The sequence below is a fragment of the Bacteroides sp. genome (genome assembly GCF_029057325.1).
Taxonomy (GTDB): domain Bacteria; phylum Bacteroidota; class Bacteroidia; order Bacteroidales; family Bacteroidaceae; genus Bacteroides.
The window spans coordinates 1-57,671 of record NZ_JAICZW010000015.1 but is presented as its reverse complement, the minus strand read 5'-3'; the positions used below and the strand labels follow the sequence as shown (position 1 = coordinate 57,671).

The following is a 57,671-nucleotide window of genomic DNA, read 5'->3' as shown; positions in this document are numbered from 1 at the left end:
TTCTCGAAGCCCGCCATGCCGGTGCCTATCACCAGGTGTGCTTTCTCTTCCAAAGTCATGGCACCGATCACATCCTCCAAAGAAGCTTTTCCAAGCTGCGGCACGCCCGGTCCGCAAGCGACAAGGGTAGTTGCCATAAACGTTATTGATAATATTTGTTTCTTCATGATAGATTGGGATATTAATTATTCAAGGGGAGCTATCGGGAGTTAGAAGTCAATAGTCTTCCTGTCACAAGGAGATACTATCGGTTTTTAACTCCTAAGCCCGAAGGGCGATAACTCCTTCAACAATTTACTTAAACAATTTCGGTGCAAACTCCGTCAGATAGATACGCCAGTTCTTCCAGATATGGCCTTCGCCGGTTTCATAATATTCATACTTGTAACCCTTTTCGTCCAGCATCTTGCGGTAGTCGTTGTTGGCTTGGAACAAGAAGTCCTTGTCACCGATGGCGATGTAATAGAGTGCCGGCTTCTTTGCAAACTGGGTTTTCAGCTTGGCTTCGAGATTGTCATAAATCGGAGATTTCACATCCTTGTTGGGCATGATGGCAGCGGAGAACAGACCTACGTAGTCGAACATGTCCGGGTATTGTTTGGAGATGTGCATGGAGTGGTAACCGCCCATAGAGAGACCGGCGATGGCACGTCCCTTCTTTGTAGCCTGTGTGCGGTAAGTCTTGTCGATGAATTTCACCACGTCGGGGAAAGCAGTCTCGAAAGAGCCTTCCATCGTCTTGGGCAGGTTCATGCTGGGAGCGGCAAAGCCCAGTGAAGATTCGCCCGGAGCAGCTTCCAGTGCGGCATTGCCGTTGGTCATCACCACAATCATCGGCTGAGCCTTGCCTTGTGCAATGAGATTGTCCAGAATCTGTGCCGTGCGACCCAGCTCGCTCCAGGCATTCTCGTCGCCACCCATGCCGTGCAGCAGGTAGAAGACGGGATAGCGCTTGCCGCTTGTCTCATATCCGGCAGGCGTGTAAACCGTCAGACGGCGGTCCATGCCCAGCGTGGGGCTGTTGTACCACACTTTGGATACCGTTCCGTGAGGCACCTTATTCACCTTGTAGAGGTCGATGCGCTCGTCACCGCCGATGATGAATACATTGGTCACGCTTACCACGTCCCGAATCATATAGACATTGCTCGGGTCGTTGATTTTCAGGCCGTCCACCAGGAAGGTGTAGCTGTAGAGTTCCGGCTTCAGCGGTTCGGGAGTAGTGAATTCCCACACACCGTCCTTGTTCTCTTTCAGGTCGGCCACGCCCGGACCGTCGAATTCGCCGAAAGGAGTCTTGATTTTCTGCGTGGGCAGGAAGTCGCCGGTCACCTGCACCTTCACGGCTTTCGGCGCTTTCAGGCGGAAAGTAACGGTATTGTTGTCATGTATCTCAGGTGATACAACCGGAGCGCCTCCCCAGAGGGCCTGTTGTGCGAAAGTCATCGCACACATCAGCAACAGAGCTGATAAAATAGAAATTCTTTTCATAATGGGTTTGTTATTTTATTATTAAACAGGTTTTCTATAATCCTGCACTTCGGATTGGCAAAGTGCAGGGTGAATCAATCGGCACGAGGTCACTTGAATAACTTCGGCGCGAACTCCGTCAGATAGATGCGCCAGTTTCTCCAGATGTGTCCCTCGCCAGTTTCCAAAGACAAAGTCACAGTTGCCACGTCGCGAATCATATAGACGTTGCCGGGATCCATTATTTTTCAGGCCGTCCACGTAGAATGAATAGCCGTACAGTTCAGGCTTCAGCGGTTCGGTAGTGGTATATTCCCACACACCGTCCTTGCCTTCCTTCATATCCACAATGCTTGTTGCGCAAAGGTCATTGTACACATCAGCAGCAGGGTAAATAAAAGTGTAAATTTCTTCATAATCATTATAATCGTTTAAGGAGTTGGAGAAAGTTGAAGGGAATCAAATCTCATTTCTCAAAACACCGGCTCACAAAAGGCAAGCACATATACAATGCCGAATGCCAGTATTCACTGGTGTGTCCTCCGTCACGCACGCGAAACTGGCAAGGAATGCCGGCATTGCGCATCGCCTGGAAGAACTCGATATTACGGTCGAGCAGGAAATCATCGTCACCGCAATCCACAAACCACTGCACGGTGCGCAGAGCAGCTTTACGGGCCTCATCAGCCTCCAGCACATACTTGATGCAACTATGCTCCTGCACCGAACGGGTCAGCACAGCCATCTTGTTCGTGGGGTCGGGATCTTTTCCTGCCGCCTCACCACTGACGGGGATGTTCATCAAGGCACTCATGGCGTATGCCGCACAATAGAGGTCGGGATAGCGCTGCGCGTAGCTCGTGGTTCCGCCTCCACCCATCGAAAGGCCCGCAACGGCACGATGCTGACGGTCGCCCACCACACGGTAGGTCTTCTCGATATAGGGCATGAACTCCTTGTAGAAGAAATCCTCGTAAGCCCATCCCGGCATGTTGAAGTAGCCGTTCCAGCACGTGGCCGGATTGCCTCCGGCGTTGGGGCTGACGATAATCATCTCGCACGCCTCGCCCGATGCCGTCAACTGGTCCATCACGTCCTTCACACGCTGGTCCGTAAACCAGCTGGTATTCACCCCCGACATGCCGTGCAGCAGGTAGAGAATGGGATACTTCCTGTCTGCCTCCTTGTCATAGCTCTGAGGCAGATAGATGGTATAGGCGCGGTGCGTCTTCAGCACCGTGCTGTAGATGCTGTCGGTCACGACCTTGCTTTGTGGCCCCCATGCAGGATTCTGTGCATTTGCCATCCACAACGAGCAGACGGCAAAAAGAGAAAGTATCAATCTTTTCATGGCATAGATTTTAAAAATGTACTACAAAATAAGTGCTTTCCATTCTAAAACGGATTGATATATATCAGTTTTTTCAGGTGATGTATATGCACACCTCATCTCTTCACCATGGGATGCACAGCCACCGGCACTTGTGCCCGCATGGCATCGTGCACTTTCTGCTTGCGTGCCTTTGCCACCTTCTGCACCGTGGTGCAACGCACGTCGGCCGAAGAGGCGGCAGCCATCCATTGATATTCACCCTTGGCCAACTCCCAAGAGCTGCTTTTCTCGTTGAAGGAGGCCATGTCCATCACGTTCCACTCCAATGTCAGGGTCTGGCTCTCGCCGGGTTTCAGCAGGCGGGTCTTGCCGAAGGCTTTCAGTTCCTTGGCGGGCTTGTCCATGCCGCCCTCGGGAGCCTTGACATAGAGCTGCACGGCTTCACGGCCTGCCACCTTGCCGGTGTTCTTCACGCTCACTTTCATGCGGCAGCGGTCACCGTCGATGGCAGCCTCTTCCACCGCATATTCAAAGGTGGTATAGCTCAGTCCGTGGCCGAAGGGGTAAGACACCTCTTTACCGAAGGTATCGAAGTAACGGTAACCCACGTAGATGCCCTCCTCGTAGAGGGTGAAATCGACGTTGCGTTCCGGCTCTTTCGGCTTCTCCTCTTTCTTGTCGGACTTGAAGTTCATGCCGGTACCCATGGCGAACGACGGCATCTTGAACTCATAGTCGAAGGGGAAATTGGCATCCGACGGCGCGTCGCCATACTTCACGGCAAACGTCATGGGCAGCTTGCCGCTGGGGTTCACCTTACCCGTCAACACGTCGGCAATGCAGTTGCCCACTTCCTGCCCGGGCTGGAAAGCGCATACCAAGGCATCTGCCAGTTCTTTCCATGAAGCGGTCTCCACGGGGCTGCAGATGTTGAGAACCACCACCAGCTTCTTGCCTGCGACACGATAGGCGGCAGACACTTGCTTTATCAGAGCCAGTTCGTTCTCCTTCAAGAGGAAATCTTCCACACGGCGGTCGCAGCCTTCACCACTGACACGTCCCAGCGTAAGCACGGCGATATCATTGGCTTTCACTTGTGCGGCCAGTTCCTCGGCAGTGGGCAGGAACTCTTCGGCACGGGGCAGCGGAGTGAACGCGAAAGGAGGACGACCGTGGGGGAAGAGGCGTTTCTGCTCGTCGGCCATGTGCTTCTTGTAGCGGTTCAGCAAATCCTTATCTACCGTATAGCCCGCATTGCGCAAACCTTCTACCATAGACACCGTGTAGTAGCCGAAACCCGTACTGCCGAATCCCATACCGGCAGGAACCATGTCGTAGGAAGTAGTGCCGTAAAGGGCTACCTTCCTGATGCCGGCAGCCATAGGCAGCGCATTCTTGTTATCCAGCAGCACGATGCCCTCGGCACCTATCTGACGGTCCACTTGCGCGTGGGCTTTGAGGTCGGTCTCGTTGGGATAATTGTAACCGGCAAAGGTGTGGCTCTTCACCACAAACTCCAGCACACGCTTCACGCTAAGGTTGAGGAGCGCCTCATCCAGCGTGCCGTTCTTCACGGCTTCCAGAATGGCGTTGTACTGGCGTTCCTGCCCCGGCTGCAACATGTCGTTACCTGCCGCGATGGAAGTCACGGCATCTTTTCCGGCATTCCAGTCGGACATCACCAGTCCCTTGAATCCCCATTCGTCGCGGAGGATATCTTCGGTCAGTTCGCGGTCTTCGCAGGTGTATTTGCCGTTCACCTTGTTGTAGGCGGTCATCACGCTCCAGGGTTGAGCCTCCTTGACGGCTATCTCGAAGCATTTCAGATAAAGCTCGCGCAAGGGGCGCTGCGTCAGTCGGGAGTCGTTGTTGTTGCGGTTGGTTTCCTGGTTGTTCACGGCGAAGTGCTTCAGGCAGGTGCCGGTACCTTCGCTCTGGATGCCGTTGATGTAGGCGGCGGCTATCTTGCCCACCAGCACGGGGTCTTCGGCATAATACTCGTGGTTTCGTCCGCAGAGGGCGTTACGCATCAGGTTGACACCGGGGGCAAGGAGCACGTCCATACCGTAGTCTTTCACTTCGGTGCCCAGAGCCTGGCCTACACGGTAAGCGGCATCAGGGTCGAACGTAGCTGCCACTGTGGTGCTCGAAGGGAATTCGGTGGCGTGATAGGTGCGGCTGTCGAACTCTCGTTTGGAAGCCATCGCCAGGCGGTGCGGTCCGTCAGCAAGGAAAGCCGATGGGATGCCCAGGCGTGGAATGTCATAGGTACGTCCGGCGGTACCGGGGAACTTGGAGTCACTGCCCATCGACATGCCGCAACCGATGACGAGGTGCACCTTCTCTTCGAGGGTCAGGGCGCTGACCACTTCGTCGATGTTGTCGGCACGCAGTACAGGCGAACCGGTGGCGGGCACCGGCTGTGCATTCACAGCCAGCGCCACGCAAAAGGTGAAAAGGGGAGTTAAGAATCTTTTCATACGATTACCAACCTTCATTTTGAGTCATTTTAGGATTCTGTCGCATCTCAGTAGCAGGAATCGGCAACAAATAGTGTCTGCTCTTAAAGCCGAAGCGAGTAGGATCTGTATTATATTGTCTATATTCCAGTGTTACACCCAATGAATTTCCATTATCGTCCGCTCTGTGTATCAAAATAGGAGTCTTAGAACCTTGGTCTTTCAATAAGTTTTCGGCATCTTTCCAACGGATAATGTCTTGATAACGGGTATATTCACAACACAATTCCAAACGTTTCTCCAGTTTTATAGCTTCCATAGTAGCTTTCTTGGCAGGCAATTTGGCACGGGTACGAACTTCATTCAGACAAGCGTCTGCTTCGGTTTGATTACCGGCTTGCAAATTAGCCTCTGCCGCCAACAGCAATACTTCGGCATAACGCATCCAACGGTAATTGTTATAAGAGCACCAGAATGTAATAGGAGTTTCAGCAGAAGAGAAACGACGTTTCCACATAAAGATACCTTCATTAATGATGCTCTGACCCACTTGCAACTTTACGCCTAATTGGTTCATTTGTTCATAAGTCTTGAATGTCTGATTCAGACGATAGCCATCTGCCCCTTCTTCTGCTACAAAAGCATCGTAAAGTGACTTTTGAGGAACGAGGAATCCCCAACCCGTTTGGTTATACTGGAAAAACATCGGAGAAGCTGCTTCCAACTTGTCCATACGCCAATGCGTCATTACTTCAAAATAGCTGAATTCATCCCAAGCATTGCTCATATCAAGGATACGATTGCTTTCCAACATACTTTCGCTGTTGCCTTCAGCCAAGTAAGTCAGTATATTTTCATATTCGCCTTGATAAAGCGCATATTTACCACTATGGCGTACTTCATTCAAGATATTAGCTGCTTCTTGGTATTTTTCCTGCCACAGATAAGCCTTGCCCAACATTGTCTGTGCCAACTGTTTGGTAACGCGCCACACACTATTGTCATTAACATCCTTTTTCTCCTCCAAATAGCCGGAGTTAATGGCTTCGGTCAAGTCTGTTTCTATCAGTTCCCAAACCATTTCTTTGGAAGAACGTGCTATTTGATATTCGTTGGGAGCAAGTTCATGGTCTACCAAAGGCACATCACCCCACATAGAAACCAAATCGAAATAGGCAAAAGCACGGAAGAACTTGGCTTCGGCATGTGCCTTTTTCTTGACATCAGTATCAGGAACTATATGTCCTAAAACCACATTGGCTTTATATACCAAACTGTAATAGCCTTCCCATACTCCACGAATAAAACCTTGGTCAGAACCAAACGAGAACTCGTTGCAGCCTTCCAACTCGGCATTGTCATTACGACCGCCGCCACCTGCCCACACATCATCGGACAGGCAAGATTTCAACATAACATAGTTATAATAAAGGCCTTTGAATTGAATATAGAGTGCATCGGCAGCAGCCTGTGCCTGCTCATCGGTCTGGTAATAGGTTGAATAGTCCAATACTCCTTTCTGAGGAATATCAAGCCGGTCTTCGCAAGAAGTTGTTCCCAGTGCAAACAGGGCACCGAAAAGCAAAGAATAATATTTTGATTTCATATCTACGAATGTTTTTATTTATCGGTTACAACTAATTAGAATGTCACACTCAAGCCCAATACTACCTTCTTAGAGTTAGGATAACTACCCTTATCCACACCCAGAGCATTGCCTACACCGGTAACTTCGGGGTCGAAACCCGGATAGCTGGTAAAGGTAAAGAAGTCTTCGAGCGAACCATACACACGCAGATTCTCAATAGCAACCTTCTTCAACAACGTTTTCGGCAAAGAGTAGCCTAACTGAATCTGCTTAATCTTGAAGAAAGAACCGTCTAATACAGAACCAGATGAAATCATAAACTTAGAATAGTCGGTAGCTTTTCCCGAAGGCATACTGCCGGTGCGGTTGCTTTCAGTCCAACAATCATCGGTGAAATAGGTCAGACGGTTCAAATTGTAGTCTGTACGATTCAGACAGCAATAGACATCATTGCCCTGTGAACCCGTACCAAAGACAACGAGGTCGAAGCCTTTCCAGGCAGCGGTCAATGTGATACCATACGTAAAGTCTGCAAAGCCCTTACCTATCTCTGTCTTATCATTATCATTGACTGCTCCGTCTTTATTGACATCTTCAAACAAAGGTTCACCGGTATTTTCATCAACACCTATATATTTGAAACCGTAGAAATACCAAGCAGGTTTACCTACTTCAAAGCGAGTGATTTCACCATAAGAGTGAAAACTTGCACCGGGAACACTGTTTAAAGATTCGTGGATGTAAGTCACCTCGTTCTTCAAGGTCGCAATGTTGGCACGAACACCGTAACTGAAATCCTTGATTCTGTCTTGCCAGCCTATTTCCAACTCAAATCCTTTGTTCGTGACGTTTCCGGCATTGACAGGTGAAAAGGTGTTTCCTACTACAGTAGAAGCTTTGATGCCCGAAACGATCAAATCCTTGGTTTCCTTATTGAAATAATCGGCTGATACAGACAAACGGTTATTCAAGAAACGTGCATCAATACCGATATTGGTTTGTTCGGAAGTTTCCCACTTCAATTCCGGATTACCCGTTGCAGAAGGAGCATATCCATTGATGTAATGGAAGTTGTTGTTATCGCCCACTGCCAAGTGACCGGAATTACCGATTGATACATTCCACATATATCCACCCAATGAAGCGGTAGAACCGTTCTGTCCCCAGCTGGCACGGAGTTTCAGTTGTGACAACCAGTCTTCGGTGCCCAACATAAATTTCTCCTGAGAAACAACCCAGCCTAATGATACGGCAGGGAAGTATCCCCAACGTTTGTCTTTGGGCAATACGGAAAGGTCGGCAGCATCGGCACGCAGTGAAACCTGAGCCATATACTTGCCTGCATAGTCGTAGTTCAAACGACCGAAGTAAGCCAATTTACGCAGATAATTCGGTTCACCGCCATTGATGTCTTTTGTGGCATCTGAAGTGGCATACGCGAAATAGTGGAAGAGCGGATTGTCTTGCAAGAAACCGATATTCTTATCATCGCCCTTTTTGTTACCACTGACACTATAAGTACGGTTCTGGCTGTAAGAAGTACCCAGCATAGCTGTCACATTATGTTGACCGAATGAACGGGTATAGTTCAAGAAGTTTTCCCATTGGTAATAAACCGTGTTGCCGTCAGACGCATCTACCTGTACATAATCCTGCTTGGCTGTGCCGTGATAGTAGTAATCCTGAGCCACACCATAAGAAGAATAATTGGAAAGGCGATAACCCAAACGAGAAGTAATGGTCAATCCTTTGATAGGCTTGAAGTTCACATAAGTAGTACCATTGATGTTGAAACCTCTGTTTTTGGTAAACGAACGGTCACGCATTGCAAGCGGATTGATGGCTTCCGTATTGCCAGTATAAGGAGAAACACCGTAAAGATTGCCATTGCCATCGCCCAGCATATTGGGGTGTTGTGCATAAATAGAAGCCATATATGAGGGCAGGTTGTCAATAGCATAAAGCGGTTTAGTCAGTGGGTCAATCTGAAGGACAGAGAGCAAGTAGCTTCCGTATTCATAGCCTTCGGCCACAGACTGGTTCTTGTAGTGTTCTATCTGATTGTTAGTTCCTACTTCCAACCACGGTTTGATTTGCCAGTTGGCATTTACCATACCTGTCAGACGTTCATAAGTATCTGCGTTGCCGACAATCATACCATCGTTATCCAAATGAGAGAGTGAAAGATAGAAAGAACCCTTTTCACTACCACCGGAGAAAGTTATATTGTGGCGCTTCATGGAACTGTTTTCAAAGCCCACGTCTGTCCAATCTGTTTGGGTTTTGCCATCCCAGTTTGCATTGAACACACCTTCATCAAGATTGCCAATGCCTACATAGAAGTCCTTATACTGCTGAGCGTTCATTACTTCGGGCACACGACCAAGGCTCTGTGAAGTGTATTGGAAATCATAAGTGATTTTGCCGTTGCCTTTACCTTTCTTGGTGGTAATCAAGATAACACCATTACCGGCAGCAGCACCATAAATGGCAGCAGAGGCACCATCTTTCAGTACTTCCATAGACTCAATGTCGTTGGGGTCGATACCTCCAATATCGGAGGCAATGCGTCCGTCAACTACATACAGAGGGTCACATGAACCATTAGAACTGATACCACGAATACGAACAGAGGGAGAAGATCCCGGCTTGGCAGAGGCACTAAGTACCTGTACACCTGCCGTTTTACCTTGAAGGGCTTGTTCCGGGCGAGTAATGGTACGAGCTTCCATATCTTCTGATTTCACCGAAGATACAGCACCAGTCAGTGAGCTTTTCTTCTGCACACCGTAACCTACTACCACCACTTCGTCCAGCGTCTCGCTGTCTTCTTTCAAGACAATGTTCATCACACCGGCAACGGCTTGTTTCTCTTGGGTTACGTAGCCGATGTAAGAGAAAATGATTGTCGCTCCCTGATTTACATTCAATGTATAATTACCGTCAATATCAGTAATACAACCGTTGGTAGTACCTTTCTCTACGATACTTACACCAATCATCGGTTCGTTCAGGTTGTCGGTCACCTTGCCGGTCACTTTCATCGTCTGGGCTTGTGCCAGCGTGAAAGGAAGGCAGATTAACAGGAAGAGTGCCAGTGTGGCGAATCTCCTCCGTTCTGTCAGCTTCATGATTTGTTTCATTTTCGTTTAAATTAGATTTATGTTAATAATTCAAGTGTTGTTTTTATATGGATGGCGGCGTTGCTACCACTTCCTGCCAACCCACTGGCAGCCTCTTGCCAACGGGTTGGCAAGCCGTTGCCAATAGGCAGGCAAGACCTTGCCTATATGTTGGCAAGGCTGTGCCAAAGCAGCGTCCTGAGATTGGCAAAGCAACTTTTTCATTGGCAGCGTATTACCTTTCCGAAAGGACGTACATCCGTCCCGTCAGAAACCGCGTGTCGGGAACGCTCGTACCACCTCCAGCAGCTCCTTGTCGTGGTGGTGCTTCACCTCACACGTGTTGTTGAAGAACATCGTGGCGCCGCCTTCGGCCGTATAAGGCTCCCATTGGGGCAGGCCTTCGGCATTGGGATTGCCGGTGCGGGCGAAGTTCAGCCAGGCACCGCTCATCTTGTCAGCAAGCGCCTGCGCCTCGGCACCGCCGCCGGTCATCGTGGCGTGGCGCACTACGTTGTTGAAGGCGAAAGGTATCTCCATGCAATGCGTGCTGCGGAACATGCCGTCGAGCACGGGCGACTCCCACGCAAACAGGTACATATAGACCGGAGCGCCTTCTTGGGCGGCTTTCAGCCGTGCCTGCTCCACGGCGCCAGGACGGAAGACGAAGTCCACGTCCACCAGGTCTTTCGGCTGATAGCCGGGATAGGCTTTCTCGAAGGCGGCGAGGAAGTCGTCCGTGCGGTCGCCATAGCGTTGCTTCAGAAGTTCCACTGCCTTCTCTTTCGTAATGGTGCGGAAGGCAGGTACGTAGGTGCTCATGGTGAACTCGTGCAGCGTAGTGCCTATCATTACGGGCACGTCCTTGCTCTGTGCAGGCGCCTGCGGGTCGAAGGGCTGTGCGGGCAGCACGTCTCCGTCCACGGTGGGCGCCCATCCGAAGATGAAGGTGGATATGCCGTCCTCTTTCTCGGCCTCGGCCTTCACCTTGGCAACGGCTTTCTCACCGGCGGCAAGCAGCCGTTCGTAAGGCATTTTCTGCAACTCGTCTATCTGCGAGGCTTTTAGTCCCAGCTCGTCCATCACAGCAGCGCCGATGCGACGGGAATACTTGGCATTCATCGTGCGAAGCATGGAGCCGCTCTGAACGATGGCCTTGTGGTAGAGCCCTTTGGCAGACGGAGTGGCAAGCAATGTAGATACCTTTCCGCCGCCGCCCGACTGTCCGAAAATCGTTACGTTTTGTGCGTCGCCGCCAAACGCGGCTATATTCTTGTTTACCCATTGAAGTGCTGCCACGAGGTCGAGCAGGCCGGCATTGCCGGATTGGGCATATTTGTCGCCGTAGGCAGAAAGGTCGAGGAAGCCAAGGACGTTGAGGCGATGGTTCAGCGTGACAACCACCGCATCGCCCTTCTTGGCGAGGTTGAAGCCGTCATACGAAGGCAGTTCCTGACCGCTGCCTGCCGAATAGCCGCCACCGTGCAGCCACACCATGACGGGACGCTTCTTGCCATCGTTCAGGCCCGGAGTCCAAATATTCACCCTCAGGCAGTCTTCACCGGGATAACCGTCGTCCCAATGGAAGGCGAAAGCGTGCTCATCGGCACCCCATCCGGCACGCTTGCCCTGCGGGCAGGTGGGACCGAACATGCGGCTGCTGCGCACGCCTTCCCATTTGTCGGCAGGCTGGGGCGGCATGAAGCGCTCTGCCTTGGCGTAGGGAATACCTTTATATATATAGATACCGTCTTGCAGGAATCCTCCCACTTTGCCCGACTCTGTTTCGGTGATGGCTGTCTCGGAAGAGGCGATGATTTCGCCCGGAGCTTGTTGCGCGTCGGCGGTCTTCACGCCCGCTGTCTGTCCGCAAGAGGAGAGAATCAGCAGGAAGGCCAACGCAAGCATAGATAAAGGTTGCTTTTTCATGGTTGTATACCGTTTTTTTAAGTTGATGAATTCCGGTTATTTTTTCAAGTTGTTTTCCGGTTGCAATATTACGCCGATTGCACCGGAAGGGCTGGCCGACATGTAAAAAGGATTTGCCCGGAAGTTTAAAAGCGCTTGCCCATACGTTCAAATGTTTGTTCTTTTGTTCAAAACATGTTGTAAAGCAACTTATATTCAATTTTTATCCTTATTTTCGCACATCATTCAAAATTCCTTAATATGACCTTGTCTAACCGGAAAATCCTCCGCACACTGTTCCGCCTGTCGGCGGGCATGCTGTTGTCTGCCCTGTGCCTGCTGGCATGCGATGCCAAAGAACCCATATCCGAAAACCGGGATGCCGAGATTGAAAGCCCCGTCATAGCCAACGACCTCTCCAACCAGAAAGTCACCGCCATGGCCGAAGACGCACAAGGCCATATATGGATAGGCACGTTCCGCGGGCTGAACAGATACAACGTGCACGACTACCACCAGTACTTCTGCACCGACGACTCGCTGGGACTGCCCGACAACCAGATTACCCACCTGCTGCGCGACTCGAAGAACCGCTTCTGGGTGGGCACCGTGAACGGCGTGTGTCTATACACCGACAAGGACAACTTCCGCATCATCCCCGTCGAGGCCGACAACAAGAACATACGGCAAATTCTGGAAGACCGCAACGGGCGCATCTTCCTGAACACCGGTTTCCAGCTCTACGCCTACCACCCCGAAACGGAAAAAATTATCTGCGTACTGCCTGACATCAGCTCCGGACATACCTTCTACGCCCAGTGCCACATCGCCCCCGACAACAACCTCTGGGTAATGACCTCCACCGGGCTCCGCTGCTACGACCTATCTACCCTGCAGCTGAAAGAGTCTGTCGCCCTCAGCGGCTATCCCTACTACTCGTACCTGCACAACAACGAGCTGTGGATAACCGGCAACCACACCCTCAGCATCTTCGACACCCGCACGCGCAGCTTCAAGCCGTTGCCGCAGCCCATCGCCCGAAACACCACGCTGTGCAACGCCGACATCGACTACATACACCCCTACGGCAACAACGGCCTGCTGCTGAACACCGCCAGACACGGCATGTTCTACTACAACCCGGGCACCGGCAGCGTGACCCGCCAGGGCGAGAACGGATTCCCCTTCGAGATGCCCCGCTTCCGAATCAGCCAGATGTTCACCGACTCGCAGCAGAACCTGTGGATAGGCTCCGTGGACCAGGGGTACACCGTGTGCTACCACTACAAGGAGCGGTTCAACAACGACAACTACCTGCGCTCCGAGCTGAACAACAAGTCCGTGGTGTCGCTAAGCGCCGGCAAGGACCACAAGCTGTGGATTTCCACCCTGATGGACGGCATCTACGTATATGACACGAAGAGCAGCGAAATCAGGCACATCGACCCCGAAACGTTCTGGGGGCAAGAGAAACAGAAAGCCATCTACGTGAACCAGCTGATGGTGGACAGCGACAACAACCTCTGGATGACAAGCACCGACAGCGAAGTGCTGAAAGCCCGCTACACGCCCGACGGGCAGCTGAAGATAGAGGAACGGCACCGGATTTTCCTGCCCATGTCCATCGCCCAGTCGCCCGACGGAACCATCTGGATAGGCACCGCCACGGTCAACGTCTATGCCCTGCGCCCCGGCAAGAAGGAATTCGAGGCGATGAAGCTCTTCGAGGGGTTCACCTTCGTGCCCGGCCTGGCGATGATGGATAACCGCCGGCTGATGGTGACGGGCTTCTACCAACCCATCAAGCATATCGACATCGAAAACCTGGAAACGGGCACGGTGGACATCGCGGAGGAGGACTGGAAAGCCTGCATCCGCCGCTCCGTATTCGTCCCCACGGCCTTGTACAAAGACACATACGGCATTCTCTGGATAGGCACCGTAAGCAACGGTCTGATGTGCTACCATCCCGAAACGGGCCGGATGACACCCATGCCCGGCACCTCCTGCCTCGACATATCGGGCATCGAGGAAGACCGACAAGGCAACCTCTGGATAAGCACCCAATACGGACTGAGCAAATATGACCGGACAGCCGGACGCTTCACCAACTATTACACCGCCGACGGCATAGGCGGAAACCAGTTCTACGACCGCGCCTCGTGCCGTCTGCCCGACGGAACGCTCGTCTTCGGCGGCACGCACGGCCTTACGTTCTTCAACCCCATCGACGTACCCATAAAGCGCAACATCCCGCTGCTGTTCAGCGACCTGAAGATACACAACAAGCTGATACGCCCGCAATTGCACGGAGAAACCATCGGCAAGCACCTCTCCTACTGCCCCGACATACACCTGAAGCACGACCAGAACAGTTTCAGTATCTCTTTCTCCGCCTTGAACTACAGCGAGTACGGACGGGTGCACTACCAATACCATCTGGAGGGCTTCGACAACTACTGGATAGACGCCCGCAACAACCACGAGGCCTACTACGCCAACCTGCCCGCAGGCGAGTATGTGTTCCACGTGAAAATCACCAACAACGACCGGAGCATCGTGGAGGCCGAGAACTCCATCCGCATCCGCGTATATCCGGCTCCCTGGCGCACGTGGTGGGCCTACTGCATCTACTTCTTGTTGGCAACCGCCCTCGCCCTTCTCTTCCTGCGTGCCCTGCTCCGCGTCCGCGCCGAAAAGGAGGCCGCCCGCCGCGCCCGCCTGGAAAAGGAGCAGGAGCAACGGGTGAACCGGATGAACATGAGCTTCTTCGCCAACGTCTCGCACGAGTTCCGCACACCGCTCACCATGATTTCCGGTCCCGTGAACCAGCTCTGCGCCAATCCGCAAATAGAGGGTGCGGACAAGAACCTGCTGCACATCGTGCAGCGCAGCGTGAACCGCATGCTGAGGCTCGTCAACCAGATGATGGACTTCAACAAGCTGGAGAACGACACCCTGCACCTGCAAGTGAAGCGCGCCGACCTCATCGCCTGCCTGCAACACCAGGTGGGCATCTTCCGGGTGAACGCCGACGACAAGGGCATCGACCTGAACACCTACGGACTGGAAGACACCTTCCTGATGTGGCTGGACGAGGACAAGGTGGAAAAGATATTCAACAACCTGATGTCCAATGCCCTGAAGTTCACGCCCCAAGGCGGTAAAATCAGTGTCGGCTTCGACGTAATAGACCGTGAGAAAGCCGCGCGGCTCTTCGGCCTGTCCGCCGACGGGCGCATCACGCAGTACATCAAAGTGTCCGTGGCCAACACGGGACAGAGCATCCCCGAAGACAAGATAGAGAAGATATTCGAACGCTATTACCAGATAGGCAACCAAGCCGAAGGTACCTACAACTGGGGAACGGGCATCGGCCTGTACTACGCCCGCAGCCTGGCCGTACTGCACCACGGGCAACTGAAAGCCAGCCAGCCCGAAGAGGGAAGCGGCGCCGTGTTCACCTTCGTCCTGCCCGTGAACGACGCCGCGTATGCCGAAGACGAACGGGCAACGGAACAGAGCAACCAGTCGGAAGCCTTCCCGCTGGCCGCCGCCTCGCAGCCTGCCGAGAACAAGACCGGCACCGGCGAGAAGCAACCCACCCTGCTGGTGGTGGACGACGACACCGAAGTGGCGCACTACCTGCGCACCCTCCTCTCCGCCCACTACAAGGTAATCTGCCGCTTCAATGCCGACGATGCGCTGAAGGCGCTGCATGAGGAGTCACCCGACCTGGTTCTGAGTGACGTGGTGATGCCCGGCAAGGACGGTTACCAGTTCTGCCGGGAGATAAAGGAAGACTTGCAGCTCTGCCATCTGCCCGTGATTCTGGTTACGGCCAAAGCCACCGTGGAAAACCAGGTGGAAGGACTGGACACGGGAGCCGACGCCTACGTGACCAAGCCTTTCGACCCTGCCTACCTGCTGGCGCTCATCAAGTCGCTGCTCAAGAACCGCGAGAAAGCGCGCAACATGCTGGGAAAAGCCACGCAGACGGACAAGATGGAAGAGAACATCCTCTCCCCGCAAGACAATGTCTTCATGACCGAACTCTACCACCTGATGGAGAGCAAGCTCTCCAACCCCGAACTGGACATTGCCCGCATGACCGAACTGCTGAGAATATCACGCACCAAGTTCTACTATAAAGTAAAAGGACTGACCGGCGAAAGCCCCAGCACCTTCTTCAAGACCTACAAGCTGAACCGTGCCGCCGAACTGATAACGGAAGGGAAACATACCGTCTCGGAAATTGCGGACATGACGGGATTCAGCACGCTGTCCCACTTCTCGAAGAGCTTCAAGAAGCAGTTCGGAGTAAGTCCGAGCGAATACGGCAAATAGAAGGACGGGCTACTTGGCTTGTTGTATGAGGGTTATGCCTTTCAGGAGTGAAGGTATAACCCTCATGCTTTTAACAGCCGGCCCTTGTATGCACGAGATGCACATCTCGTGCATACAAGGACTACGCCTTAAAGTGAGAGAGGAATAGCCATGTGTGTTACCGGGCTTCCGGAATATTAGTCGAATCATATACAATCATCGCCCGGCCTTCGGCCAACTTCCTCGCAGTGGGAGGCATCTTGATGAAATAGTTGGAATAAGGTTCCGAACCTTCCTGGTCTCCATTCATCAGCCTGTGGGAAATACGTATCATCGTCTGAATATAGGCCAGCGGCAAAGAAGATTTCAGATAAGGATAATGTCCGCACCAGATATCCTTGATGTGCCCTTCCTTCATGAGCTTTTCCATACGGCAACACGACTCATGGAAAGTGGCGATGGGAGACATCGGCACACACTGCAGCCATACTTCACCCGAGCCGAACGCATCACCCGAATAACAGTCTCCGTTTGCCTTGTCCAGGAGTACCACCGAACCGGGCGTATGCCCGGGCATCCATGCCACTTCCAGCTTGCGTCCACCCAAGTCGAACACTTGTCCTTCTTCCATATAGAGGAATTCTCCTTGATAATCTGCCGCATGCTGGGGCACCAGCACCGTATCGGCCCGATGCATCCATACTTTATCGAAATACTTGATGCAGCCGGCATGGTCGGGGTGCATGTGGGTGACGATTACTTCCAGCGGTTTCCCGGTTATCTGTCCCACAATCTTATCCAAATCCGCACAACGCGTGCCGGTATCAATCAGCACGGCCTTGTCTTCGCCCTCTATCAGATACATGGTAGTATAGTCCCAAGTGGAAAATACCCAAGTCTTCTCTTTCAACAAGGAAACCTCTACCTCTTCATTCTTGAATACCGTTTGCGCCCCTATAGCCATACAAACAAACAGCAGGGCAAATATCACTAAGTTTCTTTTCATGTTTTTCTTCTTTATATAGTTAAACCGAATTGTGAATTTCTCAGGATAAATCAATAACCGGGATTCTGTTTCAGGTTGCTGTTCACCTCCAATTCATTTTCAGGAAACGGCAGCCACTCGTCGCGATTGGGAGTCCAACCCGCCAACGACTTTTCATTATCGACATAAGTGGTTTTGGTCGTATAACGGGCGTTGTAGATGCCTGCTGCCGTAGTGAGGTCATTATTCGGGTCAGGTACAATCTGGAAAGTCGGTAACTTTTTCCCTTTATCCGCCAATACCGCCGGAGCATCCCCCCAACGCTTCAGGTCCTGGAAGCGCATGCCTTCCATAGCAAGTTCCAAGCGGCGCTCCAGCTTTATATCGGAAAGCGTCACATGACTCTTTCTGGGAAGACGGGCCCTGTCGCGCACTCTGCCCAGATATTCGTCGGCACCGGCTTGGTCTCCCGCCTGGAGGCAAGCCTCGGCAGCCATCAGCAACACATCCGCATATCTGATGACCGGAGTATTGCTCTGGTTTCCACACCAATACCCTACAAATTCGTCATCGGTGCTTGCCAGCCATTTCAGACGGAAATAGCCTTCGCTGGCATATTTGTTGGTAGTCGTGTTCACCGCAATGTTCATGGCAATCACCTGCTCCCAGGTCCTGATCCAGGCATTCAAGCGATACCCGTCGGCACCCTCCTCAGCCACAAAGGCATCGTACAAAGACTTTGACGGATTGAAGTAGCTGTAACCGCTGGTAGTGTTGAACTTATAGTGCATGGACGCTTCCGGACCGGCTATAAAGCCATAGCCGAATCCCCAATTGGCCAAGATGCCGAACCAGCCCTCCTGAGAATACATGTTGGAAGGGTCGTAATGGCGCACACACTCCAGCACATACTCCTTGCAGCCTGCAGAGGCCGGATGATAGAATGTGCTGACATCGGCTATCAAATCATATTTGCCGGAAGAAATGACCTTCTCCAACTCACTTTTGGCATCGGCATATTTCTCCTGATACAGATAAATCTTTCCCAACAAGCAGCGGGCAGCCTCCAACGTGGCGCGGGTTCCCCCGTCCCTGTCTTCCAAACTCGTTTTCGAAGTGAGTTTCCCGGAAGTTATAGCTTCCGTAAGGTCTGTCTCCATGAATTTCCACAACTGTTCGGCAGTGGAGTTGGGCACCTTATACTCTTCCGAATTCTTCAATACCCTATCTACCAAAGGAGGAGTCCCCCACAAAGTGGTCAGTTCGAAATAGCAGATGGCTCTGAAGAATTTGGCCTCGGCAATGTTTCTTGCCTTCACTTCACTTTCAGCCATAACGGGCTTTTACGATATACCTCGCAGAATCATAAATTATCTCCCATATCCGGCATTGGCTGCACAGAGATTTGCAGCATCGAAGAAGATATACAAGGGAACCTATGGATATCCACATTATACGGATTAAGTAAATATGAGCGCCGGACCAATCAAATCAGCAACTACTATGCAAGCGACGGTATCGGCGGCAATCAATTCTACGACCGTGCATCCTGCCGACTTTCAAACGGAACCTTAGTATTCGGCGGCACTCACGGAATGACATTCTTCAATCCGGTGGAAACTCCTTTCAAATACGATGTTCCCCTGACGTTCGAGAATCTGAAGATTCATAACAAGCTTGTATATCCCGGAAAGAATGCAATCATCGACAAGGACCTCTCCTACCAACCGGACGTATATCTGAAACATAGCCAGACCAGCTTCAGCATATCATTTGCCGCATTGGATTATAGTGAATACGAACGAATACACTATCACTACCAATTGGAAGGCATTGACCGCTACTGGATAAATGCACACACCAACCGGGAAGCTTATTATGCCAACCTTCCCACAGGAACCTATATGTTCAAAGTAAAAATCACCAATGAAGACCAAAGCATAATCGGAGAAGAAAAACAGTTGCGCATCATCGTCAAACCTGCTCCTTGGAATACCTGGTGGGCAAGATGTGCATATGCTCTGGCAATCATCGGAATAGCCGGTACACTTATACACAGTTGGCGGCGCGTAAGAATCGAGAAAGAAACCGCCTGCCGTGCCGAACAAGAAAAAGCACAAGAGCAGAAAATGAATAAGACATACATGAGCTATTTTACCAACATATCCCACGAGTTCCGGACACCACTGACCACGATGTTGGGTTCCATCAGACAACTGTGTGCCGCCCCCGGCCAATACAGTGCCAACCGGGAACTACTGAATGTTCTGCAAGACGGTATTCTGCGGATGCTCCAGCTAGTCAACCAATTGCTCGATTTCAACAAATTAGACAACGACAATCTGGGACTGGAGGTCCAACAGACCAACCTTGCCTCCACCATCAAACGAATCATCAGTTTCTTCAACATCAATGCCCAAAGCAAGAATATAACCCTTAGCATTCAGGGATTACACCATGACATCCTCTATTGGGCCGATGAAGACAAAGTAGAGAAAATACTGAGCAATCTGCTTTCCAATGCCATGAAGTTTACTCCTACAGGAGGTGAAATAGAAATCTCGTTCGCCATCGTCACACGCCAAGAAGCCGAAGAGTTCTTCTGCCTGACAGAACAAGACAAAAGCGTCCGGTATATCCGGATTTCCGTAACCAACACCGGAGAAAACATTCCGGAAGAACAGCTGGAAAAAATCTTTGAACGGTTCTATCAGATAAAAGGCAACAAAGGGACTTACAATTTGGGAACCGGCATCGGGCTTTATTATGCCCGATGCCTTGCCCGGTTGCACCACGGACACTTGAAAGCGGCAAACCGGAAAGAAGGGAACGGAGCCATGTTTATCCTGATTCTGCCCGCAGACGATTTCTCGTACACAAAAGAGGAACGGTTCTATGGTAAAAAAACACTCCTGAACAATACTTCCATAGAACCTGCGAAAATAGAACCGGATGCTGCCCGTGAAGGTAAAACAAGTCCGAAAACAATACTCATAGTAGACGATGACCCGGCCATCATGCACTATCTGCAGATTCTGCTGACCCCGCATTATCACATCATCAGCCGACTCAATTCCACCAACATCTTCCAGACCATTGTAGACGAAGCTCCGGATTTAATACTGAGCGATGTACTGATGCCGGACAAAGACGGTTACCAGCTTTGCAAAGAGATTAAAACAAACCTGCAATTCTGTCACATACCCGTCATTCTGGTAACCGCCAAATCCACTGTGGAAAACCAGATAGAAGGATTGCATACCGGAGCAGACGCATACGTGCCCAAACCTTTTGAACCGGCTTACTTACTGGCCCTGATTGAATCACTATTGACGAACCGTGATAAAATGCGTAGTTTCCTGACGAACAATACCCGGACAAGCCAGATGAAAGAACTTGCCCTTACCCCAAAAGACGAGGCCTTCATGACAGAACTGTATAAACTAATGGAAAATGAACTGGATAATCCGGAACTGGACATCACGCGGATGGCCGAATTACTCAAAATCTCCCGTACCAAATTTTACTACAAGGTGAAAGGGTTAACCGGCAAGAATCCAAGCGTTTTCTTCAGAACTTATAAACTGAACCGCGCAGCCGAACTAATCAAGGAAGGAACCTATACCATTTCCGAAATAGCGGACATGACCGGCTTCAATACCCTTCCCCACTTCTCTACCTGCTTTAAAAAGCAATTCGGCATAAATCCGAGTGAGTATCAATAAACCTTGTACATCCCTTATCAGCACCCACGGCTCCCTCTAATTCCCTTAAAAGAAAGAGCCGTGGCCTGCATAGAGATTACTTCCGATAAAAGTTGCCGATTATCGCTTGTTATAAACCAGTTTCTTCGTCTGCGGGTCGCGGGAGAATTGTTTCATGAAATCCCACATCAACCGTGCGTCAGGCTTGAAGTTCCAATGACCGTAGTCATTCACAGCCACGACTTTAATCAGCGGAATGTTTCCCTTGTAAAGCACTCCCGCTTCCATCGTGACGCGCTTGTTGGTGGAAATCACTTCCCTATCCTTCAGCGCTATGCCGAAGGTGGCATCTTTCGAAAAGTCAGGTCGACTGCTCACCTCCATGCCGTTCATGGTCTGATAGGCAGTCCAGGCACAGAAAAAGGCATTGGTGCGCCAATTGTTCTCGCTTACAAAAGGCACAACTTCGTCGTCCGTACCCGTCACAGAGAAATAAGCGGTCTCCACACTGCCCCGTTTCTGCACCGCCTCGTTCATCAGCGCTTCGCCATTGTAGCCGAACATATACCGGTCGGGGGTCAGCCCAGCCGATTGGGCACCCACAGCGGCAAACACGTGCGACTTGCGTATACCGAGCCCCGTAGCCGTGGCGGCTCCTGCCGAAAGCCCTTCGGCATATACCCGCGAAGGGTCTATCTGCGGATAGGTCTTCAACAGATGATACACCACCTGCTCGATGCCGTCCAACCCCATAGGAGCATAACCGTTGCCCTGCCACTCCAGTTCAGCAACGATGAAGTTTTCCTCGGCCGCCAGCTCAATGAAACCGGATGTCTCAGCCTGCGTACGCGGATCATTGTTGTTGCCATGCAGCAAAAGCAACAACGGCACAGAAGCCTTTTCTGCCTTCAAAGTAGCTTCCGGATGGAATTCATACCATAGGAAATCGCCTGTACCGATAAGGTCTTTCTTCATCACACGACGAGTGATTCCCCAATCTTCGGGCATGATATACGGCTCCAGCTCATACGTACCATATTGGTCGAATTGAGCTCCTGTGTACCAAGTATGTTCGTAATTGTTGAAACGGTAGTTCTTGCAAAGCAAAGTCTTCCAAGCTTCCGCAAAAGCTTCTTTCAGGGAAATGTACTTGTTTGCACTCACCACAACCTGCTGTAGAGGCTCCTGCCGGTTGGCATAACAAGCCAACCCGTCTTCTTTCCGCACCGGTTCCGCCTGATTCTGCAAGATATAGGCTGCCGCTACCTGCCGACTGTGTGTTCCGGCAATAAAAGCAGGAACGGGGGCGGCACCCTCGGCCGTCTTGGCCGGTCGGCCATTCAGCGATACGATACCGGCAACAGCACCCGCATGTCCGGCAATGGTTCTATTAACGAACGTCGCCCCCTTACCTATACCGATTATCTTCAGATTAGTAAAAACACGCATCTTGTTCAGGAAATTCTTATAAGCTTCCAAATCCTTCACCGCATCATACTCCTTTCCCAAGGGGTTCATCACACAGACCGTCCCCGAATAGGTGTGCGCATAGGACGCAATACCCAATTCATCCGTCAACGCCGCCGCTTCGGAAGCATCGCACGGCTTGTCCGGATAAATCACGAAAAAAGGGGAGAAGCCGGGAAAACGTCCCTCTACACTTTTGCACGTATCACGCGTAATGTAAACTTCCTGCTCCAACCCAGGAAAACGAACAAACGGAGGAAGCCCTTCAGGGGTTCCTCCAGCCCCTTTCATCTGCAATGCAACTACAGAAAACAAGAGCCCAAAAATGAAATTCAGTTTCATAGTATCTTTAACAATTTGTTTTACAACCGCAATATTAGCGAATTACCCTCAAAGCATTCTTTCCTATTTGTTCAAATGTTTATCCTCCGGTTCAATTTTATTCATTACATTTGCAGTGTTTCTTAAAACCAACCGTATATGGCACATCGTCTTAATACCAACAAACAGTTTATGATAGGCAACGGCATCCTTGCCTTTGCCGTGATTTTCGTAGTCGTCATCTTTGTCTACATGAGCATGAGGCTGCAACAACAGAAAGCGGAAAACCGCAACTTCATCGAAACCTATACCATCACACTGACGAAAGGCTTCGCCGGAGATTCCACCTCCATCTACATCAACGACAGCCTGCTGGTGAACCGGATCATCACCGAAGAACCCTTCGTCCTCGAAGTGAACCGCTTCGCCGAACAGAGCGCCCTGATGATTGTGGACAATGCCACCGAAAAGCTCTCCCTCTTTGAATTGAGCGAACGGGGCGGCAACTACCGCTTTGAGAAGGAAGGGGAAGAGGTGAAGCAACTGGCAAAGGAATAAGGACATCCACGCTTCATTTCAAGCCTCAAGGCATAGCTATAAACTCCCGAAAAAACATAGAACTATGCTCGCCACAGATTCTTGTAGCGAGCATAGTTCTATAAACATTACTATTTCAAAACAGATGAACTATCAACGTCGGGAATAAGCCTCCGGATAACCGGGCTTGGCAGGAATGCGATTATCGTCCATCGCGGCATTCAAGGCAAGCCATGCCACGATAGCGGCATTCACTTTCAGGTCTTCCAATGAGAGACGCTCGTAAGTGTCCATTGTCGTGTGATAGGTACGGTCATACTCCAACGGATCCTGAATAAACTGATAAGCAGGAAGTCCCAGCACAGAGAAACTGACATGGTCGGTACTGCCGACCTTGAAAGGCGAAAGCGTAGTGAATCCTAACGATTTAAAAGGCTTCATCCATGTTTCAAAGAAAGGTACCGCCTGGTCGTTTTCTTCCAAATAGACTCCTCGAAAACGTCCGGAACCGAAATCCATATTCAGATAAAGGGCAAACCGGTCATATCCGGGCAAAGCACTCCCCTTCTTCGAATCATACAGATACGTGGAAGCATAGCCTCTGGAACCATAATACCCCTGTTCTTCCGCGCCCCATAAAGCCAGACGAATGGTACGACGAGGGGAAATACCCAGTGCCCGAAGAATGCGCATAGCTTCCATCATAACGATGCAACCCGATGCGTTGTCAGCCCCTCCGGTACCGCCATGCCAAGAGTCAAGATGAGCACCGATAAGCACCACCTCGTTCTTCAACTTGGAATCGCAACCCGGAATTTCCGCTATGACATTATTGACATGACGGGTCTCAGTAAAACGGTTCTGAATATCCAGTTCCATTTCCACCTTTTTGCCCCTATTCAATAAGCGTACCATGCGTCCGTGGTCTTCGATAGGAAGAATGATTTCCGGAACAGGCTGCGAATCACCTATCTTATATTCTACTCTTCGCGACGTAGGGACATTGAACGTACCACCGCCACAGACTACTGCCAGCACATTTTCCGATTTCAAAAACAAAGAGACAGCATGCTGCAATTCCTGCATGGCTTTCCAGTTCTCACCATCCGATGCCTGGCGGCGTTTACCCGGACGACGGTCTTGAGTCATTCTCTGCAATTGCGCGTCCGTATAGCGGCTGGCCAAAGGTTCGTAGGAAATCTGATACTCCTGCTGAACAGGCATCAGCACAATCTTTCCCGCTAGTTTTCCACGATACTTTTCCAAATCACTTTTAGTTTTCACGTCAAGTGCCATACATTCACCTTTCACCAAACCGTCCGTACTACCTGACCATGCCTTGGGATTGGCGGCAAAACTGCAATAATAAGGGAAGGTCATGGCCACATAGTTTTTCTCATTGTCCCAACCTCCTTTGGGATATTCAGAAGCGACCTCTGTTCTGGGGTTGGCAAGCCCCCACTCCTTCAGTCTATCCACCACCAACCTTTCAGCCCGTTCACTCATCTGAGAGCCTGCCAGACGAGGACCTAACTCATCAGTCATGAATTGCGACAACTCTTCTACCTGCGAACGGTTGAAAGCTTCCTCTTTCACCCGAAAAGCCATTCCTTCGGGCTGGCAAACCTGGGCATGCGATGAGATTGCCCCACACAAGACAACCGCCCATACTACACATTTCTTTCTCATATCCACTTTTATTTGATATCCATTAAAAACGTCTTCCGAATCCATCGTGACCGATATAGAACGCATCACCATCAACCGCTCCATCAACGACCGGACAGAGGCGGAACGAGAAACTGTAACGGGAAGCCGGAATCAGGTATTGCTGGTGCGGGAAGGCTCCCCAACTGGTATCGCCACCTACACCCATCTGACGCCAGTCAATGTTCCAAGTCGTCATATCCTTGGACATGACATCCGAAAGATGACGCTGGCTCTTGCGAACGCCCGGTTCGTCAAGGTCTTCGGTCGGGAAGTCGTAGGTGCTGCCGGCAATATAGGGGGCGCCGATAGCCATCAGGCCGATGCCTTGTGCGTTGCGCAGGCTCATCCAGCGGACATCCACCTTGTTGCCGGTTTCCTGCGGACGGTCATAGCGGAAGTATTGGTCCTTGACGTTACCCTTATAACGACCGATGTAAGAAGATATGCAACGGTCAATATAGTTCTCGTGCGGGCCGCGTCCCAGCCATTCCACCGTATCAAACTGCTTGTCCAGCGTAAGTGTCAGTCCCAGACGAGGCATCAGTGGCAAGGTATCACTACCTGCAATGAAAGTACAAGTCACATCCATACAACCATCGCCCGCAACACGGTAGTTCATAATAAGATCTGATGAACCTGCCACTTCGTAACGTGAAGTCACCTCGCAAGTGCCGTCGCCTGCCTGCCGTTGCTCCATAGAAATGAAACGGGCCTCGCGACCTGCTGTACGCCAGAGTCGAAGACGTGTGTGAAGCCGTGCTCCCATGTCATTATCTGTAACCGGACGCCAGAAGTTGGGGCGAAGGGATTCTTTTAACGCTTCCACTCCATCAATGGTATATGAACAAAGTGCTCCGTTTTGCTTATCAAAGCCGATAGCGCTTTTTCCGGCAGACAAGGTCAGACGTGTATCTGTCTCGGAACGAGTCACCTCTCCACGAACGGATTCCATGACCATCGGATGGAAGAAAGGCAACTTAAACTGTGCCGATGCAATCTGTGTACCAGCTTTCAGAAGCCCTTCGTCTTCACGCTGCGTGGCCCATACGGTGAGGTAATACTCCGTGCCGGGCAAAGGCTTGATAACGGGGAAATCCGCTTGAATCACCCCATGCTGCTGCGGTTGCAGTGACAATCCGTCGAAAGAGCCTTCAGCAAGTTTCTTTCCATTGCCCTCCAGACACCAAGCGAAATCAAAGTCACTCAAGTCGGTAAAGAAGTATTTGTTGTTCAGTTCCACCAGACCGGTGTGATAGTCCAACAACGAAAAACCAATATTCTGGTACACCCTCTTCACTTCGTGAATATGCGGTTTCAAGGTACGGTCGGCACAAATCAATCCGTTCATCTGGAAATTGGCGCTACTGGGCGTCCCTGCCGGAGCAAGGTCGCCGCCGTATGCCCAGTAGAAACGGCCTTTCTCATCCTTGGCGGCAAATCCTTGATCTACCCAATCCCAGATAAAGCCACCCTGAAGTGAGGGATATTTTTCAATGACATCCCAATAATCTTGAAAATTGCCTACGCTGTTACCCATCGCATGAGCATATTCACAAAGAATCAGCGGCTTGGAAGGCATATAGATGGCATGGTTGATAAGCACATCAATCTTCTTGTACATGGGACAGAAGATGTCGGTATAGGGACCTTTGATGCCGTCTTCCGAATGTACAGGACGCTGCGAACGGTCGTTGGCATGAATCCAGTTGTAAGTAGCCGCGAAGTTGCATCCCGAACCACTTTCGTTGCCCAGCGACCAGATGATGACAGAAGGATGATTCTTATCGCGCTCAAACATGCGTTCTGTACGGTCAATGAAAGCCTTTTCCCACTCCGGCTGATTGGCCAATGCCTTATTCGGGTCATACCCCATCCCGTGGCTCTCGACATTTGCCTCGTCCACCACGTAAATGCCATACAAATCGCACAACTCGTACCAACGCGGATCATTGGGATAGTGCGAGGTGCGTACAGCATTGATGTTATTCTCTTTCATCAATTGTATATCCTTTATCATCATTGCCTCGTCCACCACATGACCGGTATAAGGGTCGTGCTCATGACGGTTCACACCTTTTATATATACCGGCTTTCCGTTCACCAGAAGCTGGGCGTGCTTGGTTTCCACTTTCCGGAATCCAATCAGTTGAGACGTATATTGTTGCGCCCGTCCTCCATTGTAAAGAGTGAGGTTCATGCGGTAAAGGTTCGGCTTCTCCGCACTCCACAACAACGGCGATTCAATCTTGCGGCGGAAAGCTATTTCACTGCCTTGGGCAGGCAACGGCTTACATTCCTTGTAAACGGACTTGCCTTCACGGTCCAACAGCTCCACTTCGACGGAAGCCCCCTTCAGCTTCTTGCCCGGCATACTGCCCAGCTCCACAAAAAGATTGAAATCCGCATCTTTATAATCACCATCAAGGTCAGTCACCAGTTCATAATCGCGGATGTGGATAGCAGGACGGGCATATACATATACATCCCGCTGAATACCCGCCAAACGCCAGTAGTCCTGGTCTTCCAGATAGTAGCCGTCACTAAACTTATATACCCTTACGGCGATTTCATTCTCGCCGCTTTTTATATAAGGGGTAATATCAAATTCGGACGGAGTCTTGGAATCTTGCGAATATCCCACCTGCTGCCCGTTAACCCATACGTAGAAAGCAGACGCCACACCACCGAAGTGAAGCACAACCTGCTGTCCTTTCCAATTTTGCGGCACCGTAAACGTACGTTTATACGAGCCTACCGGACTGTTCTCCACATCAATCAACGGAGGATTCTTCTTAATGCCATAGCCACTACCCACATAGAAAGGGTAGCCAAACCCCTCCATCTCCCAATTGGAAGGCACCTTGATGGTGTCCCAACCGGCAAGGTCGGCACCGGGTTTGAAGAAATCTTCGGGACAAAGGTCGTAACGGGGCACATACTTGAACTGCCAACTCCCGTTCAAGGAGAGGTAATAAGGCGATTTAGTCTTATCACCCTCTACAGCCATGCTTTTTGTAGGATAGCCCATGAAAGTGGCCGCCGAAGGAAGGCGGTTGATGTGGAGCACATCAAAGTTTTCCCAATCGTTGTCGGAATGTGGGTATTTATCTCTATGCACCGTCAAGGTATCTTGTTTAGGCGCATCGGCATTCCTCTCCACCGGAGCGCCATTGTATTGGGATTGTGCCATGCTTGTCAGTGACAACGACAACGCACTCCCAATCAATATAAATCGGATTCTACTCATTGAATGTTTTTTTCTTTAGATAAACCTGTTGGCGGAATTAAATCCGCAAGGAAATAACTTCTGCTATTCCCCCTATATTTCCCGGTTTGACAGACACTTGCGTCTGTCGTCTCAAACACTTGTGTCTGTCAGCTTGAACACAAGTGTTTGTCACGCTGAACACAAGTGTCTGTCAAGTCATTTTTCAACATCTGATAATCAACGCATTAGAAAACACCAGGGAGCAGGTCTGCAAATTAATTCTGCCAACGGGTTCAGATAAGTTTATAGAAACGACCTATTCTCATCGGTACCTCCACCATACCTCTGGTAGATGTGTCAAAACATGCATCTCGATTTCTTTTAGGCACGGATTACACAGATTTACACGGTTTTCTTCTTGACTAATCCGTGTAATCCGTGCCTAAAATCTATCATTATGTCAGTTCCTTTTCGTTTTGACACACCTTCAGCAAGTAAAGTGTGCACCTTCGGTCAAAAGTATTATTGATTCAGCAGCAACCTCAGAATCAAAGCGGAAGACCATCCGAAGTTGGGCGAATTCAGCACCTCGCCTGTCAACGGATTGTAGTTCTCATGGATGGGGCCGTCGGTCATCAGTCCTTGGGCATGTGCCATGAACTTACGGGTCAGCAGGTCGGCTTCCTTGTCATAACCGTAACGCTTCAAGCCCGTAATGCCGAAATATACCTGGTTGAACCAGACCGGTCCGCGCCAGTAACCGAACGTGGGTCGCAGCGCCGGATGGCTGACATCGAGCGTGCCTAACGGCAAGTAAGAGTTGAAGTGTTTTTCATCCATCATGATATTCTTCACGCTTTCCGCTTGCGCCGGTGTAGCGATGCCGGCCCACAAAGGCAGCCACCCTTCGGCTCCCATTACCTTGACAGGCGTGCGGTCATCCAGACGGATGTCGTAGAAGAAGCCGCTTTCGCTATCGTACATCTTGGTCTGTACATACTGCTTGATGACTTCCGCCTCATCGGTCAACTGCTTTGCCAGTTCCTGCTTGCCAAGAATAGTGGCCATCTCCGCCAGCGTCAGCTTGTCCACATAGAGGAAGGAGTTGAGACAGATGTTCTCCTGGTCCATAGACCAGGCATTTTCCATCTCGTTTTTCAGCATCCGGGTGTTGTCAAAGCGGACGCCGTTGTCCATACCACTTTCCCAGGCAGCGGCAATCAGGGTGCCATCGGTAGAGCCATACTCGCAGATGCCGTTGTGGTCGTGGTCGCGTTCGGCAAACCACCAGCGGTGGAACTTATAGAGTTTGTCGAATATCTCGCCCAGGAACGCCTTGTCACCAGTGGCCTTATAGACGTTCATGGCACCCCAAGAGGCTACGGGTGGCTTGGAGTCGCGCCAGTTGTTGCGCGCCTTGTTGTAACCGATGAAGTCAGGCACCATGCCGTTCTCCGCCTGATAGTCGAACAGAGAGAGCATTTCGCTCTTGGCCCCTTCGGGATTGTAGAAGACATTGCCCGAAGCAATCTGCCAGGCATCCCATGACCAGCAACCGCCGATGAAACCGTTGTACGACGGGAAGCTGCATCCGTGCAGGATGTCGCCGGCAGGCGTACGCCAGTTGGAGTTGAGGGTCATCAGCGCCTTCACCACGATGTTGCGGTAAGCGTTCTCCTTCAGATAAGGGCTGTCGGTGGAGAGCACGCGTTGCAGTCCTTCGTTCCAGCGCTTGGCATTGTCGGCAAAACATTGGTCGAAGGGAAGGGCATTCATAGCGGCGATTTCCGCTTCCGTGTCTTCTCCCTTCAGGGTCAGGGTCTGGGTGTACTCCGAAGTGTAGCTCTTTCCGGGTTGCAGCACATAGTCGGTCTTCTCGACGGCACGCAGGCTGTCGTTTCCGATGGCCACCACTTCGTCCGCCGTGCGGAAGCGTACGGTAGTCGTCACCTCGTCCACCGGCGGCTCGTTGTTCAGGACAATGACCTGACGGTTGGCACCCCAGCGGCGGCCGTAGAACGGACACTTGAACCTGACGCCCTTGTCCACGGCGGAAGCCACAGAATTCTTCTCAAAAACACCGCCGTCCCAGGTCAGCGACACGCTCAGGGGCTTGTCGGCAAGGTTGGTAACGACGGAACGCACAAAGGCCGTGCGCGAGGTGGCAAAGCAGAGCTCGGTGGTGAATTCCAGTCGGGCATCCTTGAAGGTCTGCACCAGCTTGCCGGGCAGGTACTTCGCAGTCTGCGTGTTGCGTGTCAAGTCGTACTTCTCACCATCAACCAGCAGTGTGGGCTGTGCCAAGGTCTGTGCCACCCATCCTCTACCGGTCATCGTCATCGGACCGATGAAGGCACCGGCAAACGCCCGGCTCTGGTTCACCGGCAAGGCATAGCCACTCCAAGCACCTAAGTCGGAAAACAGGTTGAGGTCGCCCCCGTAAGATTGTTCGGGCACGTTCTTCACATTCAGCAAATTCGGGAAGTCTTCTTGCATCGTAAACAAGGCTTCCCCGGGCTGTGTGGCGGCCGGGGTACATGCCCCCAGCCATAGGATGCCACATACGCCGCATATAGGCAATAGATGTTTCATAAACGATTGTCGATATTATAAGAGATTACTTGCTATAGTTGGGGTTCTGTTCCCAATCGGGGTTCAGCAGGAATTCGTTGTGAGGGATAGGAAGCAACTGGTGCTTGGTGTTCACGTAGTTCTGCACGAACGGTTTGTTGTGTGCCTTCAGGGTCTCTTCCACAATGCCCCAACGAACCAAGTCGTACCAACGCGAGCCTTCCAATGCCAACTCGCAAGGACGCTCCTTCTCCTGCAGGTGCTTCAGCACCTCGGTCTTGCCCATCGTGAGCGGCAATGCCGGCACATTGACACGGGCACGTACCTTATTTATATATCGGATGGCCTCCTCCGTTTCGCCACGGTCGTTCAGACACTCGGCATAGAGCAGCAGCACATCGGCATAACGAATCACGGAAACGTTGAAGAAACTGTAATCCCAGTAGTCGCTCATGCCATCGGTATGGGTAACGTACTTGTGCCAGAAGATTTCGCCTTCGTTGTGATAGTCCTTGAAGGACTTGCCATCTTCGTAATAGAAAGGACGGCAGTCGGGGTCATCGAAGATAAGTGTATTCAGCAAGCGGTCGCTGGACTTGCCATCTACCGTCTTGTCGGCCAGCAGGGTCTGGCTCATCCATTCCGTAGGATAAGCCTCCTCGTAGGCATCCAGTCCGGCCATGGGACCCAAATGCACGGCAAACAGGTTGTATTCGGAATGTCCGCCGGAACGATCGCCGGTAAACTGGATTTCAAACAGGGACTCCTTGTTGTTCTTGTGCATACCGTCGAAGTTGTCTGCCCAATTGTCCATCAGGCCGAACAGGATGCCTTCCTTATCAATGATTTTCTTGAACTCAGCTTCGGCCTTGCTCAATTCCTTGCGGAACATGTAGAACTTGCCCAGAAGAGCCGCCGCCGTATAGCATGTGGCACGTCCCTTGTCGCTTTCTTCATAGCTTTCAGGCAGGTCGCTCTGCACAGCTTTCAGTTCCGATTCAATCAGGTTCACCAGTTCACCGGACTGTGCCTGCGGCGGATAGAACTCTTCGTTCGTACCGGTCAGTGCTTCCTGATAGATGGGCACTCGCTCGCCGAAGTTCACATACAGACGATAGTAGAAGTAAGCACGCAGGAAACGGGCTTCGGCCATGGTCTGCTTCTTCAGGGCATTGAGCGCCTCGGAATCGCCGGGAACATTGGGGATGTTGCTCAGGCACTGATTGGCATAGTTGATACCCATATAGAGGTTGGTCCACTCCTTGCGGATGACGGAGTTGGTAGATTCGATGTTGAAGGAAGAGATGTTCATCCAACTGGTCACGTCATCGCGATGCGTTATCTCATCGCTCCGGTAGGTGTCTATCACGATGTAGCGTTCGAAGGGTACCGCCCACGACACATTCGGCTGCAAAGCTGCGTAAACACTGGTCAACCCTTTCATAATATCTCCTTCGTTCTTCCAGAACACGCTGGGCGACAAAGCATTGGGATTAGAGTCTTCATCCAAGAAATCTGCACAAGAGGAGAAAGACATTCCGCCCAACAGGGCAGCATATAATAGTATGTTTTTGAATTTCATAATCTTCGTATTAAATTTAATTAGAAACCGAATTTAAGACCCAACATGAAGTCACGGCTCAGAGGAATGGCCGCATAGTCCATACCCATCTGCCCGACAGAAGAACCGGTAGAGGGGTCGTAACCCTTATACTTGGTGATGGTGAACAGACGGGTACCGCCTACATAGACGCGCAAGTTGCCCAAACCAATCTTCTTGCAATACTTGGCCGGCAGGTTGTAACCCAGTTGCAGGTTGTTCAGGCGCAGGTAGTCGCCGTTCTCCACAAAACGGGTAGAGGTACGGGCATTGCCGTTGGGGTCACCGGATACGGCACGCGGAATGTCTGTGTTGGGATTCTCGGGTGTCCATGCCTTCAAGGCATTCTTACCGTAGTTGAACACGTGGTCCATACGTTCCAACTGATACTTGGTGTAGTTGTAACGCTTGGCACCAAAGTCGCCGTAGAAGTTGGCTACCAGGTCGAAATCCTTGTAAGCCAGGTTGACGTTGAAACCCAGTGACACCTTCGGTGTACCGCTGCCCACCTTCACACGGTCGTTCGTATCGAGCATGCCATCGCCGTTCTGGTCCACGAAACGGATGTCACCCGGCTTGGCTACCGGTTGCAACGGACGCCAGTCACCATTCTGGTCCTTATAGCCGTGTTCGGAGTTCCACTCGTCCACCTCCTGCTGGTTCTGGAAGATGCCGGCAGTCTGATATACCCAGAACTCACCTATTTCACCGCCTACGTAAGTGCGCAGGGCGCCATATTCGTAGAGATAGTCGGGATTGGCCATGGACTTCAGCACACTCTTGTAGTGAGACAGGTTCAGGTCTAAGTCGTACTTCAGGCCGCCTGCCTTGCCATGATAGATGGCTTGCATCTCGAAACCGGTAGTGCGCAGCTTGCCGTCGTTCACCAGGATGGAGGGATTATATCCGGTAGCCAGACTGATGTTGCGGCTGGAAAGCATGTCGCTGGTGTTCTTAATATAGGCTTCGGCAGAGAATTCCAACTTGTTGTTCCACAGGCTGACATCTACACCGATGTTCTTGTACACCGTCGTTTCCCACTTGATGCCGCTCGAGGGGAAGGAAGTGATGGCATATCCCATAGAGGTGTCGCGTCCGCCGAAGGGGTAGTTCAGGGTGTTGGTATTGTAGCTCAGCGTCGGGATGTAGCGATAAAGACCGATATTCTGGTTACCCAGCGCACCGTAGCTCAAGCGGAACTTAAACATGGAAACCGTTTCTTTCAGGTCTTCCCAGAAAGGCTCGTTGGCAATGTTCCAACCCAGTGATACGGAAGGGAAGAATCCCCACTTGTTGCCCTTGGCGAAACGTGAAGAGCCATCGTAGCGGAAGGAGGCCATCAACATGTAGCGCATCTGGTAGTTGTAGTTCACACGGCCGAAAAGCGAACGCAAGGCGCTGCGAGTCTTGGTACCGCCTACGGAATAGTTGCTCTTGGCATGTCCCATCAGGCTCATGCTGTTGTTCTCGAAGTCGGCACCATAGGCGCTGAGGTCTTCGTACTTGTTCTCTTCCTGAGAAAGACCCAGCAAGAGGGAGAGGTTGTGCTTCTCGGCAAAGGTCTTGTCATAATTGGCAGTCAGTTCCAACAGGTCGTTGGTGGTCTGCGTGCGCGATTCGGACAGGGTGGCCATTGTGTTGCGCTTGGCCGAACCTATCTCATAGGTAGGTCTGAAAAGACGAGATTTGCCGAAGTACATGTTACGGCTGGCACTGAACTTCACGATAAGGTCCTTCACCGGCTCGTATTGCAGGTAACCGGAAGCGGCGATATAGTCGTTGCTGGCCGTGTTGTCTATCAGTTTGTTGAAAGCCACCTGGTTACCGGCATCGGACATACCCATGCCCGAGATGGCACCACCGTAACCGCCGTCGTTGTTCTCGTCGTAGAGGAAAGCCAGCGGCTCCATGTTGGTCACCTGATAGATGGATGAGAAACCGGAGTTGGACTCCAATTCAGCCGCCCAGCGGCTGTAGCTTACCGATTCGCCCATCTTGAACTTGCCGCGCTTAACGTCGGAATTCAAGCGGAAACCGAACTTCTCATCTCCCGTGGCGATAGTCACACCGTCCGTATTGCTATAAAAAGCAGAGAGAGAAACGTTGGAGTTGGCGCTACCGGCCGTATAACCGATGTTATATTTCTGCGTGAAACCGCGTTGGTAATACTCCTTCTGCCAGTCGGTATCGGCAAACTGGCTCGGGTCGCGCTCATACTCGCTGATGTATTTGGGCCAGCGGCTTTCCGGTGTACCGGCATTCGTCAGCGCCATCTTGCGCACTTGGATGAACTCGGCAGAGTTGCAGACATCCAGACGCTTGGGCATGGAACTCAATCCCCAGTAGCCGGAGAAGGTAATCTTCGGAGCAGTATTCATCGTGCCGCGGTGGGTTTCAATCAGAATGACACCGGCAGCCGAACGGGCACCGTAGATGGCCGCCGTGGCAGCATCCTTCAATACGGAGATAGACTTGATGTCTTCGGGGTTCAGGTAGGACATGTTGCCCGGCACACCGTCGATGATTACCAGCGGACCGTTGCTCTCGCTGTTTTCGCCATCATCGTCCTTCCAGGAGGTAACACCACGCACCTGCAAGGTGGCGGAAGAACCGGCAGCACCACTGCCGAAATTCACGGACAGACCCGGAGCCATACCCTGCAACGCCATCTCGGCATTGGCAGTAGGAATTTTGGAAAGCTTGTCGCCCGACACCGAAGTTACCGAACCGGATACGTCCGACTTCTTCTGCGTACCGTAACCGATAACTACGACCTCGTCCAGCGTTTCGGTATCTTCCTTCAGCGTGATGGTCAGTTGTTTGGCATCAGCCACCGTAACAGTTTTGTCCACAAACCCGATATAGGAGATTTTGAGCACATCGCCCTTGCCGGCTTGGATGGAGAAATTGCCGTCGATGTCAGAGATGGTACCGTTGGTGGTACCTACCACAATGATGTTGGCACCGATGATGGGGTCGCCGGCTGCATCCAGCACCTTTCCTTTGACATTCCCGACTTGCTGCACGGCAGCGGAAGAATCGGCTGCCGGACGGGTGGAGAGAATGATGCTCTTGTCCAGTACCTTATAAGAGACTCCAGTGCCTTCGAACACTTTGTCCAGCACGGTGAAAATGTCTTTCGACTCTACACGGACCGAAATATTACGCGTCACGTCCACCTCATTGTTGTTGTAAAAGAACGTGAACTCACTCTGTTGTTCTACCTCACGCAATACGTCGCGAATCATCTTGTTGTTCGACGAGATGCTCAGCATTGTCTTCTGTGCATAACTGTTGTCGGCCGAAACAAAGCCAACCACGCAAAACAGCATAAAAAGTGCAATCCTCATAGCAAGAGAAATTTTATTAACACCGCTCACCAGGGTATTTTTCACCCCAAATGATTGGATACAATTGTGTTTTTCCATAACTTTGTAATGAATTGAATTACGATTAATAAAAGCATTGTTTGTTTATCTGTCGCCTAAACAGATAGAAAATGTTTGTTTTTTGCATACAGGGAGATACGCCTAATATTTTCCTGTATGTTTTTTTAGTTTCATGTCTTTGTCATACTATTGTTTTTTTATAAGGTTAATAAACTTCTATTATTTGTTTCTCTCGATGTATATTCTTGTCTTCTATATACCTGAACCGGAAACCGGAAGCCAGGCTGAAATGCTCTAAAATCCTATCCAGCCGCTGATTGACAAAGACTCCTGTGAACGAGTTCTTCTTCAGCGATTCCTTACGGAGGATGAACTCTACCCCATAGCGTTTGCCCAAGCTGCCCAGCACTTGTTCAAAGGATGTGTTGTCAAAATACAAGCGTCCGTCCTTCCAGGAAGTTTCCACATCCACATTGGCCTGAGTCAGCTTGATAGATTCCTGCCCGATATCATACGCCAGTTTCTGCCCCGGAGCCAAAGCGACTTCCTTCGTCTCCCCACTATTGGGAAATGAAAAGCTAACCTTCCCTTCGACCAAAGTAGTCAACACCTTCTGAGAATCCTCATAAGCATCGACATTGAACTTGGTGCCATAAACCATCACCGAAGTTCCATGGGAAGTATGTACCACAAAGCGTCTCTTCGCATCCTTCTTCACCGTGAAGAACGCCTCTCCGGATAATTCCACCTCGCGGGTCTCACCGGTAAATGCAGAAGCATAAGTCAGCATAGACGATGAATTCAGCACCACCACCGTGCTGTCGGGCAGGGTCACCTTTGCCGTCATGCCCGGACTGGTCCGCACTTCCATCCTTTGAGGCACCACTTCCGGTTCATGGGCCAGATATGTGTAAATCCACCCGCCAAGCAAGGGGATGCACAGCACTGCGGCAACCCGCTGCATCCACCGGCCTATCGCCACACGCCTGCGCCTGCCACCCTCCATCTTCCGATGGAGCTTCTTCAGCTCCTCTTCCACATCTACCCCGGAAGCCACCTGCAACATCTCTGTAGCAAAATCTATCCGCTGCATACTACGCATCAGTTTGCGGTTGTCTTCCGACTCCTGTACCCACTTTTCCACCGTGGCATCTTCTTCCTTCGATGTCTTCCCTTCGATATAACGCAATAATAGCTCTTCCATTTTCAAATAAAAAAAAACGTTCGCACAAAACAGCTTTCATTTAATAAAGACGGTTAACTCAGGCACTATACTAAACAAAAAAACGTTTTTTTTTGAGAAAGCAGAAAAAAAAGATAATTTTGTACCCAACAAATTCATATACATGGAAAAACAATCCACCACAGATTCTTTTTTGTTATCTGCCATGCAAAGAGGGGACAGGAATGCATTCGACACCCTATTCAGAAAGTACTATATTCCCCTTCGCACTTATGCGGCCCGATTCGTAGGCACGGAGGATGCCCACGAAATCGTACAAGACATCATGCTTCTGTTGTGGGAAAAACGTGACACCCTACACATCAACCACTCTTTCAACCAATATATCTTCAAGGCCGTGTACCATCGTTCCATGGACCAAATAGCCCACAACGAAATAGCACAACACGTCCACACCACCTACGCACAGCGCATCTATGTCCAAAGAACCCAAGCCATGCTTGAAGAAACCGACGCATGCCAACTGAACGAACTGAGCAGACGGTTGCGGGAGGCATTGAACGAGCTGCCCGAATCCTACCGGGAAACTTTCGTCATGCACCGCTTCAAAAACATGAATTATAAAGAAATCGCCGATTTACTGGAAGTCTCCCCAAAAACGGTAGCTTACCGCATACAGCAGGCACTGAAACTGCTTCGAGTAAAGCTGAAAGATTATCTGCCCCTGCTACTGCTCATCAACAACAATCAGCCGTTTTCATTCTTTCAATAGTTTCACTTTCACTCTCCAACGCCCCATTCTTCGGCTTTTCCGGTGAAACTACTTATCTACTCTATCTCCGTCCGATACCCCCTCAGCTCCTCCCGCAACCCCCGTGCCTTGCCGTCCGTCAGCCTATCAAGCAACGTCCAGAAACCCTCACCGTGGTTCATCTCACGGGTATGCGCCAGTTCGTGCAGCAGCACATAGTCAACCAGATGGGAAGGAAGAAGCACCAGATAATAGGAAAGGTTGATGCTGCCTTGTGCGGAGCAACTGCCCCAACGCCCGCTGCTGGAGTTAATTTTCACGCTCTTATAGGGCAGGCCGTGCTTCACCGAAAGCGCATGCAGCCGGGGAGGAAGAACAGCCTTCGCACGACGGCGCAACGCCTCTTCAATCACCTTGCGCAACCACACTTGCAGGTTCCTGTCTGCAAAATCAACATCCGGCGGACAGATAATCTGCATCCGCCCCGACTCCGAACGAGCCAAGAACCGCTCCTGCCGCCCGACGGCCAGCGACAGCTTGAAGAACTCCGCATCAATCCGGTAGTCCAAATCGATCAACTTCCGCACACGCTTCTGCCCGGCGGCACGCAAACGGGGACGAAGCTCTTCAACGGCACGCTTCACCTCGGCAAGGGAAGTGCGGGGAGGAACGGTCACGTGGATGCCATCCCCCTTCACACGGAAAGTGAAGCGGCGGGCACGGGCATTGATTCGGACCATCAAGGTACCAAATTCCTTATCTTCTATCAGGCAGTCGGCTGTCATAAGAGCTGAGCATTTTTCAGTCGGCAAATAAACAAAGAATCGACCGAAAACGCAAACAAGCTGTTCACAAAAGCGGACAGGGTGTCCGATAACGAACACCTCGAAAAATCCCTATCAATTAAGAACCAGCAGCTTACATTTTTGGCACAATATTTGAATAAAACCTTGCAGCTAAATCTTTTTTGAAAAAAGCATTTCCGCATGCAACTTTTTCAAAGTAAATGGCGTCTATTAAATAAATACCGAATTATAAAAACAATAGAAAATGAAAAAATTGACATCACTTATCGCAATCGCCTTATTGGCATTCAGCACCACCGCTTGTTCGCAACAGCATACCTACCGCTCCGGTGGCCTCAACAGCAAGACCATCAAGGCAAGCAAGAACTATGTGACCAAAAAGATGAAAGTGGAAAACTTCACCGGACTGAGCGTGACGGGAAGCCCCGACGTGACCTACACACAAAAATCCGGCAAGCCGGCAGTAGAAGTCTATACTTCGGACAACATCGTCGATTTGCTGGACATCCACGTCAAGGATAACACGCTCTACATCGGATTCAAAAAGAATGTCAGCGTCTCATACGAAAAACTGGAAGTACGTGTCTGCTCCGAAAAGCTGAACGGCATCTCAGTTGCCGGTTCGGGTGATGTGGAACTGAAGAACGGACTGAAAACAGACAACCTCAGAATCTCCGTAGCGGGTTCGGGTGACATCGACGGAAACAACATCTCCTGCACAGACCTTGACATTTCCATCGCCGGTTCGGGCGACATCGAAAGCAGCAATGTCGCCTGCACCAACCTAAAACTCTCTGTAGCAGGCTCCGGCGACATGAAGCTGGATAACGTGACCGCCAACTTCACGAAAGCGTCCGTTGCCGGGTCGGGCACCGTTGTCCTGAAAGGCAACACGCAAGAGGCAGAATACAGCGTAGCCGGATCAGGCGACCTCTTCGCTTCCGACTTCGTGGCAAAACGAGCATCCGCGAGTGTAGCAGGGTCGGGCGACATCAAGTGCCATGCCACCGACTTCCTGAAAGTGCGCACCAGCGGTAGCGGCAGCGTAGGCTACAAAGGAAACCCCGAACTAGACTATCCGAAAAAAGGATTGTATAGACTATAATGTAACTCCTTTTAACTCCTTCAAGAAACACCCGACAGGCCTAAACCAAATTCTCTCTTAAAGTTAAATATATAAAAGAATGGAGGGTTTCCGTGAGGAAACCCTTTGTTCATCTATATGATTCATCCGACATTTATATACCTGCGGTTCTTTCATTCAAAGGTATCAACAATCATAAATAATTACATAATATATTCCTATCCCGAAAAATTGAGTTCCTGCAATTCTTCCGGTTCGCGTCTTGTCAGGCCCTTACCCGCTCCGTAGTTTCTTCGGTGTTTCTTCGGACGTTCTTCGGACATTCTTCGGTCCTAGGGAGTGGAGTTTGTCCGAAGAACGTCCGAAGCCGAATAGGTCCTGATAGGGGTCAGTCAGGGAGCAGATAAGGAGAACCGCAGAAAAAGGAGGAAAAGGTATTTTTCTGCCGGGACGTGCCGACAGCAAAAAGAAGAAGAAAAAATATTTTACACCCAAACAACCGTGATTATGTGCCCTGCCCACAATGCATAAACATAAGCCCATCCGCACGGTCATTTTCCACCATTGCTCTCCCATCTACCAGTCGCTTTCTTAACATAAATTCAATATAAGCGGATACATCATTTGTGTGATTTGCGTGATTTATATCCGAGATTTTACTGTCACACTGCCTCAAAATCTGAGCGTTTAATTATACTTTTTTAAAAAAAGAGAGCAACCTTTCTTAAATAAAGCCTTATTCATTAATAGATTTAATTAGAAAAAATTTCAATCATAACACAGCTTTATTAAAATATTTCCTAACTTTGTGCCAAACTTCAAACATAGTCTAACGCCGCCATGCAAGGTGTATGGAGTATAAGGCCTTACCCTGAGCCATGCATGATGACAAGGACAAACTAAAAAAAAATCACAGCTATGTTAAAACGACTAAAATCAGTCAGTATGGTGCTGTTCCTGATGAGCATTTCTACCGGAGCAGCTTACGCGGTCGCCGATCCGGGCGTTACCGATGTGAAAATCACACAGCAGAGTGGCACATGTACCGGAGTTGTTAAAGACACAACCGGAGAAACAGTCATCGGTGCATCTGTAGTGGTGAAAGGTACTACCAACGGCACTATCACAGGAATTGACGGAGATTTCTCTTTGTCAGGTGTCAACAAAGGAGATGTTATTCAAATCTCTTTCGTGGGTTATGTAACACAAGAGATTGTGTGGGATGGCAAGCCTTTGAATGTCATTCTGAAGGATGACACACAAACCTTGGAAGAAGTTGTCGTAGTGGCATTCGGTACACAGAAGAAAGTGAACCTGACCGGTGCCGTTTCCACAGTGGATTCCAAAGCCATTTCGGCCCGTCCGGTCAACTCCGTGACAGACGCTTTGCAAGGTGCCGTAGCCGGTATGAACTTCTCCGTAGCAAGCAGTGGTGGTACGTTGAACTCCAACAAGAGCATCAACATCCGCGGTACAGGTACCATCGGTGCCGGTTCTTCCGTGACTCCGTTGATTTTGATTGACGGTATGGAAGGCGACATGAACGCGCTGAACCCACAGGACATCGAGAACATCTCCGTATTGAAGGACGCTTCCGCTTCTTCTATCTACGGTTCGCGCGCAGCCGGCGGTGTGGTTTTGATTACCACCAAGAGCGGTAAGGCAGGTAAGACTGTCATCAACTACAACAACAGCTTCCGTTTCAACTCTCCGTTGAACATGCCCGAAATGATGGACTCTTACACATGGGCCCAATACATGAATACGGCAAGTATCAACTCAGGTAACGGTGCTTGGTTCTCCGAATCGAAGTTGGCGCAGATTAAGCAGGCTCAGAGCGACCCCACCATGCAGACCATGTTCAAGAACGGCAACAACCGCTGGGAAGTCTGGGACTCTAACGACATTCTGCCTATCGCCAATACAGACTGGCTGAAAGAGCACTTCGGCAACAGCTTCTCACAGGAACATACGTTGAGCATCAACGGTGGCTCGGAGAAGATGAGATATTACTTCTCTGCCAACTACCTGGACCAGAACGGTATCTTGCGCCACGGCGATGACAACAAGCAACGCTATGCGGTGACAGCCAAAATCAACGCCGACCTGGCAAGCTGGCTGACCATGACCTACAGCAGCCGCTTCACCCGTTCGGACTATCAAGCTCCGGTGGTGATGGTAAACGGTACGGACGAGTTCTACCACAACATGTGCCGTTACTGGCCTATCATTCCGACAACAGACCCGAACGGACATTATGTACCCGAATCATACATCGAGCGTCTGAAAAATGGCGGTAACTACAAGACTCAGAACGACATCCTGTCACAGCAACTGGCGTTCAAGATTACTCCGTTGAAAGGATGGGTTATCAATGCGGAACTGAACTACCGTATCAACAACAATAATGCCCACACCGATTGGCAGACCACTTACGGCTACAATTGCGACAACGAGCCTTTTGTGGACTTCAATGCGACTTCTTCGGTTCGTGAATACAACTACAAGAGCAACTATTTCAATCCCAACATCTTTACGGAATACAGCCATTCAATCGCTGACCACAACTTCAAGGTAATGGCCGGTTTCCAAAGCGAATGGTTCCGCCAACGCACCTTGCAGGGACAACAAGACGGCATCTTGTCCGGTCTGCCTACACTGAACACTACAAGCTCCAACCCGAAAGCGAGCGGCGCCTACAACAGCTGGACAACCGCCGGTTTCTTTGGACGTTTGAACTACGACTACAAAGGCCGTTATCTGTTTGAGGGTAATATCCGCTACGACGGTTCTTCCCGTTTCCTCCGCAACAACCGCTGGAACTGGTTCCCCTCCTTCTCCGCAGGTTGGAACATCTCACAGGAAGCCTTCTGGGAAGACTATACGGACATTGTAAACACCTTGAAACTTCGTGCTTCATGGGGTGAACTGGGTAACCAGAATACGGACAACTGGTATCCCTTCTATCCGACAATCGGCTATACCACCAAAGGCGGCAACTGGTTGATAAACGGTGATAAACCCAATATTGCATCACAACCTTCATTGGTTTCCGCATTGCTGACATGGGAAAAGAACCGTACTTGGGAAGTCGGTTTGGACTGGGGTGCATTAAACAACCGCTTGACCGGTTCGTTCGGCTACTTCCAGCGCAAGACATACGACATGGTAGGTCCCGCACAGGAACTGCCGGATGTATTGGGAGCAAGTGAGCCGAAAATCAACAATTTGGATATGACATCCAAAGGATGGGATTTACAGATTAGCTGGCGCGATGTTATCAGAGATTTCAGCTATGGCGTATCTTTGACCTTGAGTGACAATATAGTGGTTATTGACAAATATCCGAACCCGTCAAAGAGCCTGAGCACTTACTATGACGGTGCCAAACTGGGTGACATCTGGGGTTATACGACAATAGGTATCGCCAACACACAAGAAGAGATGGACAAGCATCTGGCAAGTGCTAACCAAAGCCAATTCGGTAGCAACTGGACGGCAGGTGATATCATGTATGCCGATTTGAATGGAGACGGTGTAGTGAACAACGGACAGAATACCCTTGAAAACCACGGCGACCTTACCGTCATCGGTAACTCCACCCCGCGCTACAACTTCGGTTTGAACCTGGATGCCGCATGGAAAGGATTTGATCTGAAGGTATTCTTCCAAGGTACGTTGAAGCGTGACTATATGGCAGGAAGCGCCACCTTCTGGGGCGCAACCGGTACCGGCAAATGGCAGGCACTGGGCTTCAAGGCTCACGAAGACTATTGGACTCCAGAAAACACGAGCGCATACTATCCGCGTCCCGACTGGAGTGGTGGCAGAAATACCTACACGCAGACCCGTTACTTGCAGAATGCTGCTTATTGCCGTCTGAAGAACTTGACATTGGGTTATACATTGCCTAAATCATTGACACAGAAATTCTATGTAGAGAACCTGCGTCTCTTTGTTTCAGGCGAGAACCTGTTAACGATTACCAACTTCACCGATGTTTCAGACCCTGAATTGATTGGTGCCGGATATAGTAACGACTTAGGTAAAACCTACCCGTTGTCAAAGACCGTATCCCTTGGTTTAAGTGTAACATTCTAAAAAAAAACAATTATGAAACTGAAATATATCAATATGCTGTTGCTGGGCGCGTCGCTCACTGGCCTGACCTCCTGCAACGATTTTTTGGATAAGGAACCGGAAAGTTCCATTACGCCTGCCGCTTATTTCTCAGCCGAAGCCGATTTAGCGGCATATTCCGTCAACTTGTACGGTTTCTTCACTACCATCGCACCCGGAAGCTACGGCATCAGTGTGTTCGGGAATGACAACGCTACTGATAACCAGGCAGCTCAAGGTTACTCCTCACGTTGGGTGCCGGGCGAATGGCAAGTAGGTTCCACTACAAGCGATAGTGAAAGAGGTGCCGCATGGAACTTCTACCAAATCCGCGATTGCAACTACTTCTTCCAGCAGGTATTGCCGAAGTATGAAGCGCAACAGATTTCCGGCTCAGAAACCAATATCCGTCACTACATAGGCGAAATGTATTTCCAACGTGCATACGCCTACTTCAACAAGTTGCAATCCATCGGTGACTGCCCCATCATCACGGAAGTGCTTGCCGATGATCAGGAGACCCTAACAGAGGCTTCCAAACGCCGTCCTCGTCACGAAGTGGCTCGTTTCATCTTGTCAGACTTGGATAAGGCGATTGAATTCCTGAGTACAGAAGCTCCCGGCGGCAAGAACCGAATCAGCAAGAACGTGGCCTACCTGCTCCGTTCACGCGTGGCTCTGTTTGAGGCTACTTGGCTGAAGTACCACAAAGGCACGGCTTTCGTTCCCGGCGGACAGGGATGGCCGGGCAACACCGCCGACTTGAATGGTTTCAACATCGATACCGAAATCAGCTACTTCTTGGAAGAAGCCATGAAGTCGGCTAAGGTGGTAGGCGACCAGTTGGTGGGCAACTTGGTGAACAACACCGATGCGCCAGAAGGCATGGACCGCAACTTCAACAGCCTCAATCCTTATTACACCATGTTCTGTGACGAAAATATGGAAGGCTACAGCGAAGTGCTGATGTGGCGTCAATATGATGAATCAAAGAGCGTGACACACAACATCCAGATGCAGCTGCAGAACAACGGCGGCGGCTCCGGCTGGACACGCGGTTTGGTCAATTCTTTCTTGATGCGTAACGGTCTGCCTATCTATGCGGCAGGTTCGGGTTACGACCCCGAATGGGAAAAAGACGGCATCACCGCCACCTTGCAAAATCGTGACTCCCGTATCCAGATCTTTACGAAGAAAGACGGTGATATCGAGAACTACACTTCCAGCGGTGACATCAACCATGTGGACTTGGAATGGGTAGTGAAAGGTAACAACGAGACTCGTATGGTAACAGGATATGCCATCAAGAAAGGCAAGCACTACAACGACTATATGCAGACGCTGCACCACAAAGGTACTACCGGCAGCATCGTATTCCGCGGTACGGAAGCGCTGCTGAACTACATGGAAGCATGCTATGAGAAGAGCGGCAACATCGACGCTACAGCCGACAGCTATTGGAAAGCATTGCGTACACGTGCCAAAGTGGATGCCGACTATACAAAGACCATCGCCGCTACAGATATGACCAAGGAAGCCGAAGGCGACTTTGGCGCTTACTCTCACGGACAACTGGTTGACGCTACTCTGTACAACATCCGTCGTGAACGTCGTAACGAGTTCATCGGTGAAGGCGCACGTTGGGCCGACTTGAAGCGTTGGAGAGCTTGCGACCAGGTGAATGGTTACCAAATAGAAGGTATGCGTTATTGGGGCAGTGTTTACGAAGGCACTTGGACCGATAATGACGGTAGAGATATGGTAGTTGTCGATGTAGAGGGCGGTACAGGAAACATGTCGAGCGAATCGGTAAGCGGTGTATATATCCATCCTTATCAGATAAGCCACGTAAACAACTCCGTATTCGACGGTTATAAGTTCACTCCTGCACACTACTTGTCTCCGCTGCCGCAGAGCACATTCCGCCAGACAGCCAGTGGCGACCAGGCAGACCTGAACAGCTCTGTAGTTTACCAGAATCCGGGTTGGCCGAAGGTTGCCGGACAAGGTCCTACAAGCGTAAACTAAGCAGGAAACCGGAAATAGAATATAGTCAAACAGAATTGAATTGCGAAAAAAGGAGTTATTCGGGAGTTATCGGCCAATACTCCACTTTGTATAAGTAAAACTATTGCCCTTTAACTCCTAACGGAGCGAAGCGGAGTGATAACTCCCTTTAACTCCCGATAACTCCTAAGAACAGAGATATTCGCAGGATATTTCTGTTTGACTATAATTAGTATCTATAAAAGGAAACCGGATGTACCCATCAAGGTACATCCGGTTTTTTTGATGCTCCAAACCGACCGCACAAAGAAAAGGACACTGCATCACGCGGTGTCCTTTCTATTATAGTTAGTTTTTATAAGATTTTGAGAGAATTGAAACTTCACAGCCTCAAGTCGTTTTAATAAAGCGTTGTACTAACTATTGTTTAAAGCAAATGAAAATGTTATATGAAAAAATTACAAAAATTACTATTCCTTAAGTCCCTTTCCTTGCTCCGCACGATGCAGGCTGTCTATCCGCAGCTTTTCGTGCGCCAGAGGCATGTCATCCGACAGGGCAACCGAAGGCGCGGAAATCTGCTCACCAATGGTATCGGCCGCTGCAACCTCCTTCACATCGGAAAGGAACGAATGCTGCATCACATTGCCCAACGAGAGTACAATGGCCACGGCTGCCGCCGCTTTGAACAGAGGCATCAGGCGTGCGGCCAGCGTCATGCGCTTTGCCTTGACAACAGGAACTTCGACCTCGGCAAGCACCCGCGCATCGAAATCCTCGCCCAAATGCTCCTCCCGGCCAAGTTGCTGATATACGAACAAGTCCTTGTAGCGAAGCAAGTGCGTCGGAACGTCGCCTTCGCTGAAGAAAGCACGCAGGCAGGCTTCCTCTTCCACGGAAGTCTCGCACAGCCAATAGCGTTCCAAAAGTTGTTCTATATATTCAGAGTCCATAATCTTCTATATCAATAAACTGTCGTTTCACTTTCTGCCGCGCCCTGAAGAGGTTCACTTTCACCTGTTCCTCCGTCAGACTCAGGAGCGCCGCAATCTCTTTGTAGCTCTTACCTTCCACATCCCTGAACTGCATAATCAGCCGTTGCTTTTCGGGAAGTCTGCCTATCAACCGGTGCAGCAGCCTCATCCGCTCCTTGCTCACCAGCTTTTCGTAAGGGCTCGACGCATCGGGAGTCTGCTCCATCAAGGGAGTCAGCGCCACGGTCCGGGTCTCTTTCCGTTCGCTGCGGTCTATCGCCAGGTTTCTTGCCACTGTCAGGCAATAGGCCTCGATAGAGCCGAACTGCGTCCATTCGTCACGCTTGTTCCAGACCCGAATCAGCGTATCCTGTACGATGTCCTCCGCCTCCGCCCTGTCGAACGTGATTCGCAAAGCAAGCCGAAAGAGCTTGTCCTTCAGCGGAAGAATATCATTACGAAAGCTGATTTCTTGCATCTCTAATAGATTGACGGTTGAGTATTCGAAAAGTTACAGGGTAAGGGAAGTTTTTTTTTCAGAGAAAGTTGGTAGGAGCACGGCTCTTTCTAACTCATCCGGATGCAGGTTCCTCCTCCTTCGCCAATCGCCGATGCCAACGTGATTACGACTTCGGAAACGCCTGCCTCCAATGCCTCAAAAGAGTTCTCCAACTTCGGAATCATTCCGCCTTGAATCACTCCTTCCTCCACATATTGCTTGAACGCTGCCGGCGTGAGTTGCGGGATGACGCTGTCGTCATCGTTCTCGTCGCGCAGCACACCCTTCTTTTCAAAGCAGAACACCAAGGTGACATCGAAGAAAGCCGCCAAGGCCTTTGCCGTCTCTCCGGCAATGGTGTCGGCATTCGTATTCAGCAGGTGTCCGTCGCCATCATGGGTCAGCGGGGCCATCACAGGCACCACGCCCTTATGAATCAGACCGGCAAGGAAAGTGCCGTCCACCTGCTTCACATCGCCCACAAACCCGTAGTCCACCTCTTTCACCGGGCGCTTCACCGAACGGATCACGTCCATATCGGCACCCGTAAGTCCCAGGGCGTTGACACCGCGTGCCTGCAAGCCCGCCACGATATTCTTATTTACCAGCCCGCCATACACCATCGTCACCACCTTCAGCGTTTCGGCATCGGTGATACGGCGACCGTTTACCATTTTGCTTTCAATACCCAGCCGGGAAGCAAGCTTCGTAGCCGAACGTCCGCCGCCGTGCACCAGTACCTTATAGCCCTCGATGGAAGCAAAGTCGTCCAACAACTTATAAAGGGTGGCCTCTTCTTCTACAATCTTGCCACCCACTTTAATTACAGTCAGTTTTTCCATTATACAAATATAAAGTAATAGGGTGACAGGTGATAAAGTTATATCACCCCTACCACTTTATCGCCCTATCACGATTGTTTTCATTCCAAATAGGTGTAGCCGTATAATCCAGAACGGTAGTTGGACAAGAATTCTTTTCCTTCTTCCACCGTGATGCGGCCTTCCTTGACGGATTGTGTCACCCATGTTTCCAACGTGCGCACCAGTTTTTTGGGATTGTACTGCACATAGTCCAGCACTTCCGCCACCGTCTCGCCGTCTATCAACTGATCGAAGGTGTAGCCTTTGGAGTTGACGGAAACGTGCACGGCATTCGTATCGCCGAACAGGTTGTGCATATCGCCCAGAATCTCCTGATAAGCCCCCACCAGGAAGACAGCGAGGTAGTAGGGCTCCTTGTCGCGCAACGAATGAAGCGGCAACGTGGTGGCATCGGAACGGGAGGTCACGAAGTTGGCAATCTTGCCGTCCGAATCGCACGTCATATCCTGGAGAGTCGCCTCACGGTCGGGACGTTCGTCCAACCGCTGGATAGGCATGATGGGGAACATCTGGTCTATCGCCCAAGAGTCGGGCAGGGACTGGAAGAGCGAAAAGTTGCAGAAGTACTTGTCGGCAAGCAGCTTGCTCAACTTACGGAACTCTTCGGGACAGTGCTTCATATTGCCCGCAATGGAATTGATTTCACGGCAGATGCTCCAATAGAGCTTCTCTATCTGCGCACGTGTGTTCAGGTCAACAATGCCGTGGCTGAACAGGTCGAGCGCCTCCTCACGTATCTGCTGCGCGTCGTGCCAAGGCTCCAGCATGCTGCGCTGGCTCAAGTTGTCCCAGATGTCATACAGCTCCTTCACCAGTTCGTGGGCATTCTCATCAGGCTCCCAGTCATCGTCCATCTCGGGCAGGGAAGCCGTCTCCAACACTTCAAAGACAAGCACGGAGTGGTGGGCGGTCAGGCTACGACCGGTTTCGGTGATGATGTTGGGATGCGGAAAATCGTGCTTGTTGGCGGCATCGACGAAGGTGGAGACCACGTCGTTGACATACTCCTGGATGGAGTAGTTGACGGAGCTTTCGCTGCTGGAGGAGCGTGTGCCGTCGTAGTCCACCCCCATGCCTCCGCCGGTATCTACAAATTCGATGTTGAAGCCCATCTTGTTCAGCTGGACAAAGAACTGGGAGGCCTCGCGCAAGGCGTTCTTGATGCGGCGTATCTTGGTTATCTGACTGCCGATGTGGAAGTGTATCAGCTTCAGGCAGTCCTTCATCTCCTTTCTCTCCAGAAAGTCGAGGGCTTCGAGCAGCTCGCTGGAAGTCAGTCCGAACTTGCTGGCGTCTCCCCCACTCTCTTCCCACTTGCCGCTTCCACTGGAAGCCAACTTGATGCGGATTCCGATGTTGGGTCTCACTTTCAGTTGTTTTGCCATTTTGGCGATGAGATTCAGTTCGTTCAGTTTCTCCACCACCAGAAAGATGCGCTTGCCCATCTTCTGCGCCAGCAAGGCCAGCTCGATGAAGCTCTCGTCCTTATAGCCGTTGCAGACCACCAGCGAATCGGGGTCGGTATTGACGCCTATCACGGCATGCAGCTCGGGTTTGGAGCCTGCTTCAAGTCCCAGGTTGAACTTCTTTCCGTGACAAATCATCTCTTCCACCACGGGACGTATTTGGTTCACCTTAATCGGATAGATGATGAAGTTCTCTCCTTTATATCCATACTCGTCCGCCGCCTGCTTGAAACAACAGGACACCTTTTCGATGCGATTGTCCAATATGTCGGGAAAGCGAACCAATACCGGAGCCGCCACATCGCGTAGTTGCAACTCATCTATCAGTTCTTTCAAATCGACGGTAACTCCATCCTTGCGCGGTGTCACCACAACGTGCCCTTTGTCATTGATGCCAAAGTATGAAGTGCCCCAACCTGTAATGTTGTACAGCTCTTCCGAATCTTCAATACGCCATTTTCTCATCTAATATATATTATGTAAGTTTATGTAAGCATGGAACGTAGGTCATATCATCCAACGAAAGGGCAAAAATAAACATAAATCTTGTATTTTCGGCCTTCTACACCGATAAATGCACATTTCCGACACGGCTTTTGTTTTTAAAGAGTTATTTAAAAGGAGTTAGAGGGAGTTAAAAGCCGATAGTCCAAACGATGTTGTCCACAGAAGCGTAGGCTTGAACGTTTTTAAAGACATCGACGGAATTCAGGTTGCAGGACTGCTGCATAAGCATTTTTAGCACACTGATTATCAGCAATATAAAAGCCGGCTAACAGACACTTGTGTCCAACATGACAGACACTTGTGTTTGAGACGACAGACACAAGTGTCTAAGATGACAGACGCAAGTGTCTGTCAAACCGGGATATATGAAAGAGAATTATAGGCACACCGACCTTCATTTCTTTAAAAGGCAATGGCCCGCCTATACATAAGTTGGAGTATCGGCTTTAACTCCCGACAACTCCTTTTAAACAACTCCCTACAGTTCTTGAAAAACAAGAGATTAAAGTCCTAAAAGCGCCCGAAGCTGCCGCACCGATTCGGCAATCTGCCCGCGGCTTTCAAGGTGTCCGCCATCAAAGCGATAGCGTGCCTGCGAGTAGAAGGGGACACGTTTGTCCAGCGCCTCCACGATAAAGGCACGCAATTCGTCATCGGTCTTGCCTTGCAGAATGGGGCGTTGCTGTTTCGCAACCCGCAACCGCCGGAACAGGATATCGGGGTGCACATCCAGAAATACGGTCTGCCCGTGGACGTTCATATACTCCATGTTGTCGAAGAAGCAGGGTGTGCCACCACCGGTAGAGATGATGACATCTTCAAACTCTCCCACCTCATGCAGCATGTTCCGCTCCAGTTCACGAAAAGAGGCTTCTCCCCGCTCTGCGAACAATTCACGGATGGATTTGTGAAAACGTTCTTCGATGTACCAGTCCAGGTCGATGAACGGCACCTTCATTTCGCGGGCAAAAGCCTTTCCCAAAGTTGTTTTTCCGGCACCCATATAGCCGGTCAAGAATATACGTATCATATTTGCTACGAGTTACGAGTTACGAGCTACGAGTTACGAGTTACGAGCTACGAGTTACAAGTATAGGTTATGAGCTAAGCAACTGCGACCCGCATCCCTCAAAGAGGGGCAAAGGTAAGCAAATTTAAGTTGAAAGTCTTCCCGTCAGCGGAAAATCTTGATGCGCTTGTCCAAATCGTCCGTCTCCTTGGCGCCCGGCTCACCGGTCGGGATTCCGAAAGGCATTTCCGCCACCAGCATCCATGTTTCGGGCAGGTTCCAGGCACGGCGCACCTCCTCGTCAATCAGCGGATTATAGTGTTGCAGGGAGGCACCCAGTCCCAAGTCTTCCAGCATCGTCCAGATGGCGAACTGGTGCATGGCAGAGGCATGCTGCGACCATACGGGGAAGCTCTCTTTGTAGAGCGGAAAGCCCTCCTGCAACTTCCTGACGGCCGCCGTATCTTCAAAATAAAGCACCGTGCCATATCCGCAGGCAAACGAGCCGTCTATCTTGGCCTCCGCAGCGGCATAGGCCCCGGTAGAGACGCGCTTCTTCAAGGTTTCCTTCACGATATCCCACAACTTCTTATGCTCGTCCTCCAGCAGCAGCACAATCCTGGTGGATTGCGAATTGAATGCCGACGGCACGTGTTTCACCGCCTCGCGGATGATGTGTACAATCTCTTCGTCCAGCACCGGCGAGTCGTTTCCGATGTAGTAATGGCTGCGGCGATGGACCATGGCTTCTTCAAATGTTCTTTTCATTGGTTGTTTCCTTTTTTATGGCTATTTCAAAAATAAAACGCTTTCATAAAAGAAACAAGCCAATGAAAGAAGTTGTTCAACAGAAAAGAATTTTAACAGGCAAAATGTTCCAATAACAGATTGTCTATCTTTTCCACAAATTGCCTGTCTTTCTGTTCTGAATAAGAATGGTATAACGATAGCATTTCGGCTCTTGCATTGTGGGGCAGTTTTCCAATATCAAGCAGCTTGCCTTTATTCAAGTCATTCGGTTCGAACTTCTGCAACCCATTGCCGTACTCACGGCAGTTATCTTCGAAAATCAACCGGGCCGTATCAGTCAGAAGATACGCAAACAGCAAATCTACCGTAATGTTCGAGAACAAATTTTCTTGCAGATAGATACAATGAAAAGTGGTCAGATTGCGGATGCCTGCTTCGTTGCGTATAAATCTCAATCCGGAACGGTTGAATACCGACACCCAGATCGGGGCAGGCGGACGCTTTTCCAAAGCATACCATGGATGGCGGCTTGCGGTAAGAAACTTCTTATGAATCTCTTCGGTTTCCCCCTTCTTCAGATAATTCAAGACATGCTTGTCTTCAGCATCCACGGCGTTCAGCAGAAAGACATTCTTTCCCTCCTCTTTCAACCACTCAAAATCACCTTCCGTAAAAAAATGACCTTGTACATCTGCCGCCCGACAAATACAAGGCAACAAGTATTTTTCGGAAATGCCATGATCGCGGGCTTTGGACAGATTGAAGGTAAAATAGCTATTTGCTCCTGTAGCGATTCCACGAACCACCCGTGCATAAGTAGAGAACGGTACCAAGTCGCGGAATCCGTTACCATTCTGAACTTGATAATAGCGTTTCCACTTAACCGCCGAATCTATCTCCGAGAAAGAGTAAGAGCGGGAACAGGCACCGTTTACTACAGACTTTCCCTCTATCAGCTCATAAACCAATGACAATTCGGCAACCGAACGGATATTGGTAAACCGCAACCGTCCGGAGGTTCCATCGTTTGCGCATAATATAATGGAAGCAGTGGTCAACGCATCCTCAAAAACATTTTCTTCAAAATCGAAGACTATGATATGGCGCAGGGTTCCCGATTGTATCAGATACGACTTCACCAACTTGCCATAATCCGAGTTCATGAATTCCGACGGAACCACATAGGCACAACGCCCGCCGGGCTTTAACTGATAAACAGACTTAAGGAGAAATAGAGCATAAAGGTTACAAAAGCCGTTCAACTTGCACTTCAAACGTCTTTCCATTTCAGATAAAACGTTTTTATTGTCATAATCATGGAACTTGAAATAAGGGGGATTACAGATAATGCCGTCGTAACGATGCTCCCAATCGTTATACATATAATCTTCCAAATAAAGGGCCACATTATCGGCTGTGGAGAACGCCTCTTCCGCCTTTCCAAAGATAAGATTATCTATCTCAAAGCCCTTAATCTTCAGACCTTTCTTTTCTGCCAACAATATCCTCGAGAATATCCCCAATCCGAAGGCCGGTTCCAAGACCGATTCCAGTTTCGGATTCCCTAACAGCCATTTTGCCATCAACTCTGCCACAGGACGAGGTGTAAAGAACTGGGCAAACTTCTTACGGTGCTCCAACGGCACTTCTTTGGAATAACTATTTTCTATCGTACTGCCGGCCACCATCAGAAATCCTCATTTGCAATGCCTAATACCTTTTTCAAATTCGCAACGTCCAGATAGGCCATCCCTCCCTTGAAAGTGACATAAAACAACAATCGTCCCCGCTCCATCTCCTTACGCACACTTTCGTGCTGAGGTTCGTCGACCTTAGAAGCGATTTCCACTCCACACTTTGAGCGTATTTTGATGGTGGTCTTATTCTGATTCTTGGTGTCGGACTCTACCGTGAAAATCGTTCCTTCATTATCGGGATCCGACACAATCTTCAGTATTTCTGCAAACGAAATTCCATACACCTTGTCGAAGAAGACCTGAAAATAATAATGAGGGACATTGAAAGTTTCTATCCATTTATAAACCACCTTGATGTCTTCCACCTTTGGAGTAATGGAGAGATAATCACGCTTTTGCACCTCCTTGATTGCCGCCCTCAGTCTTTTGAACAATTCATTCAGTTCACACAACCGTGGTGTAGAACGCCATCCGGGCACTTTCAATCCCGTAATCTGCAAGGTATCGGCATTCAGTCCTTCCAACAATTTGATATAAGCTTCCCGGGAAGGATGAGACAATACGTCTCTGTATGCTGAAAGGATTTCATTCTTGATGTTCAGTGCCAGTTGCGTGTAGCGTTCACTACGCACACGCATAGCTTCTTCATAATGCTCTATCAGAAAGGCGCTCGAACGCACCTCAATGCCCGCAACCGCCTGCTTCACATACTCCGCAATCTCCTTATGGGGAATGTGACTGATGTCATATCCGAATTTTTCCTGAAAATCACTCTTCCTGAAAATCAGCAAATCCGGACGCTTGCCAATGGTATCCAACTCGTTTTGAAATTCATGAAAGAAAGTATCAAATCCTTCTTCGCCGGCTACCAGGTCATCCGACTTGCCGTATTTCACGGCAATGAAACGCTCCGACACCCCGTTGATGGCACGGACTATCACATTTTCCGCCCAATCTCCTTGTTCCTTATTCGTAATGAAGTTAGAGGAAGCCTGAGTGGGAGTACGCGCTACGTCTCTCGGCAAGGAAAAATCCACTAAATTATCCGGCACTCTGCTTGCCAAATCTTTTATTTGTTCAAAATAGGTCATACAATACTTATCTTCCACTTATTTTACGCAGCAAAGTTAACAACTAAATCCAAACTACCGCTTTTTATCTTGTCGTTTTTGCCTTTTTATATCATTATCTTCCTACCTTTGCCCCCATGATGAAGAAACAGAAATACTACGTCGTGTGGGCGGGGGTCAACCCGGGCATCTACACCTCCTGGACCGACTGCCAGTTGCAGACCAAAGGTTACGAAGGAGCCAAATACAAGTCGTTTGAATCGCGCGAGGAGGCAGAGAAAGCGTTCGCCTCTTCCCCCTACGCCTATATCGGCAAGAACACCCCACGAACCGAACGGCCCCATCCGGCCGCCGACGCTCCCCTGCCCGCCGCCGTGCAGGAGAACAGCCTTGCCGTGGATGCCGCTTGTAGCGGAAACCCAGGAGCCATGGAGTATCAGGGCGTGCACGTCGCCAGCCGGCAACAGGTGTTTCATTTCGGACCGGTATATGGCACGAACAACATCGGCGAGTTTCTTGCCATCGTCCACGGACTGGCACTGCTGAAACAGAAGGGACTCGACATGCCCATCTATAGCGACAGCGTGAACGCCATCGGATGGGTAAAGCAGAAGAAGTGCAAGACCAAACTGCCGCGCGACGCCAAGAGCGAACCTCTCTTCCGCCTGATAGAGCGGGCCGAGAAGTGGCTGCGCGAGAATACCTACACCACGCCGATACTGAAGTGGGAAACCAAGCTATGGGGCGAAGTGCCCGCCGACTTCGGAAGGAAGTAAACACGCCTCTTTTCTACCCCAACGACTGCATATCGTTCAGCCGCTTGTAGTAGCCGTTCTTCGCGAGCAGCTCCTCATGCCGTCCGCGCTCCACGATTTCGCCCTCATAGAGCACGCAAATCTCGTCCGCGTTCTTGATGGTGGAGAGGCGATGGGCGATGGCAATGGTGGTGCGTGTCTTCATCAGCCGTTCGAGGGCTTCCTGCACCAACCGTTCGCTTTCGGTGTCGAGGGCGGAAGTAGCCTCGTCCAGTATCAGGACGGGCGGGTTCTTCAAGATGGCGCGGGCGATGCTGATGCGCTGGCGCTGTCCGCCGGAGAGCTTGCCGCCACGGTCGCCGATGTTGGTCTGGTAACCCTGTTCGGTCTCCATGATGAAGTCGTGGGCATTGGCTATCTTCGCCGCCTCCACCACCTGCTCCATCGTGGCGTTCTCCACACCGAAGGCGATGTTGTTGAAGAAAGTGTCGTTAAAAAGAATGGCCTCCTGATTCACGTTCCCGATGAGGGCGCGCAGGTCGTGAATGCGGAAGTTCTTGATGTTCACCCCGTCGATCGCTATCTCGCCCTGCTGCACGTCGTGGTAGCGGGGCAGCAAATCAACCAATGTCGATTTTCCCGACCCCGACTGTCCGACCAGTGCGATGGTCTTTCCCTTAGGCACCGTCAGGCTGACATGCTTCAGCACCTCGCGCTTGCCATCGTAGCTGAAGGTGAGGTCTTTGAACTCAATCTTATCCTTCAGCTCACGCAGGGCGACCGGGTCGGCAGGCTCCTTGATGGGATTTTCTGCCTTCAGAATCTTGTCCACACGCTCCATGGAGGCCAGTCCCTTCGGGATGTTGTAGCCCGCCTTCGCGAAATCTTTCAGCGGATTGATGATGCTGTAGAGAATCACCATGTAGAAGATGAAGGTGGAAGCCTCGATGGAAGACGCCTCGCCCAGAATGAGCAGGCCGCCGAACCACAGCACCAGCACGATGAGCAGCGTGCCGAGGAACTCGCTCATGGGATGGGCCAGCGCCTGACGGATGGCCACCCGGTTGGTGGCATCGCGCAACTCGTTGCTGCACTGTTTGAAGCGGTCCACCATCTTGTCTTCCGCTATGAAAGCCTTGATGATGCGCAGTCCGCCCAGCGTCTCTTCCAACTGTGCCATCGTGTCGCTCCACTTGCTCTGCGCCTCCAGCGACTTACGTTTCAGCTTCCTGCCCACCTTCCCCATCAGCCACGCCATGCCGGGCAATACCAGGATGGTGAACAGGGTGAGCTGCCAACTGGTGATAATCAGTGTCGAGAAATAGAGTATAATCAGAATGGGATTCTTGAGCAGCATATCCAGCGAACTGGTGACGGAGTTCTCTATCTCGGTCACGTCGCCGCTCATGCGGGCGATGATGTCTCCCTTCCGCTCTTCGGAGAAGAAGCCCAGCGGCAGGTGCATCACCTTGGAATAGACCATGATACGGATGTCGCGCACCACGCCCGTACGCAAAGGAATCATCACCGCCGAAGAGCCAAAATAGCAGGAGGTCTTCAGCATCGTCATGAAAGCCAGGAAGAGGCCGATGAACAACAGCGTCATCTGCGGCCCGTAGCCCTCAATCATCTGCGTGACGTAGTAGTAGAAATTGTTCACCGCCACCGTCTTCAGGCTGCCGTCGCCCCACTCCATGAAGTGATAGACCTGTGTATCGGCCCCCGTCTTGAAAAGGATGTTGAGAATGGGAATCAGTAGCGTGAACGAGAAAACGTTGAACACAGCGGAGAGCACATTGAGCACGATGGCCCATCCGATGTACTTCTTATAGGGCGACACGAAGCGCCGCATCAGTTGCAGGAATTCCTTCATGGGTTGCAGTTAATATGGATTATGTGCGCAAAGATAGTGGAAAACGGGAGAATGAGAAAGAGTTTCCTCGTTTTCTGTCACGGACAACCCGCCGTTTCGCGGCAGTGGCGGCATCAGGGTTGCGGTTCCGCAAGCCGGACATCGTAACGCCCCGGCTTGAACGTCCTTCCCACCCACCGGCAGAGAGGCCGGTAGAGGCCGAGATGATAAAACAAATACAAAAAACGTATTATACTGCATCCGACAGAAAAAAATGCAGTATGCAAGCCCATGGCATTTTCATTTATAGCCAAGCAGGATTGAATCATTGTGGCACAAAGGGTACCTGCGAGATTTTTAAAGAGCACCTTAAATGTAAACTATTTTTTCGGCTTCTTCCCGCGACCGACATCTCCCGGTGAAAAAAATGTCCTTCCCACTTTTTCCTATACTCTTCCTATCTGCATCCTATCCCACCCCTACCAGGGCCTATTCGGCTTCGGACGTTCTTCGGACAAACTCCACTCCCTAGGACCGAAGAATGTCCGAAGAACGTCCGA

35 protein-coding genes and 1 pseudogene (1 of these 36 running past the window's edge) are annotated in these 57,671 nt (G+C 50.6%); 8 read left to right on the top strand and 28 right to left on the bottom strand.

Translation table 11 applies throughout. The features are described 5' to 3' along the window. The 9 genes and pseudogenes from K2G43_RS01105 to K2G43_RS01065 all read right to left on the bottom strand — a co-directional run. On the bottom strand, positions 1 to 167 hold the 5' portion of the coding sequence (locus tag K2G43_RS01105) for a beta-glucosidase (protein WP_300152743.1). 2,176 nt of this gene lie to the left of the window's left edge; only the first 167 of its 2,343 coding nucleotides appear in the window; the start codon lies at positions 165 to 167; its stop codon lies off the left edge, out of view. A 127-nt stretch (positions 168 to 294) separates the two neighbouring features. Continuing rightward, complete coding sequence (locus tag K2G43_RS01100) at positions 295 to 1,491, bottom strand: esterase (protein ID WP_297641818.1); 1,197 nt, start codon at positions 1,489 to 1,491, stop codon at positions 295 to 297. Between the two features lie 173 nt (positions 1,492 to 1,664). After that, positions 1,665 to 1,818 (bottom strand): annotated as a pseudogene (locus K2G43_RS01095) (esterase); the annotation flags it as partial. 118 nt (positions 1,819 to 1,936) lie between these two features. Further along, positions 1,937 to 2,821 (bottom strand): alpha/beta hydrolase-fold protein, encoded by an 885-nt coding sequence (locus tag K2G43_RS01090; protein WP_044468431.1) that lies wholly within the window; start codon positions 2,819 to 2,821, stop codon positions 1,937 to 1,939. Between the two features lie 95 nt (positions 2,822 to 2,916). Next, positions 2,917 to 5,283: a glycoside hydrolase family 3 C-terminal domain-containing protein gene (locus tag K2G43_RS01085; RefSeq protein ID WP_300152742.1), complete on the bottom strand. Its 2,367-nt coding sequence runs from the start codon at positions 5,281 to 5,283 to the stop codon at positions 2,917 to 2,919. A 4-nt stretch (positions 5,284 to 5,287) separates the two neighbouring features. Then, complete coding sequence (locus K2G43_RS01080) at positions 5,288 to 6,868, bottom strand: RagB/SusD family nutrient uptake outer membrane protein (protein ID WP_300152741.1); 1,581 nt, start codon at positions 6,866 to 6,868, stop codon at positions 5,288 to 5,290. A gap of 35 nt (positions 6,869 to 6,903) precedes the next feature. Continuing rightward, entirely contained in the window at positions 6,904 to 9,993 is a 3,090-nt protein-coding gene (locus K2G43_RS01075; protein ID WP_300152740.1) for a TonB-dependent receptor, read from the bottom strand. Between the two features lie 63 nt (positions 9,994 to 10,056). Next, the gene (locus K2G43_RS01070) at positions 10,057 to 10,197 is read right to left on the bottom strand and encodes a hypothetical protein (RefSeq protein ID WP_297641810.1); all 141 of its coding nucleotides are present in this window, start codon (positions 10,195 to 10,197) and stop codon (positions 10,057 to 10,059) included. 42 nt (positions 10,198 to 10,239) lie between these two features. Continuing rightward, the gene (locus K2G43_RS01065) at positions 10,240 to 11,901 is read right to left on the bottom strand and encodes a carboxylesterase/lipase family protein (protein WP_300152739.1); all 1,662 of its coding nucleotides are present in this window, start codon (positions 11,899 to 11,901) and stop codon (positions 10,240 to 10,242) included. Between the two features lie 240 nt (positions 11,902 to 12,141). On the opposite strand from K2G43_RS01065, the gene K2G43_RS01060 reads away from it, so the two are divergent. Beyond that, the gene (locus K2G43_RS01060) at positions 12,142 to 16,227 is read left to right on the top strand and encodes a two-component regulator propeller domain-containing protein (protein WP_300152738.1); all 4,086 of its coding nucleotides are present in this window, start codon (positions 12,142 to 12,144) and stop codon (positions 16,225 to 16,227) included. Positions 16,228 to 16,384: 157 nt separating this feature from the next. Here the strand turns inward: K2G43_RS01060 and K2G43_RS01055 are convergent, their stop codons facing one another. Then, the gene (locus tag K2G43_RS01055) at positions 16,385 to 17,212 is read right to left on the bottom strand and encodes an MBL fold metallo-hydrolase (RefSeq protein WP_005833720.1); all 828 of its coding nucleotides are present in this window, start codon (positions 17,210 to 17,212) and stop codon (positions 16,385 to 16,387) included. 50 nt (positions 17,213 to 17,262) lie between these two features. Further along, positions 17,263 to 18,525, bottom strand: coding sequence for a RagB/SusD family nutrient uptake outer membrane protein (locus K2G43_RS01050; protein WP_300152737.1), 1,263 nt, complete (start codon positions 18,523 to 18,525; stop codon positions 17,263 to 17,265). Between the two features lie 261 nt (positions 18,526 to 18,786). On the opposite strand from K2G43_RS01050, the gene K2G43_RS01045 reads away from it, so the two are divergent. Continuing rightward, a complete protein-coding gene (locus K2G43_RS01045; protein WP_300152736.1) occupies positions 18,787 to 20,916 on the top strand; it encodes a hybrid sensor histidine kinase/response regulator transcription factor in 2,130 nt (709 codons plus the stop codon). A gap of 99 nt (positions 20,917 to 21,015) precedes the next feature. Here the strand turns inward: K2G43_RS01045 and K2G43_RS01040 are convergent, their stop codons facing one another. Then, entirely contained in the window at positions 21,016 to 22,704 is a 1,689-nt protein-coding gene (locus K2G43_RS01040; RefSeq protein WP_300152735.1) for a PHB depolymerase family esterase, read from the bottom strand. A gap of 138 nt (positions 22,705 to 22,842) precedes the next feature. Between K2G43_RS01040 and K2G43_RS01035 the strand changes: the two genes are divergently transcribed. Then, the gene (locus tag K2G43_RS01035; RefSeq protein WP_300152734.1) at positions 22,843 to 23,241 is read left to right on the top strand and encodes a hypothetical protein; all 399 of its coding nucleotides are present in this window, start codon (positions 22,843 to 22,845) and stop codon (positions 23,239 to 23,241) included. 132 nt (positions 23,242 to 23,373) lie between these two features. Here the strand turns inward: K2G43_RS01035 and K2G43_RS01030 are convergent, their stop codons facing one another. From K2G43_RS01030 to K2G43_RS01005, 6 genes are all read right to left on the bottom strand, one after another. Next, a complete protein-coding gene (locus K2G43_RS01030) occupies positions 23,374 to 24,909 on the bottom strand; it encodes a M20/M25/M40 family metallo-hydrolase (protein WP_300152733.1) in 1,536 nt (511 codons plus the stop codon). A gap of 22 nt (positions 24,910 to 24,931) precedes the next feature. Next, positions 24,932 to 28,177, bottom strand: a complete 3,246-nt coding sequence (locus K2G43_RS01025) for a glycoside hydrolase family 2 TIM barrel-domain containing protein (RefSeq protein WP_300152732.1) — start codon at positions 28,175 to 28,177, stop codon at positions 24,932 to 24,934. Positions 28,178 to 28,660: 483 nt separating this feature from the next. Then, positions 28,661 to 30,730, bottom strand: coding sequence for a trehalase family glycosidase (locus tag K2G43_RS01020; protein WP_300152731.1), 2,070 nt, complete (start codon positions 30,728 to 30,730; stop codon positions 28,661 to 28,663). Positions 30,731 to 30,755: 25 nt separating this feature from the next. Further along, entirely contained in the window at positions 30,756 to 32,291 is a 1,536-nt protein-coding gene (locus K2G43_RS01015) for a RagB/SusD family nutrient uptake outer membrane protein (RefSeq protein WP_297641789.1), read from the bottom strand. Positions 32,292 to 32,311: 20 nt separating this feature from the next. After that, positions 32,312 to 35,659 carry a TonB-dependent receptor gene (locus tag K2G43_RS01010; RefSeq protein WP_300152730.1) on the bottom strand — a complete coding sequence of 1,116 codons (3,348 nt, stop codon included), beginning with the start codon at positions 35,657 to 35,659 and terminating at the stop codon, positions 32,312 to 32,314. A 244-nt stretch (positions 35,660 to 35,903) separates the two neighbouring features. Then, positions 35,904 to 36,902 carry a FecR domain-containing protein gene (locus tag K2G43_RS01005; RefSeq protein ID WP_297645196.1) on the bottom strand — a complete coding sequence of 333 codons (999 nt, stop codon included), beginning with the start codon at positions 36,900 to 36,902 and terminating at the stop codon, positions 35,904 to 35,906. A 142-nt stretch (positions 36,903 to 37,044) separates the two neighbouring features. Between K2G43_RS01005 and K2G43_RS01000 the strand changes: the two genes are divergently transcribed. Then, the gene (locus tag K2G43_RS01000) at positions 37,045 to 37,653 is read left to right on the top strand and encodes an RNA polymerase sigma-70 factor (RefSeq protein WP_297645199.1); all 609 of its coding nucleotides are present in this window, start codon (positions 37,045 to 37,047) and stop codon (positions 37,651 to 37,653) included. 56 nt (positions 37,654 to 37,709) lie between these two features. Here the strand turns inward: K2G43_RS01000 and K2G43_RS00995 are convergent, their stop codons facing one another. Continuing rightward, positions 37,710 to 38,417, bottom strand: coding sequence for a SprT family zinc-dependent metalloprotease (locus K2G43_RS00995; RefSeq protein ID WP_300152729.1), 708 nt, complete (start codon positions 38,415 to 38,417; stop codon positions 37,710 to 37,712). A gap of 265 nt (positions 38,418 to 38,682) precedes the next feature. Here K2G43_RS00995 and K2G43_RS00990 point away from each other — a divergent pair, with 265 nt between their 5' ends. The 3 genes from K2G43_RS00990 to K2G43_RS00980 all read left to right on the top strand — a co-directional run bounded on the left by K2G43_RS00990 (position 38,683) and on the right by K2G43_RS00980 (position 45,669). Further along, entirely contained in the window at positions 38,683 to 39,543 is an 861-nt protein-coding gene (locus K2G43_RS00990; protein WP_300152728.1) for a head GIN domain-containing protein, read from the top strand. Between the two features lie 897 nt (positions 39,544 to 40,440). Beyond that, positions 40,441 to 43,623, top strand: coding sequence for a TonB-dependent receptor (locus tag K2G43_RS00985; protein ID WP_300152727.1), 3,183 nt, complete (start codon positions 40,441 to 40,443; stop codon positions 43,621 to 43,623). 12 nt (positions 43,624 to 43,635) lie between these two features. Next, entirely contained in the window at positions 43,636 to 45,669 is a 2,034-nt protein-coding gene (locus K2G43_RS00980) for a RagB/SusD family nutrient uptake outer membrane protein (protein ID WP_300152726.1), read from the top strand. Positions 45,670 to 46,118: 449 nt separating this feature from the next. Here K2G43_RS00980 and K2G43_RS00975 read toward each other — a convergent pair whose 3' ends face one another. The 8 genes from K2G43_RS00975 to K2G43_RS00940 all read right to left on the bottom strand — a co-directional run bounded on the left by K2G43_RS00975 (position 46,119) and on the right by K2G43_RS00940 (position 54,525). Further along, entirely contained in the window at positions 46,119 to 46,601 is a 483-nt protein-coding gene (locus K2G43_RS00975; RefSeq protein WP_297643042.1) for a hypothetical protein, read from the bottom strand. After that, positions 46,591 to 47,100, bottom strand: coding sequence for a sigma-70 family RNA polymerase sigma factor (locus tag K2G43_RS00970; protein WP_297643043.1), 510 nt, complete (start codon positions 47,098 to 47,100; stop codon positions 46,591 to 46,593). The genes K2G43_RS00975 and K2G43_RS00970 overlap by 11 nt, the downstream gene beginning before the upstream one ends. Before the next feature lie 89 nt (positions 47,101 to 47,189). Next, positions 47,190 to 47,966, bottom strand: a complete 777-nt coding sequence (argB, locus tag K2G43_RS00965) for an acetylglutamate kinase (RefSeq protein ID WP_297643052.1) — start codon at positions 47,964 to 47,966, stop codon at positions 47,190 to 47,192. A 77-nt stretch (positions 47,967 to 48,043) separates the two neighbouring features. Next, positions 48,044 to 49,936: a biosynthetic arginine decarboxylase gene (speA, locus tag K2G43_RS00960; protein ID WP_297643044.1), complete on the bottom strand. Its 1,893-nt coding sequence runs from the start codon at positions 49,934 to 49,936 to the stop codon at positions 48,044 to 48,046. A 544-nt stretch (positions 49,937 to 50,480) separates the two neighbouring features. Next, positions 50,481 to 51,008: a shikimate kinase gene (locus tag K2G43_RS00955; RefSeq protein ID WP_300152725.1), complete on the bottom strand. Its 528-nt coding sequence runs from the start codon at positions 51,006 to 51,008 to the stop codon at positions 50,481 to 50,483. 144 nt (positions 51,009 to 51,152) lie between these two features. After that, positions 51,153 to 51,755, bottom strand: coding sequence for a nitroreductase family protein (locus K2G43_RS00950; RefSeq protein WP_300152724.1), 603 nt, complete (start codon positions 51,753 to 51,755; stop codon positions 51,153 to 51,155). 92 nt (positions 51,756 to 51,847) lie between these two features. After that, the gene (locus K2G43_RS00945) at positions 51,848 to 53,425 is read right to left on the bottom strand and encodes an N-6 DNA methylase (RefSeq protein WP_300152723.1); all 1,578 of its coding nucleotides are present in this window, start codon (positions 53,423 to 53,425) and stop codon (positions 51,848 to 51,850) included. Further along, complete coding sequence (locus tag K2G43_RS00940) at positions 53,425 to 54,525, bottom strand: AccI family restriction endonuclease (protein ID WP_300152722.1); 1,101 nt, start codon at positions 54,523 to 54,525, stop codon at positions 53,425 to 53,427. The genes K2G43_RS00945 and K2G43_RS00940 overlap by 1 nt, the downstream gene beginning before the upstream one ends. Positions 54,526 to 54,644: 119 nt before the next feature. On the opposite strand from K2G43_RS00940, the gene K2G43_RS00935 reads away from it, so the two are divergent. Further along, a complete protein-coding gene (locus K2G43_RS00935) occupies positions 54,645 to 55,280 on the top strand; it encodes a ribonuclease H family protein (RefSeq protein ID WP_297643053.1) in 636 nt (211 codons plus the stop codon). Positions 55,281 to 55,293: 13 nt separating this feature from the next. On the opposite strand, the gene K2G43_RS00930 is transcribed toward K2G43_RS00935, so the two are convergent. Further along, complete coding sequence (locus tag K2G43_RS00930; protein ID WP_300152721.1) at positions 55,294 to 57,132, bottom strand: ABC transporter ATP-binding protein; 1,839 nt, start codon at positions 57,130 to 57,132, stop codon at positions 55,294 to 55,296. Positions 57,133 to 57,671 lie beyond the last annotated feature (539 nt).

Coding starts and splice junctions, on each gene's coding strand:
- K2G43_RS01100 (WP_297641818.1), bottom strand. CDS start 1,491: ATGAAAAGAATTTCTATTTTATCAGCTCTGTTGCTGATGTGTGCGATG.
- K2G43_RS01090 (WP_044468431.1), bottom strand. CDS start 2,821: ATGAAAAGATTGATACTTTCTCTTTTTGCCGTCTGCTCGTTGTGGATG.
- K2G43_RS01085 (WP_300152742.1), bottom strand. CDS start 5,283: ATGAAAAGATTCTTAACTCCCCTTTTCACCTTTTGCGTGGCGCTGGCT.
- K2G43_RS01080 (WP_300152741.1), bottom strand. CDS start 6,868: ATGAAATCAAAATATTATTCTTTGCTTTTCGGTGCCCTGTTTGCACTG.
- K2G43_RS01075 (WP_300152740.1), bottom strand. CDS start 9,993: ATGAAACAAATCATGAAGCTGACAGAACGGAGGAGATTCGCCACACTG.
- K2G43_RS01070 (WP_297641810.1), bottom strand. CDS start 10,197: ATGAAAAAGTTGCTTTGCCAATCTCAGGACGCTGCTTTGGCACAGCCT.
- K2G43_RS01065 (WP_300152739.1), bottom strand. CDS start 11,901: ATGAAAAAGCAACCTTTATCTATGCTTGCGTTGGCCTTCCTGCTGATT.
- K2G43_RS01060 (WP_300152738.1), top strand. CDS start 12,142: ATGACCTTGTCTAACCGGAAAATCCTCCGCACACTGTTCCGCCTGTCG.
- K2G43_RS01055 (WP_005833720.1), bottom strand. CDS start 17,212: ATGAAAAGAAACTTAGTGATATTTGCCCTGCTGTTTGTTTGTATGGCT.
- K2G43_RS01050 (WP_300152737.1), bottom strand. CDS start 18,525: ATGGCTGAAAGTGAAGTGAAGGCAAGAAACATTGCCGAGGCCAAATTC.
- K2G43_RS01045 (WP_300152736.1), top strand. CDS start 18,787: ATGACATTCTTCAATCCGGTGGAAACTCCTTTCAAATACGATGTTCCC.
- K2G43_RS01040 (WP_300152735.1), bottom strand. CDS start 22,704: ATGAAACTGAATTTCATTTTTGGGCTCTTGTTTTCTGTAGTTGCATTG.
- K2G43_RS01035 (WP_300152734.1), top strand. CDS start 22,843: ATGGCACATCGTCTTAATACCAACAAACAGTTTATGATAGGCAACGGC.
- K2G43_RS01030 (WP_300152733.1), bottom strand. CDS start 24,909: ATGAGAAAGAAATGTGTAGTATGGGCGGTTGTCTTGTGTGGGGCAATC.
- K2G43_RS01025 (WP_300152732.1), bottom strand. CDS start 28,177: ATGAGTAGAATCCGATTTATATTGATTGGGAGTGCGTTGTCGTTGTCA.
- K2G43_RS01020 (WP_300152731.1), bottom strand. CDS start 30,730: ATGAAACATCTATTGCCTATATGCGGCGTATGTGGCATCCTATGGCTG.
- K2G43_RS01015 (WP_297641789.1), bottom strand. CDS start 32,291: ATGAAATTCAAAAACATACTATTATATGCTGCCCTGTTGGGCGGAATG.
- K2G43_RS01010 (WP_300152730.1), bottom strand. CDS start 35,659: ATGAGGATTGCACTTTTTATGCTGTTTTGCGTGGTTGGCTTTGTTTCG.
- K2G43_RS01005 (WP_297645196.1), bottom strand. CDS start 36,902: ATGGAAGAGCTATTATTGCGTTATATCGAAGGGAAGACATCGAAGGAA.
- K2G43_RS01000 (WP_297645199.1), top strand. CDS start 37,045: ATGGAAAAACAATCCACCACAGATTCTTTTTTGTTATCTGCCATGCAA.
- K2G43_RS00995 (WP_300152729.1), bottom strand. CDS start 38,417: ATGACAGCCGACTGCCTGATAGAAGATAAGGAATTTGGTACCTTGATG.
- K2G43_RS00990 (WP_300152728.1), top strand. CDS start 38,683: ATGAAAAAATTGACATCACTTATCGCAATCGCCTTATTGGCATTCAGC.
- K2G43_RS00985 (WP_300152727.1), top strand. CDS start 40,441: ATGTTAAAACGACTAAAATCAGTCAGTATGGTGCTGTTCCTGATGAGC.
- K2G43_RS00980 (WP_300152726.1), top strand. CDS start 43,636: ATGAAACTGAAATATATCAATATGCTGTTGCTGGGCGCGTCGCTCACT.
- K2G43_RS00975 (WP_297643042.1), bottom strand. CDS start 46,601: ATGGACTCTGAATATATAGAACAACTTTTGGAACGCTATTGGCTGTGC.
- K2G43_RS00970 (WP_297643043.1), bottom strand. CDS start 47,100: ATGCAAGAAATCAGCTTTCGTAATGATATTCTTCCGCTGAAGGACAAG.
- speA (WP_297643044.1), bottom strand. CDS start 49,936: ATGAGAAAATGGCGTATTGAAGATTCGGAAGAGCTGTACAACATTACA.
- K2G43_RS00955 (WP_300152725.1), bottom strand. CDS start 51,008: ATGATACGTATATTCTTGACCGGCTATATGGGTGCCGGAAAAACAACT.
- K2G43_RS00950 (WP_300152724.1), bottom strand. CDS start 51,755: ATGAAAAGAACATTTGAAGAAGCCATGGTCCATCGCCGCAGCCATTAC.
- K2G43_RS00945 (WP_300152723.1), bottom strand. CDS start 53,425: ATGGTGGCCGGCAGTACGATAGAAAATAGTTATTCCAAAGAAGTGCCG.
- K2G43_RS00940 (WP_300152722.1), bottom strand. CDS start 54,525: ATGACCTATTTTGAACAAATAAAAGATTTGGCAAGCAGAGTGCCGGAT.
- K2G43_RS00935 (WP_297643053.1), top strand. CDS start 54,645: ATGAAGAAACAGAAATACTACGTCGTGTGGGCGGGGGTCAACCCGGGC.
- K2G43_RS00930 (WP_300152721.1), bottom strand. CDS start 57,132: ATGAAGGAATTCCTGCAACTGATGCGGCGCTTCGTGTCGCCCTATAAG.